Annotated in this window: 46 protein-coding genes, 3 pseudogenes and 1 riboswitch; of the genes and pseudogenes, 3 read left to right on the top strand and 46 right to left on the bottom strand. The window is 39.0% G+C overall.

Translation table 11 applies throughout. The features are described from left to right. The 6 genes and pseudogenes from FLK20_RS19250 to FLK20_RS19275 form a co-directional block, all read right to left on the bottom strand. Positions 1 to 1,633 (bottom strand): annotated as a pseudogene (locus FLK20_RS19250) (DNA-directed RNA polymerase subunit beta); the annotation flags it as partial. A 52-nt stretch (positions 1,634 to 1,685) separates the two neighbouring features. Then, positions 1,686 to 1,804: pseudogene (locus FLK20_RS22020) on the bottom strand (PEP-utilizing enzyme); the annotation flags it as partial. Between the two features lie 593 nt (positions 1,805 to 2,397). After that, a complete protein-coding gene (locus tag FLK20_RS19260) occupies positions 2,398 to 3,327 on the bottom strand; it encodes a macrolide 2'-phosphotransferase (RefSeq protein WP_152658219.1) in 930 nt (309 codons plus the stop codon). Positions 3,328 to 3,455: 128 nt separating this feature from the next. Beyond that, on the bottom strand, positions 3,456 to 4,229 hold the full coding sequence (locus FLK20_RS19265) for an ABC transporter permease (protein ID WP_152658220.1): 774 nt from the start codon (positions 4,227 to 4,229) through the stop codon (positions 3,456 to 3,458). Beyond that, complete coding sequence (locus FLK20_RS19270; RefSeq protein ID WP_152658221.1) at positions 4,222 to 5,166, bottom strand: ATP-binding cassette domain-containing protein; 945 nt, start codon at positions 5,164 to 5,166, stop codon at positions 4,222 to 4,224. The genes FLK20_RS19265 and FLK20_RS19270 overlap by 8 nt, the downstream gene beginning before the upstream one ends. 144 nt (positions 5,167 to 5,310) lie before the next feature. After that, positions 5,311 to 5,922 (bottom strand): TetR/AcrR family transcriptional regulator, encoded by a 612-nt coding sequence (locus tag FLK20_RS19275; protein WP_152658222.1) that lies wholly within the window; start codon positions 5,920 to 5,922, stop codon positions 5,311 to 5,313. 269 nt (positions 5,923 to 6,191) lie between these two features. Here FLK20_RS19275 and FLK20_RS19280 point away from each other — a divergent pair, with 269 nt between their 5' ends. Next, entirely contained in the window at positions 6,192 to 7,655 is a 1,464-nt protein-coding gene (locus FLK20_RS19280) for an MDR family MFS transporter (protein WP_370453220.1), read from the top strand. Between the two features lie 499 nt (positions 7,656 to 8,154). Here the strand turns inward: FLK20_RS19280 and FLK20_RS19285 are convergent, their stop codons facing one another. The 6 genes from FLK20_RS19285 to FLK20_RS19310 all read right to left on the bottom strand — a co-directional run bounded on the left by FLK20_RS19285 (position 8,155) and on the right by FLK20_RS19310 (position 12,339). Beyond that, positions 8,155 to 8,814 (bottom strand): hypothetical protein, encoded by a 660-nt coding sequence (locus FLK20_RS19285; protein ID WP_152658224.1) that lies wholly within the window; start codon positions 8,812 to 8,814, stop codon positions 8,155 to 8,157. Between the two features lie 12 nt (positions 8,815 to 8,826). Continuing rightward, the gene (locus FLK20_RS19290) at positions 8,827 to 9,237 is read right to left on the bottom strand and encodes a permease prefix domain 1-containing protein (RefSeq protein ID WP_152658225.1); all 411 of its coding nucleotides are present in this window, start codon (positions 9,235 to 9,237) and stop codon (positions 8,827 to 8,829) included. After that, positions 9,234 to 9,563: a PadR family transcriptional regulator gene (locus FLK20_RS19295; RefSeq protein WP_152658226.1), complete on the bottom strand. Its 330-nt coding sequence runs from the start codon at positions 9,561 to 9,563 to the stop codon at positions 9,234 to 9,236. Before FLK20_RS19295 ends, FLK20_RS19290 begins: the two co-directional genes overlap by 4 nt. A gap of 676 nt (positions 9,564 to 10,239) precedes the next feature. Next, positions 10,240 to 10,530 carry a CD3324 family protein gene (locus FLK20_RS19300; RefSeq protein ID WP_152658227.1) on the bottom strand — a complete coding sequence of 97 codons (291 nt, stop codon included), beginning with the start codon at positions 10,528 to 10,530 and terminating at the stop codon, positions 10,240 to 10,242. 780 nt (positions 10,531 to 11,310) lie between these two features. After that, positions 11,311 to 11,745 carry a DUF4267 domain-containing protein gene (locus tag FLK20_RS19305; RefSeq protein ID WP_152658228.1) on the bottom strand — a complete coding sequence of 145 codons (435 nt, stop codon included), beginning with the start codon at positions 11,743 to 11,745 and terminating at the stop codon, positions 11,311 to 11,313. Between the two features lie 3 nt (positions 11,746 to 11,748). Then, positions 11,749 to 12,339, bottom strand: a complete 591-nt coding sequence (locus FLK20_RS19310; protein WP_152658229.1) for a TetR/AcrR family transcriptional regulator — start codon at positions 12,337 to 12,339, stop codon at positions 11,749 to 11,751. A gap of 336 nt (positions 12,340 to 12,675) precedes the next feature. Between FLK20_RS19310 and FLK20_RS19315 the strand changes: the two genes are divergently transcribed. After that, complete coding sequence (locus FLK20_RS19315) at positions 12,676 to 14,442, top strand: DUF2207 domain-containing protein (RefSeq protein WP_227995166.1); 1,767 nt, start codon at positions 12,676 to 12,678, stop codon at positions 14,440 to 14,442. A gap of 97 nt (positions 14,443 to 14,539) precedes the next feature. On the opposite strand, the gene FLK20_RS19320 is transcribed toward FLK20_RS19315, so the two are convergent. From FLK20_RS19320 to FLK20_RS19395, 18 genes and pseudogenes are all read right to left on the bottom strand, one after another. Next, a complete protein-coding gene (locus FLK20_RS19320) occupies positions 14,540 to 16,111 on the bottom strand; it encodes an MFS transporter (RefSeq protein ID WP_152658230.1) in 1,572 nt (523 codons plus the stop codon). A 159-nt stretch (positions 16,112 to 16,270) separates the two neighbouring features. Further along, complete coding sequence (locus FLK20_RS19325) at positions 16,271 to 16,864, bottom strand: GNAT family N-acetyltransferase (protein WP_152658231.1); 594 nt, start codon at positions 16,862 to 16,864, stop codon at positions 16,271 to 16,273. A 110-nt stretch (positions 16,865 to 16,974) separates the two neighbouring features. Then, positions 16,975 to 17,535, bottom strand: a complete 561-nt coding sequence (locus FLK20_RS19330; RefSeq protein WP_152658232.1) for a TetR/AcrR family transcriptional regulator — start codon at positions 17,533 to 17,535, stop codon at positions 16,975 to 16,977. Positions 17,536 to 17,668: 133 nt separating this feature from the next. Next, positions 17,669 to 18,538, bottom strand: a pseudogene (locus FLK20_RS19335) (alpha/beta fold hydrolase). Between the two features lie 371 nt (positions 18,539 to 18,909). After that, a complete protein-coding gene (erm, locus tag FLK20_RS19340) occupies positions 18,910 to 19,647 on the bottom strand; it encodes a 23S ribosomal RNA methyltransferase Erm (RefSeq protein ID WP_152658233.1) in 738 nt (245 codons plus the stop codon). A 357-nt stretch (positions 19,648 to 20,004) separates the two neighbouring features. Further along, the gene (locus tag FLK20_RS21745; RefSeq protein WP_194165693.1) at positions 20,005 to 20,145 is read right to left on the bottom strand and encodes a hypothetical protein; all 141 of its coding nucleotides are present in this window, start codon (positions 20,143 to 20,145) and stop codon (positions 20,005 to 20,007) included. A 389-nt stretch (positions 20,146 to 20,534) separates the two neighbouring features. After that, positions 20,535 to 21,233, bottom strand: a complete 699-nt coding sequence (locus tag FLK20_RS19345; RefSeq protein WP_152658234.1) for a DJ-1/PfpI family protein — start codon at positions 21,231 to 21,233, stop codon at positions 20,535 to 20,537. A 183-nt stretch (positions 21,234 to 21,416) separates the two neighbouring features. Next, positions 21,417 to 22,187: an NUDIX domain-containing protein gene (locus FLK20_RS19350; RefSeq protein WP_152658235.1), complete on the bottom strand. Its 771-nt coding sequence runs from the start codon at positions 22,185 to 22,187 to the stop codon at positions 21,417 to 21,419. 108 nt (positions 22,188 to 22,295) lie between these two features. Beyond that, complete coding sequence (locus tag FLK20_RS19355) at positions 22,296 to 22,928, bottom strand: response regulator transcription factor (protein ID WP_152658236.1); 633 nt, start codon at positions 22,926 to 22,928, stop codon at positions 22,296 to 22,298. After that, the gene (locus FLK20_RS19360; protein WP_152658237.1) at positions 22,921 to 23,973 is read right to left on the bottom strand and encodes a sensor histidine kinase; all 1,053 of its coding nucleotides are present in this window, start codon (positions 23,971 to 23,973) and stop codon (positions 22,921 to 22,923) included. Before FLK20_RS19360 ends, FLK20_RS19355 begins: the two co-directional genes overlap by 8 nt. Next, the gene (liaF, locus tag FLK20_RS19365; RefSeq protein ID WP_152658238.1) at positions 23,970 to 24,704 is read right to left on the bottom strand and encodes a cell wall-active antibiotics response protein LiaF; all 735 of its coding nucleotides are present in this window, start codon (positions 24,702 to 24,704) and stop codon (positions 23,970 to 23,972) included. The genes FLK20_RS19360 and liaF overlap by 4 nt, the downstream gene beginning before the upstream one ends. A gap of 103 nt (positions 24,705 to 24,807) precedes the next feature. Then, positions 24,808 to 25,449, bottom strand: a complete 642-nt coding sequence (locus tag FLK20_RS19370) for a PspA/IM30 family protein (protein ID WP_152658239.1) — start codon at positions 25,447 to 25,449, stop codon at positions 24,808 to 24,810. Between the two features lie 21 nt (positions 25,450 to 25,470). Continuing rightward, positions 25,471 to 25,824 (bottom strand): lmo0954 family membrane protein, encoded by a 354-nt coding sequence (locus FLK20_RS19375; protein WP_152658240.1) that lies wholly within the window; start codon positions 25,822 to 25,824, stop codon positions 25,471 to 25,473. A 302-nt stretch (positions 25,825 to 26,126) separates the two neighbouring features. Next, positions 26,127 to 26,570 carry a GNAT family N-acetyltransferase gene (locus FLK20_RS19380; protein ID WP_152658241.1) on the bottom strand — a complete coding sequence of 148 codons (444 nt, stop codon included), beginning with the start codon at positions 26,568 to 26,570 and terminating at the stop codon, positions 26,127 to 26,129. A gap of 81 nt (positions 26,571 to 26,651) precedes the next feature. After that, positions 26,652 to 26,807, bottom strand: coding sequence for a hypothetical protein (locus FLK20_RS21750; protein ID WP_194165694.1), 156 nt, complete (start codon positions 26,805 to 26,807; stop codon positions 26,652 to 26,654). Between the two features lie 129 nt (positions 26,808 to 26,936). Next, positions 26,937 to 28,064 carry a serine hydrolase gene (locus FLK20_RS19385; protein WP_194165695.1) on the bottom strand — a complete coding sequence of 376 codons (1,128 nt, stop codon included), beginning with the start codon at positions 28,062 to 28,064 and terminating at the stop codon, positions 26,937 to 26,939. Positions 28,065 to 28,083: 19 nt separating this feature from the next. Beyond that, positions 28,084 to 28,950, bottom strand: coding sequence for an ABC transporter permease (locus FLK20_RS19390; protein ID WP_194165696.1), 867 nt, complete (start codon positions 28,948 to 28,950; stop codon positions 28,084 to 28,086). Then, the gene (locus tag FLK20_RS19395) at positions 28,943 to 29,875 is read right to left on the bottom strand and encodes an ABC transporter ATP-binding protein (RefSeq protein WP_152658244.1); all 933 of its coding nucleotides are present in this window, start codon (positions 29,873 to 29,875) and stop codon (positions 28,943 to 28,945) included. Before FLK20_RS19395 ends, FLK20_RS19390 begins: the two co-directional genes overlap by 8 nt. 249 nt (positions 29,876 to 30,124) lie before the next feature. On the opposite strand from FLK20_RS19395, the gene FLK20_RS19400 reads away from it, so the two are divergent. Beyond that, positions 30,125 to 30,382 (top strand): hypothetical protein, encoded by a 258-nt coding sequence (locus FLK20_RS19400; protein ID WP_152658245.1) that lies wholly within the window; start codon positions 30,125 to 30,127, stop codon positions 30,380 to 30,382. 125 nt (positions 30,383 to 30,507) lie between these two features. Here the strand turns inward: FLK20_RS19400 and FLK20_RS19405 are convergent, their stop codons facing one another. The 16 genes from FLK20_RS19405 to parE form a co-directional block, all read right to left on the bottom strand. After that, positions 30,508 to 31,014 carry a DUF3189 family protein gene (locus FLK20_RS19405; RefSeq protein WP_152658246.1) on the bottom strand — a complete coding sequence of 169 codons (507 nt, stop codon included), beginning with the start codon at positions 31,012 to 31,014 and terminating at the stop codon, positions 30,508 to 30,510. Positions 31,015 to 31,191: 177 nt separating this feature from the next. After that, positions 31,192 to 31,602 carry a VOC family protein gene (locus FLK20_RS19410; protein WP_152658247.1) on the bottom strand — a complete coding sequence of 137 codons (411 nt, stop codon included), beginning with the start codon at positions 31,600 to 31,602 and terminating at the stop codon, positions 31,192 to 31,194. Between the two features lie 95 nt (positions 31,603 to 31,697). Next, positions 31,698 to 32,861: a CAP domain-containing protein gene (locus FLK20_RS19415; protein ID WP_152658248.1), complete on the bottom strand. Its 1,164-nt coding sequence runs from the start codon at positions 32,859 to 32,861 to the stop codon at positions 31,698 to 31,700. Positions 32,862 to 33,067: 206 nt separating this feature from the next. Further along, positions 33,068 to 34,294 (bottom strand): DUF819 family protein, encoded by a 1,227-nt coding sequence (locus FLK20_RS19420; protein WP_152658249.1) that lies wholly within the window; start codon positions 34,292 to 34,294, stop codon positions 33,068 to 33,070. A gap of 187 nt (positions 34,295 to 34,481) precedes the next feature. Continuing rightward, positions 34,482 to 35,363, bottom strand: a complete 882-nt coding sequence (dapA, locus tag FLK20_RS19425; protein ID WP_152658250.1) for a 4-hydroxy-tetrahydrodipicolinate synthase — start codon at positions 35,361 to 35,363, stop codon at positions 34,482 to 34,484. 239 nt (positions 35,364 to 35,602) lie between these two features. Continuing rightward, a riboswitch (Lysine riboswitch) is annotated at positions 35,603 to 35,783 on the bottom strand. Between the two features lie 168 nt (positions 35,784 to 35,951). After that, positions 35,952 to 36,875 carry a cysteine synthase A gene (gene cysK, locus FLK20_RS19430; protein ID WP_152658251.1) on the bottom strand — a complete coding sequence of 308 codons (924 nt, stop codon included), beginning with the start codon at positions 36,873 to 36,875 and terminating at the stop codon, positions 35,952 to 35,954. Between the two features lie 15 nt (positions 36,876 to 36,890). Continuing rightward, positions 36,891 to 37,304, bottom strand: coding sequence for a PH domain-containing protein (locus FLK20_RS19435; protein WP_152658252.1), 414 nt, complete (start codon positions 37,302 to 37,304; stop codon positions 36,891 to 36,893). 283 nt (positions 37,305 to 37,587) lie between these two features. Continuing rightward, positions 37,588 to 38,484, bottom strand: a complete 897-nt coding sequence (locus FLK20_RS19440; protein ID WP_152658253.1) for a 5'-3' exonuclease — start codon at positions 38,482 to 38,484, stop codon at positions 37,588 to 37,590. After that, on the bottom strand, positions 38,481 to 42,110 hold the full coding sequence (locus FLK20_RS19445) for a dynamin family protein (RefSeq protein WP_227995167.1): 3,630 nt from the start codon (positions 42,108 to 42,110) through the stop codon (positions 38,481 to 38,483). Before FLK20_RS19445 ends, FLK20_RS19440 begins: the two co-directional genes overlap by 4 nt. Before the next feature lie 225 nt (positions 42,111 to 42,335). Beyond that, positions 42,336 to 43,865, bottom strand: coding sequence for an acyl-CoA carboxylase subunit beta (locus FLK20_RS19450; RefSeq protein WP_152658254.1), 1,530 nt, complete (start codon positions 43,863 to 43,865; stop codon positions 42,336 to 42,338). A 166-nt stretch (positions 43,866 to 44,031) separates the two neighbouring features. Beyond that, the gene (locus FLK20_RS19455; protein ID WP_194165697.1) at positions 44,032 to 44,811 is read right to left on the bottom strand and encodes an enoyl-CoA hydratase; all 780 of its coding nucleotides are present in this window, start codon (positions 44,809 to 44,811) and stop codon (positions 44,032 to 44,034) included. A 22-nt stretch (positions 44,812 to 44,833) separates the two neighbouring features. Continuing rightward, complete coding sequence (locus tag FLK20_RS19460; RefSeq protein ID WP_152658256.1) at positions 44,834 to 45,043, bottom strand: acetyl-CoA carboxylase biotin carboxyl carrier protein subunit; 210 nt, start codon at positions 45,041 to 45,043, stop codon at positions 44,834 to 44,836. Further along, positions 45,033 to 46,400 carry an acetyl-CoA carboxylase biotin carboxylase subunit gene (locus FLK20_RS19465; protein ID WP_152658257.1) on the bottom strand — a complete coding sequence of 456 codons (1,368 nt, stop codon included), beginning with the start codon at positions 46,398 to 46,400 and terminating at the stop codon, positions 45,033 to 45,035. The genes FLK20_RS19460 and FLK20_RS19465 overlap by 11 nt, the downstream gene beginning before the upstream one ends. 16 nt (positions 46,401 to 46,416) lie before the next feature. After that, positions 46,417 to 47,559 (bottom strand): acyl-CoA dehydrogenase family protein, encoded by a 1,143-nt coding sequence (locus FLK20_RS19470; RefSeq protein WP_152658258.1) that lies wholly within the window; start codon positions 47,557 to 47,559, stop codon positions 46,417 to 46,419. 301 nt (positions 47,560 to 47,860) lie between these two features. Beyond that, complete coding sequence (gene parC, locus FLK20_RS19475) at positions 47,861 to 50,326, bottom strand: DNA topoisomerase IV subunit A (RefSeq protein ID WP_152658259.1); 2,466 nt, start codon at positions 50,324 to 50,326, stop codon at positions 47,861 to 47,863. 25 nt (positions 50,327 to 50,351) lie between these two features. Continuing rightward, positions 50,352 to 52,307 (bottom strand): DNA topoisomerase IV subunit B, encoded by a 1,956-nt coding sequence (gene parE / locus FLK20_RS19480; protein WP_152658260.1) that lies wholly within the window; start codon positions 52,305 to 52,307, stop codon positions 50,352 to 50,354. Positions 52,308 to 52,832 lie beyond the last annotated feature (525 nt).

The raw sequence follows: 52,832 nt of genomic DNA on the forward strand, positions 1-52,832 counted from the left end.
TATCATCATCTAACAGGGAGTTTGCCTGCGCGACAATATAATTATCCTGTTCATCGGCAGTAAGATAATCAATGCTGCCTGTTACTTTTCCGGTTTCAGGATCAACACGGCGATATGGTGATTCAATAAATCCAAATTCATTCACTCGTGCATAACTGGACAGGGAGTTGATCAAACCGATGTTTGGGCCCTCCGGAGTCTCGATTGGACACATACGGCCATAGTGGGAATAGTGAACGTCACGTACTTCCATTCCCGCACGTTCACGGGTCAAACCGCCAGGCCCTAGTGCAGACAGACGGCGTTTATTTGTCAATTCTGCCAGCGGGTTCGTCTGATCCATAAACGTAGACAGCTGTGAGCTTCCAAAGAACTCCTTGATGGAAGCAACCACAGGACGAATATTGATCAATTGCTGTGGAGTCACGCTGGAAGTGTCCTGGATCGACATTCTTTCACGAACAACACGTTCCATCCGGGATAATCCAATCCGAAATTGATTTTGTAATAATTCACCGACAGAACGGATTCTGCGGTTGCCAAGATGATCGATATCATCCGTATCCCCAACCTGATGCAACAGGTTAAAAAAGTAGCTGATTGCTGATAAAACATCAGCAGGTGCTATATTCTTGATGCTTGTTTCGACATTTCCATTGCCGATAACATGAAGCTCTCTCTCACCGCTTGCATCCGTCGGGTCTGTAATTTTAATAGATTGTAGAGAAATTTTATTATCAAGAACTCCTCCATGAGGTTCAAGCAGCTTTTCGCCAAGTTTTTCTTCTTCTCTCTCTAAATAAGGGATCAATTTATTCAGCAATTTACGTTCAAGCTTATCGCCCTTTTCTGCTAAAACTTCACCAGTGTCAGGATCGGCAATTGTTTCAGCGAGAACCTGGTTGAACAGACGGTTTTTGATGTGCAGCTTTTTATTTATTTTATAGCGGCCGACACGTGCCAGATCATAGCGCTTTGGATCGAAAAAGCGGGATACCAATAAGCTTTTAGCATTTTCAACTGTTGGAGGTTCTCCAGGACGCAGCCGTTCATAGATTTCAAGCAGCGCTTTTTCCGTTGTTTCCGTATTATCTTTTGCAAGCGTGTTCTGAAGGTATTCATTATCACCGATCAAATCGATAATTTCCTGGTCTGTTCCAAAACCAAGTGCACGCAAAAGCACAGTGATTGGAAGCTTGCGGGTCCGGTCAATCCGGACATGAACAACATCTTTTGCATCTGTTTCAAATTCCAGCCATGCACCACGGTTTGGAATGACAGTTGCGGTAACGCCTCTTTTTCCGTTTTTATCCGTTTTTTCATTATAATAAACACTTGGCGAACGGACAAGCTGTGATACAATAACACGCTCTGCCCCATTGATAATAAATGTTCCCGTGTCTGTCATTAATGGGAAGTCACCCATAAATACTTCCTGTTCCTTTACTTCTCCGGTTTCATTATTAATTAAACGAACCTTCACGCGAAGGGGAGCATTGTATGTCACGTCTCTTTCCTTTGCTTCGTCTACAGGATATTTCGGATCACCCAAACTATAATCCACAAACTCAAGTGATAGATTTCCTGTAAAGTCTTCAATTGGAGAGATATCCTGGAACATCTCTCTTAAACCNAATATTTTTTACAGATATCAATACCTTCTCAATGTGGAAATAATATTAAAAACCGAATTCACACGTAATTACTGCTCCATGAGTTATCCGTCTGCCAATCCCGGTAATCCTCCTTTGATGCATACAAACAATGGTGTCCAGCCGGGATCTGTAAAAAAAGTGATTAATATTTATTCACCTCCCATTTATCCATCCAAAACTACACTAACTCATTCACCTGATTATTCGCACTTCTGCAATATCCTTTCCTTTGTTCTAACGTACTAAACCCTCCAAAAAAATTTTAAAAAAAGTGTTGACTAAACAGGATTAGATGTTATATAATTAAAATAGGATAAATATACACAAATACAACTGTTTTAAAGTGTATCTATATAAATCTATCATAGTTTTTCATCATAATCAATGCATTTATACAATCTAATTGTATAAATTTTTTTATTCTGCCCCAGAATTACCAGAGAATTGACGCATCCTTTCTCCAAAAGATCCATTTCATTAATCATATAAAAAACGAACACAACATAAACAGGCAATCTATCCCCGCACTGAATAAAACAGCTATGAATAAACCCAATTAGCAATCGGCAAAGAGGTAAATCAGTTGTTATACGACCTGATTTACCCCATCTCTACAATACCCTACTTCAGGCATGCCGGTATATAGTTCGCCAGACACTTCTATTTTTTTCTTACCCTGCTTCCTGCATTAAAATTATCACTTCACCAAAAATGTCATACAATACGTTGACTTCCAAGATCATTAGCTATCAATACCTACAGACAGAGAAGGTGCACTCAATAATTCTTTTGCCATTTGTTCATGCTCTTCTGTTCCAGATGCAATGGCAAACTCGGCCAGTTCTATCGGGAAATATGCTGCGGCAAGTTCCAGCACATGTTCTTTCATTAATGGCCATGTCTTTCCGCCTGCTTTATGATAATAACCAATAAGAGAATCTAATCCTTTTTCGCCGAAAGCCGTGTAGTAATAAACAAAATCATTTGCCACATCCGCTACTTTTGCTTCCGTCCAGTCAATCACTCCTGTTACCATTGTCTCCTTGTTGACCAGCAAGTGCCCTGGATGTAAGTCACCATGAATCAGGCCTGTTTCATTTGGCCACATTTCTTCATCAGCAATCCATGCTTGCCACCTGTTCCATAATGATTGCTCAACACCAAACATCTCTTTTATACGATGCATCCGTTTATTCATTACATGTTTTAAATCACTTGCTTCCTCTACGGGTAATCCAGACCTTTTTACTCGCTGCTTTGGAAACTGATGCAATTCAGCTAATACTTTTGCAAGAGATTTATGAAATTGTTCAGGAACTTCTTTCTGACTGTCTCCCCATACATAGTTTTGGCTTTCTGCCGTAAATGTCCCTGCAGGCACACCATTAAGAGCTTGGTAAGCAATCAAATCCTTTTCATATATTTCCCAATTGGGTATCTCAAAGGACACAAACTCACGGACTAAAGATAATGCGTTTTGTTCTGTGACAGTTCGCGGAAGAACATCCTCTCTTCTTGGTATTCTTAATATCCAGTTGATACCATCTATATCTTCTGCGAACACAACGTTAAAATCTAATCCATCATCATTAAACTTTAGTGAATCAACATTCACATGAATTCCATAATCTTTTGCTAATTCTGCAATTTCCATTCTTTTTTGCTGCCCCATTTTAAAGCACCTCCGATAAAATATTGTCGCAAGTTGTATCATCAAAGACACCGCACATTTATTTCATTCATATATTCTAAATTTACCGGCTTACCGTGTTTTATTTATATTCGTTCTATTATAAAGTCTCATTCGCTTTTACGACGTTTGAACAGAAGCGTTGCAGTAATCATTGACACAATTAGCAATCCTCCAAACCAGGCAATCATCAACCAATGATTATGACCAATTGGAGTCCCGAGCAAAAGTCCGCGCAATGTCTCAATCAGCGGAGTCATCGGCTGGTTTTCAGCAAATGCATGAAGCCATGAGGGCATCGTCTCGGTTGGTACAAAGGCACTGCTTAAATAAGGTAGGAACAACATTGGAAATGTGATAGCATTTGCTGCCTCCACACTTTTTACCAGTAAACCAAAAACAACAAATACCCAGCTGATTGATAACATAAAAAGCGTTAAAACCCCTGCCGCCCCAAGCCATTCCAGCCATCCTGCGTCTGGTTGAAAACCAATAAGAAAGGCAACAAGGATTGCCACTGTTGTCGCAATCACATTGCGGACGAACCCTCCTATCACATGACCTACCATTAAAGAAGACGGGAGCAGCGGCATCGTCCGGAAGCGCTCAAATAAACCGCTGACCATGTCCTGTGTAACACTAAGCGCGATGATCGAACTGCCAAAACCAACACAGGTAATGATGACACCAGGAACAACGTAATTCACATAGTCCGTTCCTGTCTGAATCGCTCCTCCGAAAACATAGACAAACATAATCATAATGGCTACTGGCAGTCCAATCGCCATCACCAGGGACTCCGCTTCCCGGAAAATATGCTTTAAACTGCGTACAGACATGGTCCATCCATCTAAAATTGCCCAATACCATTTTGTTTCACCCACTGACAACAGCTCCTTTCTTATCATCACTTGTTATTTCCATGAAAACATCGTCCAGTGTCGGCTTACGGAAGATGAAAGATACTGGTTCAATGCCATGTTCATGCAATGCGTTCAACAGCCTGCGCATATTCTCGGGCGTGCCTTCCGTTGTCATGATAACACTCCTTTCATTTACATCCATTTGACCTCCGAAAAGATCCCGGGCTTTTTGACAGGAGGGTAAATCAGCAAATGTGAATTCTATTTTTTCTTCTCCAACCATACGTTTCAGCTCCTCGGCAGTACCCTCTTCGACAATTTTTCCCCCGCTGATAACAGCAATCTTATCTGCAAGCTGGTCAGCTTCTTCCAAATACTGTGTTGTTAAAAAGATGGTTACACCGTTCTCCGCAAGCCTCTGAATCATGCGCCACATATTTTTGCGACTGCGCGGATCTAGTCCAGTTGTCGGTTCATCCAGAAAAATCACTTTCGGATCTGCAATCAGACTGATAGCGATGTCAAGCCTACGGCGCATCCCGCCAGAATAGGATTGCGCCCGTTTTTTAGCTGCATCCTTTAAATCAAATTGTTCCAAAAGTTCTGCCGTGCGCTTTTTTACCGTCTGGCGATCCAGGTGATTTAATCGCCCCATCATCAGCAAATTTTCCTCTCCGGTTAATAATCCGTCTACTGCTGCGTACTGCCCGGTTAAACTGATTAACTTTTTTACAGAAGCGGATTCGCGGCTTGTATCGTATCCGCCAATCGTTGCCACACCGCCATCTGCTTGAATCAATGTTGATAAAATACGTACCATGGTGGTTTTCCCCGCTCCATTTTCTCCAAGCAATGCAAAAATAGAGCCTTTTGGTACCTCAAATTGGATACCGTTCAAAACCGTTTTCTTTCCATAATTCTTTTTAATATTCTTTACCGAAATAACAGATTCAGGCATAAAATTATCTCCTTCCAAATTATAGATTGACTAAATCAGTCAATAAAAGAACAAAAAAATCCATTAATGATTGATTAATTCAGTCAATGTTAAGAATAAAGGTCTTTTGTTGATATGTCAATCCATTTTTTTTCACAAAAATGATTATCGCAATTCTATCATCCGTAAAAGAATACGTACCTTCTTCTCCCTGTTTTCTTTCCAGAATGATGGATCATCTGCCATAATACTGGACAGGACAGTTAAATAAACATCCACCAGATCTTCCGTATCCCCTTGAATAATCTCTCCGGATTTCTGTCCTTCAAGAAATAAAGGGGTTAATGCTTTGATATAAAATCGTCCTGATTTGTCTACGAGTTCATGTATATGATCAGGTAAATCATTGGCCCTATGTAAATGTTGAGCAATTCTAAAAACCATACTGCTTGTCCCTAAATCACTTTCTGTAAATGCAAATTGAGTAAATTCCCTGATTTTTTCCAGAGGTCTTCTCCCACTTTCTTTCAAATCATAAAAAAATTGCTCGACCGTATTTTCATCCATCGCCCATTCCATACTCTCATAAAGTATTTCTTCTTTAGAATCAAAATAATGATAGATCAATCCATGGCTCACTTTTGCTTCTTTTGCAATCATACTTATTTTCGTGAGTTTCACACCATTATCTGCAAACACTTTCAAAGCTGCACGCATCATTTGTTCTTTTCGATCCGCTTTTTTCTGATCTAGTTGCTTCTGGTTTAAAGATGTCATATATATTATTCTCCCTTTTTCTTTGACTGAATTGTTCAGTCTATATAAGCGTAAGGGCTGTACGAAATGGAGTCAAGTCATATGTTGTTTGCTCAATTGAAGCTAGCAGAGAACAAACAAAACGGAAAAATATAGTTTTGTCCAAAAAGCTTGACACATAAGAGTTTTAAATTATGAGATTCATTCAGCCGATCAAATAACTAAAATTAAATAAAAATAGTTGAAACTATACATTGGTGTCGTTATAATAAACATCATAACCGACACCAATGTATAGTTTTTGCCAAATACACGAGAGGAGTAAACACATGCAGGAAATGCAAAGAGAAAAAAAGCAATTTAATGTCATTCCAATCATGACTTCTTTATTAATAGCGGGTTTTATTGGCTTATTTTTTGAAACAGCATTAAATATGGCGTTTAGTGATTTAATGCAGGTATTTGATATAACACCTGCTACTGTACAGTGGTTAACAACTGGTTACTTGTTAACAATTGGCATTTTAGTGCCTGTTTCAGCACTTCTCATGCAATGGTTTCCTACAAGGACACTCTTTATAGCCTCCGTGTTCTTTTCGATTTTAGGTACAGCAAGTGCTGCAATAGCCCCCAGTTTTAATATGTTATTGGTGGCAAGAGTGCTTCAAGCTATCGGCACGGGACTGCTCCTTCCATTAATGTATCATGTTGTTCTGGTAATCATTCCTGCTAAAAAAAGAGGAACAGCTATGGGATTAATAGGTCTGGTGATGATGACATCCCTTGCACTCGGCCCGACGATTTCCGGGTTAGTCATTGAAAAACTAAGTTATCAATGGTTATTTTGGTTAGCTATTCCCTTTTATATGATTGCACTGCTGTGTGGCGTGTTCTACATGCAAAATGTATCCGCCATTAGTAAGCCTAAAATCGATATCTTATCGATTTTATTCTCAACAGCAGGTTTTGGGGGAGTCGTTTATGGCTTTAGCGGCATAGGGAAGGATGAGAACACAGTAATTGTCATTGTAACACTAAGTATAGGGATATTATCTCTACTCCTATTTGCGTTTAGACAATTTTCTATCCCATCTCCTATGGTTAATTTGCGGGCTTTCAAACAACCGATGTTTGCGTTAGGAACGGTGATGGTAGGTATTAATATGATCATTATCCTAACTGCTAATCTCCTGCTCCCTATTTACCTTCAGGATGGTATGGCTTTCACTGCTTTGTTGGCTGGTCTAATTTTACTCCCAGGTGGAATCCTGAACGGAATCATGTCACCGATTAACGGCCGTTTGTTTGATCGATTTGGACCAAAATGGCTCGTGCTGCTTGGATTTATCATCTCTTTGATAGCACTTTGGGCTTTCTCCAAAATACAATCGGGTACATCTGTTGAAATCATTATCGGAGTGTATATGTGTCTGATGGTTGGCACCTCCATGGTTATGATGCCGGCACAAACGAATGGATTAAATCAACTGGAGGCGGAGCTTTATCCGCATGGTTCAGCGATTGTTAATACCATACAGCAAGTATCAGGCGCACTCGGAACTGCTGGTGCTGCAACCATGATGACATTAGGACAGCAAAATTATCTATCAGCGGTTGACAATCCGGCAAAACTTGAAAATATAACAGCCTCACTTACGGCAGGAGTGCAAAATGCTTTTATTTTTGCGATGTTCGCAGCAATTATTGGATTCGTCTTAGCCCTGTTTATAAAACGTGTACAAGTGGAGGAGTAAACACTGGTAAAAAAGAATTTGATTCTTGAGCATACAATAGACGGCTTTTTTCCATTTCCGTATAAAACGGTTTTACTTGGGCTAAAAATTACTTTTCACGAGTAGTTATTTAAAGCTAACAGAGAGAATAAGAAGACTAGCATGAATCACGCTAGTCTTCTGTTTACTTTCAGATAATTTACTATTCACTTAATTTCTTTTTACAGAACTTAGCAAGTACTTCATAACCAATCAAAACAATGCCAAAAGTGAACTCCATGGCAATACTCTTTTACCAGATGCAGCGGTGTCATCTGATGATGTGAAAAATATGGAATCTAGCGTGTTTTGATTATACTTTTTCACATTTACTAAGTCCTCCCTGTAAAAATCAAGGATAAGCTTAATTATTTTCAAAGCTTTTACTTTCACAAAAGAAAACCAAAATAACGAATTCACAGTGCGTTACTATGTACTGTGACGAATCTTTTGGAACATCATCTTAAAGAACATCTATCTTTTATATTTGCTCTGCTCTTTTATTACCACCATTTTTCCTTCTATCAGAACCATAAAAATACATGCTCAACGGCCACCATAAGATAAGAAAAATCGGATACACTTCCCAAATAACACTTGGTGTGGAAACTGCGCTGACAACAATTAAAAAAACAACGGTTAAGAAAGTCCCGGAAATAGATAAGCCAAAATATCTTCTTGAACTTAGAAAGTATAAAAGTATCGGCCACCATAGAATGGCATAAGCAGGATAAATCGCCCATGGATATCCTGGTGAAAGATAAAAATTCAAGACAGAATAATATATGATGGAAGCCAGACTTCCTATAAGTGCGACAGATAGCTTTGCACCTGCTTTACCTAAGAATGTCAGGGTGATCAATAAGATAATAGGATAAATAGCATATAAAACCCACGGATGTCCCGGTGAATTGAAATAATTATTTAACGATAAGAAAAGGATGATTACCAATCCTACAAAAAGAACACCATATTTATACTGCTTTTTACTTAAAAAATAAAGGCTGATCGGCCAAAGAATGAGTATATGGGAAGGATACAAAAACCAAAGGTGTTCAGGACTTGTAAGAAAATTAACTATCATTAAAAATACAATTGTCATGATACTTCCAAGTGTTGCAAAAACAATCTCCTGCTTCATATCAGCACCTCCTTATTTTAATTTTCTCCATCGATAAAACATACTGAGCGGCCACCATAAAACAGCGAAGGTCGGGTAAACAAACCAAATAGTCGAAGGAGAGTAGTACATATTAATAAAAACCATCAAAACAATAATTAAAATACTTCCCCATATGGAAAAATTCAGGTCAATTTTTGCCCGCTCTATTCTTTTTACATCTTTATTTGTGCTAAAAACTCCTAATTCACTTTTTATTTCATCAATATTGCCAAATTCCACGATGGCTTTATTGATAGCATCCTCTTCTTCCTTCCCTTGAACCATCAGGTCGTAAACTTTTTCTTCCAGATTCTGATAAATCTCTTGCTTGATGGTTTCCCTTTCCTCACTCTTTGGAATATCTTCAAATAAATCATCTACATGATTTTTTATCTTATTCAATCTAATCCCTCCATAAACAAATCAATAATTTCTTTTGTTTCTTTCCATTCTCTGGCTGTCTCTTTTAAATATGCCTTTCCTAACATGGTAATTCTGTAATATTTTCGCTTTCCTCCATGAGACACTTTGCCATAATATGATTCAATTAACGCTTTCTTTTCAAGACGCTGGAAAACGGCATATAATGTCGCCTCTTTAATCTGAAAACGATTATCTGTCCGCACGCTGATTTGTTTGGATATTTCATAACCATACTGATCATTTTCATAAATCAGCCGCAGAATAATCGATTCCAGGTGCCCCCGTATAATATCACTTCTAATCATAACGTCCCTTCCTTATTATATAATTCTATCTGATAGAGTAATATTATCATCAATTGCTCTATCTGTCAAAGTAATTATAAATAACATAAATTTATAATTAAAAACAGCTTTTAACACTGTTATATCAAATATTATGATACTAAAATAAGTTATCTGACTTTGAATTTTAATTTAGTATTAGTTAGAAAGAGTAATCATTTGAACAACTACTCTTTCTGTTATAGTAAATTTAAAATCGGAATCGTTTTTTTGGTATTTAATGTGGTTTTATAAACAGGCGAAGATTGATAATTCCATACGAAAGATGCCATAACATAAATAATTCGCATCCTGTTTTAGAACAATAAGATGCGAATGGATTATATTTATTGAAATTGTTGCAAAAGTTATGTGTTTGTTGTCCCACCTTTTTCCACTTCTCAGCTGTCCCTCCGCAGAAAAGACAACCAATAAGCCGCTGTACATATTAACGCCCATACTAAAAAGCGTAAAGAAAGCAATCCATGGCGGAAGCTCGGTCACTTCATAAGCAGGCACCGAAATAACAATTTCTAAATCTAAATGAAAACCTTGATTCATGATTAAAAGAGAGATACTCACACAATTACTAATGAGTACCCCTCTTTCTAATTACTGATATCTCGTCTCAGCTTCCCTCAGAGTTAAACGCGTCTTATCATTGTTTTATTTCACTATTGCTCTCACGCGTTTTATAGACAATTTTACGAATGCTATCCATTGAGAGATTATAAGTTTGTTCCAAATCCTCAAATGACCAGCCTTCTCTATATAATCGGTAGATTTCTTCATTTCTTTTAGCTAAGGCAAGACGTGATCCGTTGGCTTCTCCCCATCCCGCCCGCTGATTGGTTTGCTTTGGAATATAAATAAGCTCTCCTTGAATATATTTTTGGAGCTCCTTCAACAAATGAGGCGGAAGCACCTCTTTTCCATTTTTGTATGACAAGCAAGAACATCCTTTCTATCAAGATGTATGGGTCGATCATGCATTATTTTCTCATTCATCATTAAAACTCCTTTCAGTTGATTTTATTTTTTGTAAACCTTTTCACTTTTTAGTATACATTAAATCAGGAAAGAAAAGGAGACCGCAATCTAAATGCGGCCCCCTATTTTATGATTTCCGGCTATGCGGAAATCACCTCATATTTTGTGATCAATTTCAATCAGCCTCCTTTCCGAAATACTATCGGTCCGACACCTTTATTAACTCATATCTTCCCCTTCCGAACAAGGGGAAGAATGATTATAATTATTTTTTACCATTTTTTAAATCCTGATTTAAGAAAACCTTCTCCCCCACTTGTATGCTTTTTCAAAAATTTCATAATGAAAGAAGCCAAGAATAAAAAAGGTGATTAAATACTGGTCTTCCACATCATTATTAACTATATAAATTGAAGTAAGAAGTCACACTTTTGTTTTGCTCATGAAAATGAGTAAATGATGATTGAAAAAACAGTAACTAGCGAAAGAAAAACACAGAGACTCCTGTGGGAAAGCGCAAAATCGAAAAGGAAGTTCGGTGAAGTTCGCGACGTCCTGTCGCAACACCGAACTGACATACGTCTTGTATGCCTCCTCGAAAAAAAGCGAACTTCTTTTTTTCGAGGAGATGCGCTCGGGGCCCACGGAAAGCGTAGTGTTTTTCTGTAGCGGTAGCTGTTAATATTAATTTCAATTTATATAGTTCCGATAAATAAACTATTTCTATTTGCAAAGTCCTTTAGGATATTCCCTTTGGCATTTCTATCCCTTGCTCTCGCCACAGTAAGAATGTGATGAAAAGCACACCAACCATGGTAATAAAATGTTGCCAGCTATCCTTTAATTCACCGCCATGCTGTGTCAGCACCAAAATCCCATCCATCAAAGGGACAATTGCGGACACAAGTGAAAAAGCGATTAACACTTTTTTTATTCTTATAAAAACAAACACAATTATACTGATTCCAAGTGCTAAATCCCTTACTGCCTTCACCCGGACATATCCACTATCTAACGGATTCAAGATTTCTAATCCAAAGGCTCTTGAGGCAGCAACAGGTTGAATAAAACCATTAATACCTAAGCCAATCAAACCGCCTGCGCATAAAATAATTAGCCAAAAAGATAATGATTTCGGACCCCAGCGTTTTATTTTTTTAGATTGCTCCCGCACTTCTTAAGTCTCCTTTTTTCTTATCATGTCTAAGACAGCATTTACTGCAAGCTCTTCCGCTTGCTCTCTTGTACCATATAATCTGCCAGACATAAATAAGGATGATATTCCGTGTAATGTTCCCCATGCCGCGTAGACATAATGATTCAGCTCTTCATCGTTGCAATGAGGCATGTATGCAGCAAGCACTTTTTTGCTAATCTCCCCTATCTGCATTCCTTCCCGCCAAGTCTCTTCAACTCCAAATGGGACACCGTCCATCCCATACATAATCCGATAATATGCTCCATTTTCCCAGGCAAAAGCGCAATAAGCCTTTCCCAAAGCGATTGCTTGTTTCTCCGGGTCTGAATATTTGCCGACTGCCGTTTCCAACTGGTCGGCTAACAATTTAAAACCATTACGCAGAAGTTCTAGGATAAGATGTTCCTTATTTTCAAATAACTCATAAACTTTTGTCGTACTGTACTCAATTTCACTGGCAATTCTTCTGATGCTCACATTTGCCCATCCGTTAGATTCTGCAATACGTAAAGCGGCTTTCAGAGCTTCTTCTTTCAAACGAACTTGCTCACGTTCAAACCTGGTTACCATCAATCGATTCTCCTTTATTCAAAAATTTATCCATCTATAAATAACACTGTTTTATTTTATAACATAGTTATATTCTATGTTTCTTTTTATATTTTGTAAAGGATAAATGCCAAATACACAGAGTTATTCCATTAGTAAGGAAAGTCTCGTAAGTGGTACCCTATGATAAATATCCCAAAACAATCAAGATTGGTATCATTCCTGCCTGAAGTACTTATCTGCTATACAAAAATGAAAGATAGCTTGCTGATTAGCAGCGCTTTAAAAAGGGTAAATAATATTGAGATACATTTATTAAGGCAGCATTATCATGACGAAAGCGAGTGATGGATACAAATGAATAAGTGGATGAGGATACTTGTTTGCTTAACTATGGCAGTCACAATAAACCTGGGACTTACATTAACGGCATTTGCTGAAAATGAAATGAGTGATCTACATATTAAAGTAGAATTACAGGAAGATGGCTCAGGCATTGTGACAGAGCACCGGCAAATGAATATGGATGAAGGTACAGAACTTTTCATTAATATGGCCAACCTTGATGGATCGGAGCTATTAGATTTTTCAGTCGATGGGTTTACAGAAGATCCTAACTGGGACTCCGATGATTCACGAGAAGAAAAGGCTGGAAAATATGGAACATTATCTACAAGCGATGGTGTTGAATTAGTTTGGGGAATTGGAGAATACGGGGAAAATACGTATACGATAACCTACACATTATCTGATCTTGTTCGTAATTTAGAAGATGGACAAGCAATGCTTTGGAACTTCGACACCTTTTCAGATATTCCTGCTCAACATTTGACGGTTGAAATTTCTGGTTTCGAGCCATTCACACAGGACACAGTAAATTTCTGGGGCTTCGGTTTTGAAGGAGATATGCAGCTTGTCGATGATCGTATTATTTGGGGATCAAATGGGGAAGCTGATGGTGATGTGATTGTTTTGACGCAATTTCCGACTGATTACTTTCAAGCACAACAAACAGTAGATATGACGTTATCCGAGCAACAAGAAGAAGCAATGGATGGATCTACCTATAATACAAGTGACAATACGACCATGGCTTTAATTATCGTTGGTGCAGTTGTCGGTTTTTCTCTATTGATTCTTATCGGAACCTTCCTCATCGTCCGTAAAGCCAATCGAGTGAAAAGAGAAGCTGGCGCAATGAAGCCTCTCCATAAACGGATAGCAGAAAATAAAGGCAGAACTTATGCTGCAGTTCCTTACGCCGGAGAAGACTATGCAGGTTTAAGTGCCCTTTTAACACAGATGAAGCTTGGTTATTTTGAGGATATCTTCCAAGCCTATCTGCTCAAATGGTCAGTTAATGAGAAAATCTCTATTGAAGCTGAAGAAGAAAGCGCGTTTTTCGGAAAAAAATATCGCACGACACTTACCATAAAAGATATTAAAAATGAACTGGATAAACATCCAACAACCTTTGGTGAGCTGACAGATCAAATAGAAGCTGAAGCGTATGAGGAAACGTATGAAACAGGTCTTTGGACGATGCTCTTAGATGCTGCGGACAGGAATGGGGTCGTTACAGATAAAGACATTCAAAAATGGGGTAAAAAGCATGCAGATGAAGTCAGTACTTTTGCCGATTATCTCAAAGACTATTCAGAAGCTTACCTGGAGCAGCAGGGTTTATTTACTTTTGAAGAAATCAAGATATTTGGATTTTTACAATCTATTACGATAGCAAGTAATGAAGGAGAAAAACTGGCGGATCGTTTGATTCAGTTTGATAATTATTTAAGTGAATCAGATATAAATCAATTTTCAAATGCTTCCAAGCCGCTTTCATTAAAAGATATGATGCTATGGAATGTTCTGCTTGGTAAAAGTGAGAAAGTATCTAAAAAATTTGATGGCTTCGTCCCTGATGACATGCATGAAGAGGAATGGATATACCATAACTTCTGGTATGGAACCTACTATACCCGCACAAATTTGTCCACAGGACTAGCCAGCGGCGGCTTTCACTCCAGCACTTCATCTGCTGCTGCGGCAGGCGGCAGCGGTGGCGCTACAGGTGTCGGCGGCGGTGGCGGCGCTGGTGGAGGTGGAGGCGGCGGAGCCCGCTAAGCGAAACTTCTCTGACTCCCGGCTAAAAAACATATTGTATCAAATCAAATTATCATAAGAAAAGCTCAATGACTATTTGAGCTTTTCTTATTTTTATTTATTCCTCACCACTGGGCCGAACATGTCGCAGCATAATAACTGAAAAAATGGCCAGAAGGATAACAAGAACGGCACTGACAGCTGCGATGGTGTTGATCCCATTAGTGAACGCTTCCTGAGCTAAGGTGAGCAGTTTATTTGCCGTGTCTGCAGGTACAGAGTCCGTTACTTCCAAAGCACCTACAAGAGATTCCTCAGTTGCTTCAGCTGCGGAGGAAGAAACATCCGCCGGGAGAGAGCCGCTTACTTGGCGCTGGTATACCGCTGTAGCGATGCTTCCCATAATTGCAATACCCAACGCCGCACCTAATTCAGCGCTTGTTTCAGATATAGCTGATGCGGAACCGGCTTTTTCCGGAGGTGCAGACCCAACAATTAAATCCGTTCCCAACACCGTCAACGGACTTATACCAATAGCAAAAATGACACTGCCCACTATGAGGATCGTCAATCCGGAAGTGGGTTCAACCTGCGTTAGAAAGAGTAAACCCGCACTGGCGATAACTAAACTGATCCCAATGACATAAGCAGGTGAAATCCGACGTGCAATTAACGGTGCTGCAATAGAACCAATAATAACCCCTGCTGCAAAAGGAACCAGCCAAAGCCCGGCAATCAATGGAGATAGTGCTTGCACGAGCTGTAAATATTGAGCAATATATAGATTGAGACCGCTAATTGTTAGTAATCCCAGCAGCAAAATACATAATGCGCCACTGAAAGCAGGAGTGCGGAACAGTCTCATATCTATTAATGGATCATCCATACGATTTTGTCTGTGTACAAACGCCCAGCCAATCAGCAGGCCTGCAGCAATAATCAAAACGAGCGATACTTGAAACCCTTGTTCAGCAATATTCTTAATACCATAAACAATTGCAAGAATGGCTAGAAGAGACATCACAGCACTGATTAAATCTAATTTTTCTGATTTTAAATCTTTATACTCCGGTAACAATACTGGTCCTGTAACAAGCAGCAGCAACATAAAGGGCACACCCAGCAAGAATACAGAACCCCACCAGAACCACTCCAGCATTAAACCGCCAACGATAGGACCGATAACGCTCCCTACTACGAAGCACATCATCCATACACTAATAGCACTGCTGCGCTGCTTTGCATCTTGGAACATGTGTCTGATCAACGATAATGTAGAGGGCATCAATGTCGCCCCGGCAATGCCCAGCAGTGCACGGCTCACAATTAACATTTCAGCGCTGTTCGAGTATGCAACCAGTATAGAAGCTATTCCGAATAAAGTCGCCCCAATCATCAGCAGCTTTCTACGCCCGATACGATCCGCCAGCTTCCCCATGATGACCAGAAATCCAGCAAGTACAAACCCATATATATCCACAATCCACAACATTTGCGTACTGCTGGGAGCTAAATCAGCAGCCAAATGCGGGAGAGCAAGGAACAACACACTAATATCCATGGTCATAATCAACGTAGGAAGCGCCAGCACAGCCAACCCAATCCACTGTTTCATACCAGCTTTAGAAGGTATTTTCACCGATTCTTTCTGCTTCTTCTCGGCTTTCATTTTCTTTTTATTATTATTCACAATCACCCTCCTTAAAATTTATCATGGTCACACACCATATAAACTGAATTTAACTTTTTATCATAAAACTATATTTGTTTTTATAGTTTTATCAAAATTTTTTTATCTCTTTTCAGATCGAAATCATCTATAATAATGGAATATCTGCAATGAAATAATTTATATCTCCAGCTTCATATAAATACGTTCCTTAAACCCTTTAAAAGAAGAAAATCTCTCCTTCTTCCTTTCCATGTCGCTAAATCCCAGTTTGGCATACATATGATAGGCTATTTTATTCGTATCGACCACTTCTAAAATAAAACGGCGATAAGAGGCATGCTGTAAAACATGCTGAAATAAAGCTGTAGAAACTCCTTTTCCCCGAGCTTTTACAGATGTAGCAACACATTCAATATATCCCGTACCATCTTCATACGGAAGTTTCTTATTAAAGTCATTTTTCATGAAGTGATACCCCAGGTTTCCCTTTACAAATCCAAAATGTTTTTTTAACGTATGCCGATCAATGTTAAGCCCTCGTGCTTTATTGTTAGAACAAGCAAGTATCCCTACAATTTCTCCATTTAGCATTGCAAGGTAAAGAACTTTCGGATTTAACATTTTTTGAAAAGCAGCCACTAAATTTTTACGATCTTTGGAGAAAAAGCCTAATTCTTTCTTATAACCATCAACAAATACTTCAGCGGCCTCTCTTCTTACATCGCTATCAAAATCCTTCATTTGCTTTACTTCCATTACAGTTTTTTGCATTTTGGCCCTCTCCTTCTCTTGATATAACTTCAAGTTTATATTTTTCAAAATTAAACTATATTGGTTTTATTAGTTTTCTTAAAAAAAGTGGAAATACGATAAACCTCTTTTTATTCTTCTTTAGAAACCAATCCATATAAAATGATATCTGCAATTTGAGATAAAGCTTCCGGAAGAGAAATATCATTTACGATATAGAAATGCTGATCTTGAGCTGTTTCAACCGCTCCTCTTATCATCTTTACAATTAAGGCTGCATTTTTATTGACAATAATACCTTCACGAATACCTTGCGCAATTAAAGCATCCATTTCATCCCAGTCTTTTGTATAGATTTCATATAATTTTTCCCATTGTTCCGGGTAAGAGCGTTTGATTTGTTCTAACGTTGGCCGATTATAAAGTTCAATATAGGTTGGCAAAGTTATAATGCTCTCTTTAATCTTCTCGATCAATGACATATCATCGTCGTGTAAAATACGCTTATGTTTTTCATCAACTTCAGAAAAAGAGTCTTCGATTAACGCATCTAAAATATCAGCTTTCGATGAAAAATGTTCATACAGTGTACGTTTACTGATCCCCAGCCTGCGTGCAAGATCATCCATTGTGAATTTAATCCCATTTTCCTTTAATTCTGCTGCAAATCCTTGGATTATTCGATATTTCATTGTTAGCACCCCCCTGAAAACTAATTAAACTAATTTAGTTTTATGGTTTTGGTAATTAGTATACATGATATGTGATGTTGTTGCAAGTGGTTCTTCGTTGTAACATTTTTAACTTTTGAATAACATTCGTTACCTATCTATCTGAAAAGCTTGATAGAAATTCTACAAGTCTTTCATTTACACTATCAGACCCACGTCCAAGCCATATTAAGTGCCCCCATGTCTCCAGTAAACATAATTCTGAATCACGAATTTGTTGGTTAGCATAATAAGCATGCTCCAATGGGACGGAACTATCATATTTACTGTGCATAATCAGCGTTGGACAGGAAATAGCTTGCAAGTTTTTAGAGGTAACCTTTTTTGTTTGGGATAAATCTATTAAAAATCCATAACCCGATCGTTGACGTTTGTTCATTCTTTGTATTTCATCTATATCTGTGTCTAATATTTTATCTATGATTTCTTTATACGAAAGATTGCTAAAGGCAGGTACCATCTGCTTAAACATAAATTCCCGAAAAATATTGCTCATGCCTGAAGCCAGTTTCCATGTGATTTTTTCTACAGCAGGACGGAATAAAATCTGTGCTGGCTTATATATTTTATCTTCCGCTGTCAGTCACTCTTTTGTTACAGCACTCTGTAATGTTAATGTTTTGACTCTCTCCGGATAACGAGCTGCAAAATAAAGCCCGCTTGGCCCGCCAGCTGAAATGGCAAGCAGATGTACTTTGTCAATTTTCAAATAATTTAACAGCTTCATATAGTAATCACAGGCTTTGGACAAATTCTCTCCAATTTCTTTTGATGTTTTTCCATACCCTGCCCTTGAAGGAGTAATTATCATAAAGCCATTCTTAATCAGGGAATCATACCCCAAATCCTCATAACAGTTGGAATGTCCACCATGCATTACGAGAATTGGTGCACCTTTTTTCCAAGTGATTGAATATTCGATCGTTTGACCATCTGTGATATATGTACCAATAATTCTATCCATTACCCTCACCACATCCTTTCATTATACTTAAACATACAGATACCCATACTTTTTTCTATACTCACTAATCTGTAATTATTGTATATGGGTTGCGGGACAGTTCATATTTTAATCACATTAATTAAAGTATCCTCTATTTACTGTTAGAGTCTACTTCTCTGATAAATTCTTCCCGTTTATTCGTCCCAGACCGTTTTAAATAATTTGGAGAGGTTACTTCCCGTATAAAAATAAGTGCATCATAATGATCTTTTGGACAAATAACCAATGGGGAAAGACCTGAAAATCCCGATTCCAATAACCACCAACAGAGAAAAAGCATTCAAAAGACTCTCTGCTTCTGAATGCTTTTATCTCTTTATACTTTTTCTTTAATTCCGGAACAATTTATAGCTATAAAACATGGATAGCACCTGCTCTCCGGTTAAATGATCTATATTTTTTACTTGCGCATAGTTCAATGCCTTTTTAAACTGATTTTTTGTAAACAGCTTTTTGTATTCCTTATTTACCAATTTATAAACAAAGGATTGATACAAATCTCTATCCCTAGGATGCATTCCAGATTCTTTTCTTCTAAGCCTGATTAAAACAGAATGAACTTTCGGCTTGGGATGAAAATAATCTCGAGGAATGGATTTTAATACGTTGATATCAACCTCTGGAAATATTAATAACCCGAAAGCCCTGCTATCATCTGTAAGTCGTTTAGCAAACCCTGCTTCAACAATCAGAAAACTATCCATGGCAGCACTTTCGAAAACAACCTTCTTTATTATTTTCGTACTTATATTATAAGGTATGTTTCCATAAATTTTATACGGTTGATTTCCTTTTGGAAACGTATAATTTAATATATCTGATTGAACAACTTTTACGTTTTCATAACTGCTGATAGATCTTTCCGTCATAGATACAAGCTTAGTATCTATTTCAATAGCTGTAAGAAAATGACAAGCCTTTACGAGCTCTCTCGTAAAATGTCCCTTCCCTGAGCCAATCTCAATAACAATGTCGTTTTTACCAATATTCGTTTTAGATAATATTTCATTAATATACTTTTTCGACGTAATAAAATTTTGACTATTTTTTGGATTTACTTTGTTCATTATAACCCTCTATTCCATTGGCTATAACGAACTTCATTTTTCGTTCATTATAACCATTTAGTGTTTTTCCTGGTTTATAATGAACGCTTTAACAACAGCAATGCTGCAAATCCCCATGTCTATCCTCCTTTTTAATTTTTTAGAAGAGACGGTTATCTACTACTGCAATAGATGTGATTCCCATGACAATTACCTCCAAATATAATATGACAGATTGATTATAACAAATGATTGCAGCTGAAAACAGTCTATCTCCGTCATTCGGCTGCCAGCAATATTATCCGCACAGGCAAACCGCCATATTTTCCCCGTTCAATTAGGACTTCTCTGACTTCCCCGTCATGCGAAGAATTTTATCTATTTTACAATCAAGATTCCCAGGCCATGCCTTAGCTCACCAGAACAATTGCTCTCAAGCATATAGTGCGGCGTATTGTTTAAATGCTGAATTTGCTCCTCGGTTGCATCCCTTCCATTATCCTCTACTGAATAACACATTTATTCCCCCTTAAGGGTATACAGAATATTTACCATCTGTTAATTTACCTTTTTTGTTATGCGAGCAGGAGAAATTCCCTCTATCCAGCTCTAACCTTGCTGTATCTAAATAGCTGTTTTTCATTCCAAACGGTTCAATTATTTTCTCATTCATAACCTAATGAAATCGTTTGGCAGTAACATCATCTATCAGCTGCTGAATGATACAGAAGCCTGTATCTGAATAGTAGAATTCACTTTCAGGTTCATACTTTATTTTAATAGGATCACTACAATAAGGCGTTTCCCTTTTAGCCACTATAGCAGGAATTTCTGTTTGCGGATCCACTTCAGAGAAGCTGCCTTCAGGGTCTATCATTCCGGATTGATGACTTAGTATATTTAAACATTTATTTCATCATTTTAAGGATGCTTTTCGAATGCTTGATTACCCCAAGTAATCCAATTCCTTTTTTTGCATCTTTTGTTAATTTCGCTCCTGCTATTTTTTTAATCTTTTCTTCTGCATTCAAATAATTACCAGTATCAAATATCGGCTGCGGATCGTATTCTATTGCGAGTTGAATCGCCTTCGTTTCGTCTTCCCCAACTATTTTATCTGACAAATATAAAGCCATGTCTATACCAGCCGATACACCCGCTGCAGTGATATATTTTTCTTGCTCAACAATTCTCTCTCTGACGGGAATTGCTCCAAAATTACTTAATAGATTTATTGGCTTCCAATGTGAAGTTGCTTTTAATCCAGTTAGTAAACCTGCTGAAGCCAGCAACATAGACCCTGTACATACAGATGTCGTCCAGCGTGTGGTTTTATCAATTTCCTTTATCCAATTCAATACACGAACATTTTTCATTTCTTTCATAAATCCAATTGTTGAGCCAGGTATTACTAAAATATCAGCACTCTTTATTTCATCGATACTATATTTCACATTCATATCTATAAAACCAGAATCAGCTTTTATTTCTCCCTTTTTCTCTGCGACAAAGTATACTTTTGTATCACTCATATTCCTTAAAACCTCATAAGGTCCAACAGCATCAAGCATTGTTACACCCTGATATAAATAAATAATTACTTTCATAATTGCCTCCTTCTTTTTAGATTATTTTATAGTTCAAATTTCTATTTTGAAATGTCATTTCCTTCAATGTTTTGTGTTCCAATATTCAGACAAAAAATATGTGGAAACTAAAAAGGACATATGACTCACACAATAAGCATATATCCTCTTATTTAACTCTTTAGATATAACAAAATAGCAGTTTTAATTGGAAAGTACAAGATTAGAAACAACTATTTTTGACCATGACTCCAACGCGTCAAAATGGTGTTTCAATTCACCTTTAGTCATCCATATGCCAGTGAGCTCATCTTCTTTTGATTGAATATTTTTATGATTTAACTCAATTTCATAAACAACCCCAAGATGATCACTATCAACATCATCATTTGATTTAATTATACCTTTCATTTCCAGCTTTTTAACCATTTCTGCTTTTATTCCTGCTTCTTCCTCCAGTTCACGCCAAAGACCGTTTTCAATAGAACGTTCGATATCTCCGGGTACTGCATCTATTTCCCCGACATGTCCTCCCAGCAGCCCTTTTCTTCCTGCGAGCCTGCTTTCCCCGACACCTGCTCCACGTAAAATAAAGAAATATTCCTCTTCATACCTTACAATAACATATGGTATTGGATGCCTTTGGCTTGGATGATACTCTAGTAAACTGCGTTCTTCTATGCCATAATCTATGAAGGGTAATTTATTTACTTTGCTGAATCCCCATGGAATACTCTCTAAATCAGCTTCTTTAAAATATAATATTTTTTCTGCTGTACTTGGTTTTTGCTTTTGTAAAACTTCTGATTTAATCATATTTAGATATTCCCATCCATCTGATTCAATAGGATACTGCGACCGGTCAGCCAGTATCTCTTCAAGAGTTTTTTCTTTGATAGAGTTTTCATCACATTTTAGAAGTTTAGCTGCCTCCTTCTTTTTAATAGAAGAATGAATCGTTTCTTTATTTGTCATAACATCACCTTTTTCTTACACTATACTTCACTTTCCATCTATACACTGATCTGATGCTTAATTAGAGTCAGATGATATGTATGACTCATCCTCGTTTATATCCCATGATTACTCCACCAGCTTGTTCTGAAAAGCATAAATGACAGCCTGTGTCCTGTCCTGCACTTCTAACTTTCCTAAAATATTACTGACATGAACCTTCACTGTTTTTAATGCAATAAACAATTCATCGGCAATTTCCTGATTTGCTTTCCCTTTCGCCATTAATAACAAAACTTCCGTCTCCCGTTCTGTTAACTGCTCATGCAAAGCAACCTCCTGTTTTGTCCGCATACGGTTCATAATTTTCCCGGTGACTTCCGGCTCCAGAATGGACTGCCCTTCGTAGGTCGCACGAATCGCTTTGGCAATTTCGCCGGCTTTCGATGTTTTCAGCATATAGCTAGTAGCTCCCGCTTCTAAAGCAGGGTAAACCTTCTCATCGTCTAAAAAGCTGGTAACAATAATAATTTTCGCTTCCGGCCACGCTTCAATAATCTTCTTTGTTGCTTCAATGCCATCCATTTCCTTCATCACCAGATCCATTAAAATAATATCCGGGCGCAGCTCTAATGCCAGGTCAATCGCACGGGAACCATCATCCGCCTCTGCAACTACTTCAATATCCGGCTGTGAGGAAAGATATGCGGATACGCCGATTCGTACCATTTCATGATCATCAACAAATAAAACCTTAATCATTGGATGTATCCTCCCTTCTTAAAATAGGTACTTTCACTTCTAAACGTGTTCCTTCATTTGGCAAGCTGATAATTTTCAATGTCCCGCCGACCTCATAAGCACGCTCACGCATATTCTGCATGCCATAGGAGCTTGTTTTCACAGCTTCCGTCTGAAAACCAATTCCGTCATCGACTACACGCATAATTATATTTTCATCCCGTTCCAATAATAAAACGTGCAGATTGTCAGCCTTTGCATGGCGCAACGTATTAGAGATAGATTCCTGAAAGATTCGGAACAGCTGGTCTTCTACACCTTTATCTACTTGAAAATCCTCAATTTTCGCATCGATTTCTATCGGTACTTTTTGTGTTAATTCCTTTAATAGTCCTTCCACACCTTCCTGCAATGATTTACCCTTTAAGTCAACGGGGCGTAAATGTAAAAGCAGCGCACGCATCTCCAATTGCGATTGATGAATCATTTTTTCTACCATATTTAACTGCTTATTTAATGCCGCGTCTTCCGGAGGTCCTGCCTCATTAATCGCCGACATTAACATCGACGCCGCAAAAAGCTGCTGGCTCACAGAATCATGTAGTTCCCGGGCCAGGCGATTTCTTTCCTGCGCAACTACTTCCTGCAAGCTTTGTTCGCGTTCATTCGCTCTCTCCGTTGCAATCTTTTGTGCATGCTCGGTTTGCGCCCGCAGCTTTTCCTGCACCTGGGTCATCCGCTCTGAAATAGATTCCAGCTCTTTCGGGACTTCTTCCGCTTCAGAAGGTCTTTCTCCTTTAATAATTCCGATAAGCATTTTTTCAATCTTTTTTAAATTCTCCTTCCAGTACCAGCCTATAATTGCACCGATAATGGAACCGAATGTTATAATGACGGCCAGTGCAGTTAAAAGAAAGGAAACATCCCCTAATTTTCCTTCCCACAGCGCACTCCATCCAAATGCGATATCGATAGAGAAGGTAATAAAAGTCATAACGATCATGATAATCGCTAATACAAAGCTGCACGCAATCGACAAGAGGACAAAACGAATAATTGAATTCATACGCGTTTCACCTCAATGTCTCCGGAAAATAAAGAAGTAACAATCTTTACTCTTTGATGCGCTGTACTATAGTCTTTTGTTTCATAATGAAGGGATTTGTTCATCAGCCGATTGTGATTCTCTCCCAAAATAGATGCTCTGCCAAACATGGAGCTATGATGAATACTGACCTCTACTTCATAAGGTACATAAATCTCAATATTACCGATCAGATGCCGGATAGAAATGACTGCTGTATCATATGGCAGTACGGTATTGCTTAAATCAATAACACGGTCGCCATAAATGCCGTGCATATTGACGTCCTTCCATTGATAAGCCGTTTCTTCTGTCCGCGCATCATCAAACATGCGCTCATCAAATAAATTATCTATTTTGATAAGCGGATCTTCACTATGCAAGCCCGATTTATTTGGGAGTTCCGGCTTTTCTTTACTCGGGTTTTTCGTTGATTTACTATAATTTAAAATTAAAATGACAATAATCACGACAATTAAAAATCGTACTGCCAGCAAATTAAACATGGAAAGAAGGAAGGATATTGCAGCAATAGCAAATACAATCTTCCAGCCCAATGCATTCAGTCTTTTCCAGCTGAAGTAAACAAAGAAACCGGAAATAAAGGCTGATATCAGTGATCCGCCATGAAAAAAGGCGATTTCAACCACAAGAAGCACTGCAACAGTAATCCATATCCAATTTAAGTTTTTAGTACTGAGCTGTTTAAACATCCTTCCACTCTCCTTTCATTTATGTCTTATGTAAAATATACAGGCGAGGACACCCTGCGCCTGTATAAGTATACCATGATTTTTCATTTTCTATCTAGAGATTCTAATTTGCTTCTTTCCCTTTTTCATCTAATTGCTTTTCGATTGCAGCAATTTTACTGTCAAATGTACTTTGATAGTAAGAGCTGTTTACTCTGTACTCCAGGTTTTCAATATACTGCTCCATCTCTTCAAACTTGGAGAAAGGCTTTTCCGGCGATTCATCCACCACACGGTTAATTTGGTGATTTGCTTTGGCAATATTTTCACGCCCCATTAATTCCATCCGGCGCAAGTGCATATCCTTCAGGCGATGCTTCATTTCTTCGCATTTCTGCTCCAGATTTTCAAGCTGGCTAATCGCTTCTTCTCTGGATGCTTTCATGCGATTGGCACGATTTTGATACTCTTCATGCTCTTTTAAAGCAAATGCATGCATTTCCTCTTCCTGCGCACGCTCTGCGATTTTCGCTTGTTTCAGGCGTTTATCTGCCAGGTCTTGTGCTTTCATATACTCCCGCGTAAATTCTTCCTTTAATTTATACTGACGGTCAATCAGCTTTCTCACTTTTTCCTTTTCCTGTTCACTTTGGCGTAAATAATGATTTAATGCTGCAATCGGGTTTTTTTGTTCTTTTTTATCCATCATCGTGTGTAAATCTGCTGAAATCGAATCCTTTATTCGAGTGAAAATATTTGTTGTCATAACTAATCTCTCCTTTAAATTTTATTTGTTTAACTCTGCCCACTGTTTTTCAAAGTTCGTAAAGGGATCATCATCGTCCCTTATTTCATGAACAACTGAGCTTTCCGATGTGTTCCAGTTTTTATAGATTAGGTAAAGCGCATATGCTGCTGCAACACCTAAAACGGCATAGATGTTAGAGAATGAAATGCTCAATACAATTAAACCGACAATCACCCATCCTATTTTTGCAGCGGTTGAATCTGTACTGATAAATTTTTTAAAGCATATATAGAGTAACCATACACTTAAAGCCAACAATACCATCGGACCAAGGTTTGCCAGCAGTATCAGCAATGCCGCAAGTCCTCCGATAAATAACATGAATTTTTTCATTCCGTTTTCCTCCTTTCGTTATTGTATCTTTATCTTACCGGGTATCTCGTTTTCTCGTAATGAGCCTGAGAAATATCTTTGTCTAAGCCTTAGGGTCTATGTAGATCTATACCTCTGCAGTAGTGCTTTTACAGTCCATCAAGAAGCAGCTACTAAAACAAAAATGGAAGGCTGCCTCCATCTTGAGATAGTCTTCCATGTCTATTCTGTATAGTTCTTTTTAAATGTAAGCTGCTTCCATTTTTTATTGCTTAATTCATAAAATCTTGACTAGTAAGTTTACATAATAATATTATGGTTATCTAAAGACGTTTCTCCATAATAATTTCTCCTTCTGGATCAAGCTCCTCAGTCCGGATAAAACCATGCTTTTTATATAACCGTTCTGCTTGACTGTTTCCCGGGACAAAGCTTAAACGTATAATTTGAACATCATAATGTTCTTTTATGTATTTTTCAATCAATGGAATAAACTGATTTGCATAGCCTTGTCCCTGGAAATGACGATCAATCATAAACCGATCAAACCAGATGCTTCTTTTTTTATCAAAATAAAATCCAACCATGGCATAGCCAACTGGCTGCTGGTTGTCATACAATCCCAGAGATGTTGTCAGGCGCTCAATAAAACTCTCTGCCAAGCAAAAAGAAACACTTTCCATAAAGTCTTTTTGATTTTCAGCTACTTCTAATGCAGCAATTTCCCTCCAATTTTCCTTGTTCACTTCTTCTATATAAATAGACACTGATTTTCACCGCTTTCTCTTAAATTATTCTTTTTATATTATAGGATCAATGTGTTTTTTAAAGATAATTAAATTAGAAACCTACAAATAAGGTTGAATGCTTTTCTCCCAGCCAATGATAGAAAAGATAAGCATTATTCGTAAAAACAGCCCGACACGTAAAATTTTCAGGATAGAGAACCAAGCAGTTAGTATTTTCAAAGAGGTTTTGTCTTCCTTATTTTTATCATCTTCCATTATCTTTCCCCTTATCAATGAATCACCTCTGCACTTTTCTGATAAAACGTCTACATACCCATTTACAAATCAAAGCTCCCCCTTGATACGATGCAAATCGCAACACTAGGAAGGAGCATATAATTATAGTTATTCAGCTAACATTTCTCTAACTTCCTCACGAAATACTTCCTCATTTACTAATTTATCCCTCAAAGCCTGCATCTGCATGGCTGCAACCTCCAACTCTGAAAGATTAAGATCATTCGTAAACAAAATCATCTCAAAACGATTTCCATTCTCATCCTCTGCATATACAGCCTGATTTAAAACAAAAGCAGTGCTTCCGCCTTTTTGCCCTGCACGTACAATCGATTCATCTTCAAGCTCTACGCTGAAAATAGCATCCAACTCCTGATAAAATGCTTCTGAATAACGTTCTTTTTTATTCAGTATACGCATTATTTTATGATAATCTTCAGCAGCAGCGTGCGTCAGCCGGTCTGACCAGACCTTTTGAATCGACATATCAAGCAAGGCAGTGGCTGCTTCTTTTTCTGCTTCACTTAAGGCTTCTGTCTGCCATTCCTCAAAAAGATCGACAGCTATTTGCCGGTAAGCATCATCATCCAAATCCCGTAACGCATCCTCTAATTCATCGGCTTCTATATCCTTATCTTCCATCACTTTTTGAGGAATAACAATGCTTGCTGTTAACGGATAAACCGGCTCATGATTGTTCAAATCCAGTTCTTCTATCCGATTATTTATTTCTTCCAAGCCCAGTCTTTCTATTAAATAATCCGTATTTGCATTGGAACTGAATTGCATCATACCTTGTGCAATTTGTTCCAGAGAGACCTGCTCCCCGTCTTTCAATGTACTCTTCCAGGCTTCATGTGCTCCACCATCTGTATTCGGAAAATAATACTTATCCACTTCCTCCATAGCTACCATTTCAGAGGGGTCGATGTCCCCTTCTTCCGCTTGACCGGCGAATTCAATTGCAATAATTATTTTAACAACACTGGCAAGCGGCATCGTTAAATCGGTATTGATTTCTGCTATTGGCTCGTCATTCCAGGTGGCTAAAAAAGCAACCCGGTCTGAGTCCCGGTTTTCTTTTATAAATTCCATGAAAAGCCCCGTTGCCGGATCCAGATTTTCTTTATTTTCTTCTACTGCTGCCTCTTCCTGCTCTTCCTCATGCTCATCGGAACAAGCTCCCAACAGGAGAAGAAAACAGACGAGCAAAAAGGCACAATACGATTTCTTCACAATACCCTGCCCTTTCAGGTTAATTTCCAGCAACATCTCTTTTTTTAAAGGTCAGCCATCCTACTGCCATAAATACAACGTAATAAACGATAAGAACAGCAATAGAAAAGCCAAAGGACGTTCCTTCAATTAAAGGAGACCCTTCAAAAATACTTTGCAGATCAAGATGTGCGGTTAACAGATATTTTCCTACTTCATATTGGCTTACCAGCATTGTAATAACTGGTGCAGCAAGGAACACCACAATACTCGCAGCAATTGCCATAGCACTTCCTTTGAATAAAATTGCAATCATAAAGGATAACGTTGCTAATAGAATTAATGGGACCAGGTAAAAGAGGATGTCTTTACCGATAGAGGCAAGGATAGAAACTTCTGTATAACCTGATCCCATATTATCAACAATGGTTGGGTTCCACGTATCGACGCCGAAAAAGATAAGTCCAATAATCATGGATAGAATAATAGTATAAAGAATCAGCACCGCTGCAAAAAGGAAAACTGCAATATATTTGGATGTCAACACAGTTCCTCTTCCTGCCGGGCGAATCAGCAATAATTTAATCGTCCCCCACTTATATTCGTTTGAAATAATTTTAGCTGCCACAACAATAATCAAAATAGTAATAAAACTGATATTGGAGATATTATCTGATAGAAAAGCCCACATATCATAAGTGGGAATCTCCAATCCCAACGATTGATAAGCTTGTGCGAGTTCCCCTTGGAAGACCTCATCAAAGAGCATATTTTGATTAGCTACAAAGTTTGTAATCATCGCCCCGCCAATAAGGAGAATCGCCAGGATAATATACATTGCCCAAGTAGATTTATAATGATGCAGTTTGATAAATTCGTTTTTGATAAGCTGGCTTAGATTACTCAATGACATTCTCTCCAATCAAATCGAAAAATTTGTCTTCTAATGTGCCTTTGGCAGCCTGGACCTCATAGACATTGATATTATGGTTTAATAATTCTTTGAGAATTACTGGTATTTGTTCACGCTTAACAGCAATTTTTAAGGTTGTTTCGTCAGCTATTTCTACAAATAAAGAACCATCCACACTATCTAAACGTTCTTTTGCAGCTTGCGCATTGCTTACAGAGATAAGATACTCTGAAATATCGCTGTCCTCAAGCTTCCTGTTCTTTTCTACGTCCTCTACGGCAATTAAAGCCCCATTTTTAATAACTCCGATGCGATCACACATTAATTCAATCTCAGATAATAAGTGACTGGAAACAATCACACTGACCTTTTCCTGCTCTGCCAATGCGCGGATATATTGACGAATCTCCTTCATTCCGGATGGGTCCAGTCCATTCGTAGGTTCATCTAAAATAAGAATCGACGGTTTATGTAACAGAGCCTGTGCAATCCCCAGCCGCTGCCGCATTCCGAGAGAATATCCGCCGGCTCGATCATTGATTACTTTTTCCAACCCAACTAATCGGACCACTTCATCTATCCGGTCTTTTGATGTGCCTGGAACCATCCGGGCAAAGTGTTCTAAATTTTTTCTTCCCGTTAAAAAAGGGTACATTTCCGGATTCTCAACAATCGCCCCGACCTCTCTGATGGCTTCACTATAATCTGTTTGAATGCTTTTGCCGACAATGCGGATATCCCCTTCTGTAATTTTCATCAAACCGACCATCATCCGGATTGTTGTCGTTTTACCAGCACCATTTGGTCCGACAAAACCAAATACTTCCCCCTGCTTTATTTGAAAGCTGACATCTTTAATGATTTCTTTATTCCTGATGCGTTTGCTGACATTTTTTAATTCCATTGCAATCTCAGTCATTATAGTCCTCCTCAACCAGGTTTTTACTTCTTTAAATAGTTATACGAAACATGAGCCTAAAGGTTTCAAACTCATCTAGATTATTTAGATATTCCCCCAATAATGAACTTACAGGGAAAAACAAATAATTGTACATAGTAAATATATGTACAAGCAGTCTTTCAAAAATGTGTTTCCTACTATTAAGTTTGTCTATTCTCTTTTTTTATACTTGCGTATATTGATTGAGAAAGGAGGGAAAAGCTATGTGTGTCTTTCATTCAGATAGAAAAAAGCACGAAGATCACTGTCGCTGTGAATGCCACCGACGTAGAGAACACCACCATCACTGTGATTTTTGTGATTGTCATCGACACAGGGAGCACGACCATCACAAAAGATGTCATCACAAAAGACATCACCACGAATGTCACCGGGAAAAACATCATCATTGTGAGGAACGACGGAGACATTCCGATCGATGTAAAAAGAAATTCTGTCACTGCTGTAACAGATTTTATTAATTAAGAAAGCAGCTATATAACACTACCCCAGCTATTCGATTCAGACTCTGACTAGCTGGGGCAGATTTTTTTCCGCTAATCATGTAAAAAGCATACATACAATTCTACTTCTAAAAAAGAAAAACAATACTACTTGAACTTTGTATTTTCCAATACAATAACCCGTGAGGACATAGCATGACCCGCTTTTTTTGTGCTTTCGACCAGCCGGATGATTTTTTCACAGCATTGTTTTGCACCCATAATCAGTAGAGGCTCGCCCAAAGCATTGATATTCAGCCCTCTTGATAAAAAGCCTCCTATAGACATTACAAAAGGAACAGTAGGAGAAGTGTTGGAAATAATAATCTTCTCATCTGTCTGACCCCTGTCCTGTAATATAGCTGCCAACTCCTGCATAGCGGGTACAACATATTTATTATTTCTGCGTCCTATAGTATAAACAGCGTGACCATCCTCATCAACTCCATGAAAAATCAGCTTACCGAGGTCATGCTTAGTCAATTTATTAAAATATCTGACATGCATTATTTCTTCCTTTGTCAGCATTCGATTCACAGGTAACTTCTTTAAATGATACGCTGCTGCAAGTGAAGTCGTGTGTGTGCCGCCATAATCGTTATAAATAAAAATCAATGTCCTTATCTCCTTTCCGAAAAGCACTGTTTCTGGAATCTGCTCATCAAGCATCTATTTCGTAATAACTTTATTATTATCCAAAATGAAAAAGCAATACATTTTAAGGGCGCACGAAAAAGAGGGTGAATCCCATGCAGATACATCGGTTCACCCTCAAAAACGGTATTCAATTGCTCAGGACTTTGTATAATTCAAATCCCAAATAACGCCAAACTTATCCTTTACTTTCGCATATTTGGCTCCCCAAAAGGTATCCTGAAGTTTCATTAAGATATCACTTTCCTGCTCTAAGGCATGATATATCTTCTGAATACTTTCTTCACTTTCCAATTCAAGCACCAATGAAATATGATTCCCTGCTTCAACAGGCTGACTTGGAAAAGTGTCTGAAACCATAAAGAATAATGCATCTTTTTTAAATTGCGCATGGATAATTCTGTTTTCTGCTGCAGGAGGAGTCGGATAATCTGCTTCCCCAAAGGTTTGCATGGATACAATTTCTCCATCAAAAACCTGCTTATAATAATTTAATGCTTCTTGTGCATTCCCGTTAAATGTAAGATAGGGTGTTGCTTGATTTTTCATACAAAACACTCCTCTAATTCGACAGATTTTTGAATACATACCAGTATTCAAATTTGTTCGAGCAACTTCTTTCATTGCATCATTCGATGCTGCATTTAATACAATCGATTACTGAAAAAATTCTCTGTATAAAACGGCTGGTCACTTTCATTGAAATCAACCCCTACCCCCAGATGGGTAAAGTCTTCATGCAGGATGTTCTCCCGGTGCCCGAGCGAATTCAATAAACCCTGATGCGCAAAAATACTGCTGAACTGCCCATATGCGAGATTCTCTCCTGCACTGGTAAAAGCAATATCATCTGCTTCCATTCGTTCAAAAGGAGACTGATTTTGCAGATTCGTATGACTGAAGAACTGATTAACGGCCATATCCGTACTATGCTTTCTCGCTGTTTCCCTTACCGCTTCATCCCATTCTAAAATAGATAGCTCCTGCTTGACACGGGTCGCATTGGTTAGGTCAAATAACTGATATTCCAAACCTTCCTTCAATGCCTCGCTGCCGGGAGTATAAAGCGTACTTTTTGCCGATTCCAGGTCTTCATCTATTAACTGAACAGCCGTTACTTCATCTGCTTCATGCAGATCATAAAACATCGTTACATAAGTGCCGTCCATATGATAAACATCATATTCTCCTTCACTTTCAATTTTATAATTAAACCAGCCGTTACGAATCATTTCTTCCGGCTCCCCTAATGTCTCATTTACAAACGTTTTGGGATCACCCAGAGCAATATCATGCTGAGAGGATAGTAAATCCTGATTAGTAAAGAGTCCGCGGACCATCTCCTGTTCATCATAGGCAACCATCATAAAGTTTTGATAATTTTCATGATAGGTGAACCATTCAACCCCATACTCATTTTCACTTTGCCGTTCAGCTTCCCCATACACCTCTTCAACCTGATTTCTTGTGTCTCCAATTTCTACATTGCCGATGGAAAAAGATTGCTCCTCGGGAGTGGTGAGTTCAGGTGTTTCCACTTGTTCATATTCTCTTTCTGTTTCTGAACCTGTCATAGAATTAAAAAAAGAAGTTGTCTGGTCTGATACTTGCCGGAAGTAAAAATCATTATCTATCACATCATTAATAAAATCGCCTGCTGAGGAAAATGTATCACTTACAGCATCAGGAATTATATCACGGACTGGCTCTTCCCATAATGGTTTTGTCCAAATGGCTAACAGTATAATTAACAGCAAAAATAATAATCGCTTGAAAATAGCTATCCCAACCTTTTTAAGCTCTGTCATGCGGCATCAGAATTACAGATGATATTCTATTATTTACGAAAACCACTCTTGTTAATCCTTTTTAAATGCTAAAAATCCGCTATTTATATAAATTATACTATCTCCAAATTGGTTTCAACAAATCTAAGCATTTTTTCTTCAGGTCTGACAGTTAAAACAAAAAAATCTGCTTCTCTCATAAATGCAGAAGCAGATTTTTACTATGCTTACATCATCGATCCAAACCAGACAGCAAGAAAGGTTCCAATATAGTTTCCAATAATATAGCCCAGCGTCCCGACGATTAGTATTGGACCAACCAATTGTCTCCATCCTTTTGCAATTGCAAATGCCGCAGCTGTCGTCGGCCCGCCGATATTCGCATTACTTGCCAGGAGAATTTCTTCTAAGCTCATCCGGAACAGCTTTCCAAATAAAAGCGATAGAATTAAATTAATTGCAACAATAATAAATGCAAAAACAAGCAATAATGGTGCAGTATGAATGATTAGTGGAATGGAAGCAGGTATCCCGATAACGACAAAAAATATGTGAATCAGATAAGTACCTATCTCCTGACTGCCGTTTAATTCAGAAAAGTAATTTGGAAAAATACTCAAAACAGCAAAAGTAAGCGTTGTTAATACAAGATAATGATCACCAATTATTCCGCTTAATAAGTTATTAAAAAAGGACGCATTCTCTCCGCTTGGAATAATCTCTGCAAAAAACTGCGCAATTTTCAGGGAAACAATAACTAAAAGAAAGGCTGTCCCAATAGAAAGTGCCATATCCCTTAAGGAAACTTCTTTTCGCTTCCAAAAGCTTTCCGCCAATGTTTTGTCATCATCAGCTGCCTGATTTTGTTCTACACCCTCTATATGCGGCGTCGGATAGCGTTTACGGATAAAATTAACGGCAGGTATCATCATCAAAATAATAAACAATAGTGCCATCATTAAATTATCGGCTACAACTGCTGCAGAAACAATCTCTCCAGGTGTTTCGAATTTAGCTGCCATCGCCGCAAAATTCACGCCTCCCCCAATATATGTAGCACTGAAAATACCGCTCAATTGATCTAATAGAGGTATGTGATTCCGTAACGTAAAGAATGCGACAATTGTTCCGGCAACTGTACCAACGGAGCTCAGCAGGAAAATAAGTAATAATCTGCTGCTCTCCTTCCAGATTTTTTTAATATTAACATGAAATAGCAGAAGCGGTATTGCCAGTGGAACAATAATAGACCAGACAGCATCATATACCGGCGATTCCAGTGGAATAACTCCTGTATTGGATAAAATCATCGCACCGACTAATGCGATAATTGCTCCAGTAACCTTGGAAGCCCAGCTATAGCGTTGTTCTAAAAAAATACTGACAGACGCCCAAATGATAATAATCCCCCACAGTGTAATCGTATCATCTGCTTGAATTAGTGTTTCTTTCATCAGCACCCATTCCTTTCTCTTTTTTTAGTATGGCGTATGGCAAGTTTTCTAATATCCTATTTTATCATTTAATTTTGATAAATTGATAGGTATTGTGATGTGTTTTTGAGATACAGTAGTACGGCATCCGAAAAATCCTCATCAAAAAAACCTCCCTAAATACTTTTAGAGAGGTTTTCAGCCTAAATTATTTTACTTGTTCTAATACATTTAATTTCTGGTTTAGAGATTGCAATTGCTCATCATTTAATGGAAGTAACGGCAAGCGGACACCGCCGACATTTACGCCATTTCGGTTTAAAGCCGCTTTTACAGGAGCGGGACTCGGTGCTGCGAACATTTCCTGCATAACCGGTAAAATACGCTGATGGATAGCAGCCGCTTTTTTCACAGCTCCCTGTTCAAATGCAGCAATCATCTCCTGCATCTCATTGCCAATAACATGAGCAGAAACAGATACGATGCCCGCTGCTCCAACAGCAAGAGATGGCAGGGTCAAGGCATCTTCCCCGCTGTATACAGAGAAGCTGTCATCTGTTTGTGCAACCATCTCTGTTACCTTGTCCATATCTCCACTTGCATCTTTAATTGCGACAATATTATCAACAGCTGACAAGCGGATCACTGTTTCAGCCGCTAAATCAACGGAAGTTCTGCCAGGTACGTTATAGAGCATCACCGGCAGCTGAACTGCGTTTGCGATTGTTTTAAAATGCTCATACAAACCGTCCTGAGAAGGTTTATTATAATAAGGTGTTACAAGCATCACAGCATCAACACCTGTTTTTTCAGCAGCTTGCGACAGCTCAACCGATCCTTTCGTCTGATTAGAGCCTGTGCCCGCTATAACAGAAGCTCTTCCATTGACTTTCTGTACTGTATGAGAAAATAGTGCCAGCTTTTCTTCATTGGATATAGTTGGTGATTCTCCTGTTGTTCCTGCTACCACCAGTCCATCTGAACCATTTTCAATTAAGTGTTCAATCAAATGATCTAATGCCTCATAATCAATTTCCTGCTGCTCGTTAAATGGCGTTACCATCGCCGTAACCACTTTTCCAAAATTCATAACAACACACCCTTTGTATAATATCAACATTCCTTGATGAAGAATAGACGATAGCACCTAAAGTAAAGTTCCTCAAACCATAGAGGGTGGAAAATAATAAAGATAAGCAGAAACAGTATTTTTTATCCCTGCTGTTTCCGGGTTCATTTTCTCTTATCATTATTCATTCCTTCCATGATTTCCACATAATAAAAAGCACCAACGGAGACCGCTGCTGCATAAACATACTTAATGTCCTCTCAGCTGATAGCCCTCCACATAGTTCCCTATATGACAGCACTGAATTTATTTAATCCCAGTACCAGTATAATAAGAATGAGGCTTATTATACTTCGGCAAATTCCCCTTTCTATATGCTTCATCGTCAGCCTGTTCTGTCTCTGCATATTTACTGATGGTCTTTGCACCTCTATCGTTCACCTATGAATAATGAATTTGTCTGTATTATAGCAGGAATAATAGAGAAAAACAAATGAAAAATAGAGATTTTTAATAATGGCGAAAGAAAGCCCATGCCAAAGCCATCATACATTTCTTTATTGCTAAACTATGCAAAATAACAAAATAGGTGATTCCCCTGCTCCTGTATTAATCCTCTTGCAGAAATTCCATCGATAAATATCTTTCTCCTGTGTCAGGGGCAATGCAAACAACTTTCTGCACTGGTTCCAATCGTTTGGCAACTTCTCTTGCTGCGTAGATAGCTGCGGCTCCAGATGGTCCGATAAATAAGCCTTCTTTTTGGGCAAGCTCTTTTAATAGTCCCAATGCCTGCTCATCATTAATTTGAATAATTTCATCATAAATAGATGTATTTAAAATGTCAGGTACAAAGCCCGGGCTTGTTCCGACTAATTTATGCGGACCTGGTTCTCCACCTGACAATACTGGAGAGCCTTCAGGTTCAACGACGGCAATATGTAAATCTGGAATAAATTCTCTTAAAGCTTCTCCTGTTCCTGTCACAGTCCCACCTGTACCTGCCGTACAAATAAAAGCATCTAAATGATCGTTCATATCCGCTAAAATTTCCAGCGCTGTCGTTTTACGGTGCGCATCCGGATTCGATATATTTTTGAACTGCTGAGGGATAAAACTGTTTGGTATTTCCGCTTGTAACTCCAGTGCTTTTTTAATCGCACCCGGCATTTTTTCACTGCTGGGAGTTAGAACTACTTTGGCACCATATGCTTTCAAAAGGTTTCTTCTCTCTTCGGTACTGTTATCCGGCATGACCAGAATAGCCTGATAGCCTTTTGCAGAAGCTGCCATCGCAAGCCCTATTCCTGTATTTCCACTTGTCGGCTCAATAATCGTATCTCCAGGCTTTATCTGTCCTTCTTGCTCAGCAATATGAACCATATGCGTTGCAGCACGGTCCTTCACACTTCCGCTCGGGTTAAACATTTCCAGCTTCACAAAAATTTTTGCTGCATTTTCAGGCTGCAGCTCGTTTAATGCCACCATAGGGGTGTCCCCTACTAATTCAGTAATATTATCTACTATCCTCATATTTTGCTCTCCTTTCTATTTCTTCAATAAACGTTTATCTACCGAAATACCTGGATTGATTTTCATCAATTCTTCTACCAAGGTAAACTTATCCTTGGGTGAAATAGCAATTAAGTCATATTTACCGCTTCGAATCTGTATCCGGTCTAAGGATAATGCCGGTGCAATAATCGGCATCTTGGCAAGGAGAATTAATTCCATATTTTTTATATAAATGGTTTGACGGATTGGTCCGTAATAAACAATGAAACGATCTTTATCAATCTTGTATCCGGTACGGAACCAAAACCATAGCAGCACACCACATAATAGCCCCATAATGAATAAATTAATAATCTGTCCCCGGATTAACGGGATAAGTATACCACTAAGCACAATAGTCCAGAGAATAATTGCCATCCATCTGTCCTTTTTGGATTCAAAATACATTCTATCCCCCCATTCATGCAAATAATATCTCTTCTTCCATTATAACGGTTGCATGTCTTCATACCAAATTTCAACATGGCTGCTGCTTTGAATTTCAAACAATAAGAAAAACTTATACCACTTCGCCAAATCGTTCTTTATAAAGAATTTTTTGTTTTCGAGTTCTCATTACCCCCCTGGAGCTTGTGTGCTGTATTCTTATTTCAAACCACAAAACAAAGGGGTATCCCCCATACCCCTAACAGGTATAAGAGATACCCCCTTGCATTATTCTGAAAATCAATTAAAATGACATCGATGGCTTATCTTTTAATGGCGCCAATAAACGATCCAGATGCTTCCATTCTAATTTATCTAATTCTGTTACCACTTTGTCCTCCTGAAAATCCCATTTAGAACCTTCTAAATCACAGCTGATTGGAACATCACATTTGATCTCTGCCAGCTTCCTGGATAAATAAAGCATTTCCATATCTGCCTGCAGTTTATTCTGCACGCCTTTTGGAAGCTTTTCGATATTCTCTACTAAATCATCAATGGTTCCAAATTCCTGTAATAATTTCAGGGCTGTTTTTTCGCCAATCCCTTTTACACCAGGATAATTATCCGAAGAATCGCCCATCAATCCTTTTAAATCTATGATTTGTGCCGGGGAAAGAGCTTTTTTCTCGAAAAAGTTATCCTTATCAAAAACCTCGTAATTCCCTTGCCCCTTCCGCATAATAATAACGCGGATATTTTCTTTTACTAATTGCAATAAGTCCTGATCACCGGAAAGAATATACACTTCATTTTCCGGATTATATATATTCGCAAGTGTTCCCATGCAATCATCCGCTTCAAAATTTTCTAGTCCTATGTTAGGAATATCAAATGACTGTACAATCTCTTTTACCAGATCAAACTGCGGAATCAGCTCCACTGGTGGTTCATCACGATTTGCTTTATAGCCGTCATACATCTCTGTCCGGAAGGTTTTGCTTCCCATATCCCAGCAGCAAACAACATGGGATGGTCCAAAAGTATGAATAGCATCTGTTAAATAACGTAAAAATTGATACACACCGTTCGTTGGAACTCCTTTAGAATTATACATAAAATTCCCCCGGAAGGATGTAGCAAAGAACCCCCGAAACAGAAGTGCCATACCATCTACCAATAAAACTTTATTTACTGTCATATTCCATCTCCGCCCTCTCTGTATCCATCCAGAATAGCATTCATTTTTTCTTTTCGCTCCATAAGATCATCTGTATCTACCTCAACAAATAAACGGTCAATAAATTGCTGATAAAGTACATCCGCTTCATGTACAAGTGTTGTTTTTTCCTGTGCTATTCCCTTATCCCACTGAACTTGATAAGACGACTGGATTAATCTCCCGCCTTGTTCTATAAAAGCTTGAATGTCTGATTCAATGATAGCATACAGCTGCTCTTTGATTTCTTCTTTTTGATTTTGTACGAAGAATGTTTTCGTATCTTTAAATTTACTAAATAATTTTTGCAGCTCTTGACGCTTATTTATCGATAGTTTCATAGAGATGTCCGGAGTAGAAAAGCCAATAATATCCCACTCAGATATCGAAAACACAGGGTCTTGCTTTTTTGCTCTTTCAATCATTTCCTGCTGATTGGCTAGTAACAAGCTCTTTAACAGCTGTTCAATCCGTAAAGAAATAGCTAATAATTCCTGGCGCAATTCCGTCTCCATATAGAGCACAAGCTGTTCAAATTGTTTTGAAAGCAGCTCTCTTCCCGCTTTACCTGATTCGGTAATCGTTGTCGGATTATAAATTTCTTTAAACAGGTCATGGAAACGGATGGCAAAACGTCCGTTTAGAAAATAAGTTTGTTTTTCTAATTTCTGATGCCAGCGATTTTCTGTCGAAGCAGCATCCATATTTTCTATATTTTGAATGATTTGCTGATAAGCATGCTGCAATGCTTCTTTCCGTTTTTCTTTTGCAGATTGATCCAGTTTTAATGATTGAATAAATTGTTCCAGCGCTTCTCCTGACCGCTCTATGTCGCTGATTGCTGCCCGTTTCGCAAGCGCTGTTAAGTCATGGTGAATAAAATCATAGAAACGTGTTTCAAAAGCCTGCATCTGTCCATTCATTGGCTTCTGCTCTATTTTTTCTGTCAAAGAAAGCTTACTCGAAACAGGATAAAGACGCGGAAAACGAATACCCAATTGCGTTAATTGGTCTTTGACGTACGTAGTCACCAGATCCAATTCTTCCCGATCGCTGGCAAGGTCTGCTGCATTAACAATGAAAAACATTTTATCTAATTCAAATACATCCTTGACACGTCCCAGCTGCATCAGGAAATCCTTATCTGCACGAGATAGAGCATGGTTATAGTAGGTAACGTATAAAATGGCATCAGCATGCTTGATATATTCAAAAGATACATTCGTATGTCTCGCATTGATCGAATCAGCACCCGGGGTATCAACCAGTGTAATTCCCTGCCTTGTTACTTCACAATCATAAAAAAGATCCATCGATGCAATATAACATGCTTTTTCTTCATCGGTCACATACGATTCAAAGTCATCAAAGGTTATTTTTTTATTCGAACCAATGACCGGTTCAACTGCTTCATAGCCTGTAAGCATGGCACTTAAATAAGCCTGATACATTTTCGGCAAACGTATATCTGTCAAAACCTGTTCTGTTTCCAGCCATGTAATTAATTCACTCAGGGTGCCGTTTGGCGGTTCACATTCTTTTGCCAGTGTTTGTATATCATCAATCAGCATTTCTTCGGATTTAAAAGTGACAATAACATCCCTGTGCCTGTTTTCGGTTGTAACGGGACGAATCCGATTGACTGCTGCTGTCGTCGGATTAGGAGATACCGGTAATACACGCTCACCAAGAATGGCGTTGGCAAAGGATGACTTTCCGGCACTGAATGCACCAAATAAAGCGATCGTATAAGAACGTTCTGTTAAAGATATCCTTCGTTTCTTTAAATCCTGCTGATAGCTCTCAAACCCCGGTAATTGAATCGCTTGTAACGCCTGATCAATATCGCGGACGATATACTGCTCTGTATTATCATGTATTGTCTTCTCTGCTTCTTCTGGAGTTTCTTCAGCTATTTCCTTCTGCTCTTTTCCAGCCATTTCTAAAACCTCTGTTCCTTGTTTCGGAATGACTTTACGGGCCTTCAGCTTCAGCTTCATCTCCGCTATCACTTCCGGGGATACTTCCGGATTTGTCTGCTGCTCATCCAAATAGTTAAAATAAGCAGCTTCTTCCCGATCCAGAGCGGCATTTGCCTGCTGCTCCACCTCTTTCCCCTGCAGGTTCTCCAATTGCTGTTTTAATTCTTCCAACGACTTCCTCTGTTTATTTTCAAGTTCTTTTTTCACTTCATTTGCCAGCTGCCTCATCTTTTTCTTGAAATGTGTTTTTAAACTGGCCGCAATTTCATTTGTATAATTTAAAACATAATCCCCGTTAACCATTGCACCTTTACGTAAATTGCTTTCCAGAAGCTCTTCACTTAAAGACCATTCCAGGAAAGAGACTCCCTTTTCCTGGTAAGAGGAATCCAATTGGTTTATTTCAATTTGCTCATACCACTTATCCCGAAGCTTCCATTTTAATGTCGTCTCAACACTCTTTTCTAAAGCATTCATAAATGCCTGTTTCCGTTCTGTTTTAGCTTCCTTTGTTTTCTTAGCACTTGTAAATAAACCGCCGACTTTAAATTCCGGCTGTACAGATTCCAAATAAGCCCTTGCCAGCTCTCTTAAATCAGCCGGCATGAGGTAAGCATTCTTTGCAGTCTGATCTACCTCTGTTAAAAAACCAGCTGTCATATTCTCAGGCTGTTGCTTAAGATGGTCAATTTCTTTTGTTAATGCTTCTATTTCGCCAGTAAGCGATGCTTCATCAACTTCTTCTATGGATGCTTTTTGATTCGACATTTCCCGGTGAACTTTTTCTTTATGATCACGCACAATTTGTCGAATGCTCGCATCCATCGTTGTGTACTGATCCTTCGACCTAAGCATATGAAATACCGTATCTCTCAGCTCTGCCCACGCATTATGCGGTGCGTCGGGATTTTTGAGGGATGTGTAGAAAATAGAAGAAGGGTGTAAATTCCATTGATCAAACGTTTGTTTAATTTTTTTATCAAATTCGACAAACGGCAGCTCTGCTTCATTATGCTTATCTATTTGATTGATGACAATCATAAATGGCAGCGCTTTTTCCTGCATTGCCTGTAAAAATAATAAATTTACCTCCGATTGCACATGATTATAATCTGTCACATAAATAAGATAATCCGATAAGTGAAGCGATGCTTCCGTCAGCATTCTGTCCACATCATCTGCAGCATCAATTCCCGGTGTATCCAAAATAGCAGTATGTGGTGGTAAAATCGCCTCAGCCGTGCTGATATGCATTTTTTGGATGTCATTTTTATTTTTGGAAAACTGCTTAATTTGCTCCAGATTATATGGTTCCTGGTATTCCACCACATTTCCATTATGAAAAAACACGTTGACAGTACCTTCTCCAGATGAGATTTTAACAATATTCGCACTGGTAGGAATTGGACTGTTGGCTAACATCTCCGTCCCTAATAACTGATTAATTAATGAAGACTTGCCGGCAGAAAAATGACCTGTTAACGTGATGATAAATTCTTGATTATCATATTTTTCTAAGATATCAAGCATCTTATCAGCATTCACCTGATCCCCTTTGTTTTTCATTTCTTGATAGAGAGCAGCAATTTGTTGTTCTGTTACCCCTTTTTCCATATACGTGATCACAAGCCTTTACCCCTTTTTCAACTTATTCATATCTGTACATAGCTTTTACTGTTTTTCCTGACATTGCATAACATCTTTATTATACGGAATAATTGCATTGATTTCTAGGAATTATTATTATAGTTTACATAATATATTTATGGTAAATAAAATTATTATACTGAAATAGAAAACAATCTTAAAACGCTTAGGCTGATGAATGCCTAAACGTTTTAATCATAACAATTATACAGGATACACCCCGTGCTTTCTCTCTGTAAATTGTTTTCTCTTATTCTGATACATAGAAAAACGGCTTGCCAGTACGTCCCTTAGCTGATCCGGCTGAATGATATCATCAATAATCATTTCTGAAGCGAGACGGTAAATATCAATGTTCTCTTTATAGACCGCCTGCTTTTCCTGAATATACGCTGCTCTCTCCTCTTCTGGGAGTTTAGCAATTTTATTCGCCTCCACTGCATTAACCGCCGCTTCCGGCCCCATGACAGCAATCTGTGCGTTTGGAAAGGCCAGGCAGCAATCCGGCTCGAAAGCAGGACCTGACATCGCATAAAGACCGGCTCCATAGGCTTTTCTTACAATAACGGAAATTTTAGGAACCGTCACTTCACTCATTGCAAACAGCATTTTCGCTCCATGGCGAATAATCCCTTGCTTCTCCACTCTTGTTCCGATCATAAATCCTGGTACATCTGTTAAAAACAGTAACGGTATTTCAAACGCATCGCATAATTGGATAAACTTTGCTGCTTTATCTGCTGAATCTGTAAAAAGGACGCCTCCTTTGACACGGGGCTGATTGGCGATAATCCCTACACTCCGTCCTTCAATACGAGCCAGCCCTGTGATTAATTCCGGAGCAAATCGTTTTTTTATCTCACAAAAACTGCCTTCATCAATAGTACGATCAATCAGTTCATACATATCAAAAGCAGCATTTTGATTTTCCGGAATAATTTCACTGATTGACTTATCAAATACTTTTGGTGCTACAGCTTCCACTTTTTTTGGCTTTTCTCGAAAATTAGCAGGAAAATACGTTAAATAATTTTGTGTAAATTGAATAGCTTCCTCTTCAGTATCTACTAACACATCGCCTACCCCTGAAGTTGTGCAATGCATCTTTGCTCCGCCCATCTCTTCTAAGGAAACCTTCTCACCAATGACCTTCTCAGCCATTCGCGGGGAGCCCAAATACATGGATGCATTTCCATCTACCATGATAACAATATCGCAAAACGCAGGAATATATGCCCCGCCTGCTGCCGATGGACCAAATAATAAGCAGACTTGCGGAACTCTTCCGGACAGCTTAATTTGATTGTAAAAAATACGCCCCGCACCTCTTCTTCCCGGAAACATATCTATTTGATCGGTAATTCGTGCACCTGCTGAATCTACGAGATAAATCATCGGCACTTCCAGTCGTTCTGCTGTCTCCTGAATACGTAAAATTTTCTCCACGGTCCGCTGCCCCCAGCTGCCTGCTTTGACGGTAGAATCATTGGCCATCGCACAGACTGTCTGGCCATTTATTTTTCCTGTCACCGTAACAACACCATCTGCCGGCAAATCTTCATTCATCGCATTCGCAAATAGGCCATCCTCAATTATCTCATGCGAATCAAACAGGAGATTGATTCTTTCTCTTGCAAACAGCTTCCCTTTTTCCGCGTTGCTATCGTGATATTTTTGCTTTCCTCCTTCTTTTATTTTTTCCATGCGCTGTTTTAGTTCTTCTTCTATCCGCATATCAGCATGCTCCTTTCTTGGCAGTAAGAAAGCATAAACTTTCTTACTGCCTAAGTGTAACGATCTTGATGGGACGGGTAATCGCAAAAGCTTTTCGGTGGGGCGGCCCCAGTCCCCAACCAGGGTTGTTACCTAACAGTTTGGTGACAACCAGGTTTTCTAACCTTCAGTTTCCTTGATAATCAGGCTTTCTTTTCTCTTGAAATGCAAGTAAACCTTCTTTTCTATCTTTTGTCGGTATAAGTTTTACGTAAGATGCATGCTCCAGTTGAAGAGCTTTATCGATGGGAAGGTCTATGCCCTGATTGATCGCTTTTTTAGCCTGCTTCATTGCAATTGGTCCATTTTTTGTTATTTTTCGGGCAATACTAATTGCCTCATCCTGTAAAAAAGAGGCGGCGACTGATCGCTCAATCAGTCCAATAGCCAAAGCATCCTCTGCTGAAACTGTTTTAGCTGTATAAATAAGCAGTTTTGCCTGCCCAACCCCGATTAACCTTGGCAATCTCTGCGTACCTCCGGCTCCCGGTATAATCGCCAGGGATGTCTCTGTTAATCCCAGCTTGACATGATTGGCAGCAACGCGCAGATCACATGCCAGGGCTATTTCCAGCCCGCCTCCAAAGGCGACGCCATTGATAGCAGCAATAACAGGGACATCTATTTTTTCTATGGAATCGCAGACCCTGCTAATTCGCTGAACTGCCGCGACGACATCTTCATCATTCATCGTCCTTCTTTCTTTTAAATCAGCCCCGGCACAGAAAGCCTTCTCGCCACTGGCAGTGATAACCACACAGCGAATTTCTTCATCATCCCTGATTTTTTGAATGCAATTCTCTAAATCTGTTAACATAGCTGAAGATAAAGCGTTTGCAGCTCCCGGCCGATTTAATGTGATAACAGCTATATATTGATCAACTGTTTCATAGTTTACAAGTTGCATAAGCATTCACTCCAAACTAGATTTATTCAACAATAGCTATCGTGTCTCCTTCATTGACAAAATCTCCTTCCTGCACCTTCCATTCCTTTAACATTCCTTTTTCTTCAGAAGCAATCGGGATTTCCATTTTCATCGACTCTAAAATAACAACATCCTGACCCGCTTCTACAGATTCTCCTTGCTGTACTGTAATTTTCCACACATTCCCTGCCATTGATGCTTTAATTTCCATTCTCATTACCTCCTGTGTTCGGTTGATAGTATTTGCTTAAAAAGGATGTTTGTGTATCTCCTTTTTGAAATGCCTCATACGTTATAATTTCCTGAAGCATCGGTATATTGGTTTTAATGCCTTCTATTTTCAAACGACGCAACGCTTTTTCCAGCTTATTGATTGCTTCCGGCCTATTTTTACCATAAACAATCAGTTTCGCAATCATCGGATCGTAAAATGGTGTAACCGTATCTCCGGAAGTAACGGCACATTCATTACGGATACCTTCCCCTTCAGGCAGCTCCAATGCTGTAATTTTACCCGGTGATGGAAAAAAACGAATCGGATCTTCCGCATAAACCCGTACCTCAATCGCATGCCCATTTCGTGTTATCTCTTCTTGTGTCAAAGAGAGAGCTTGATGATTAGCGATGTTAATTTGTTCTTTTACGATATCTATCCCCGTTATTTCCTCCGTAACTGGATGCTCTACCTGAATACGTGTATTCATTTCCAGAAAATAAAATTGCTCAGACTCATCAACCAGAAATTCAATGGTTCCGGCATTGGTATAATCAATCGATTGTGCGGCAATAACAGCTGTTTCTCCTAATTTTCTGCGAAGCTGTTCAGAAATAGATGGTGAAGGTGCTTCCTCCAATACCTTTTGGTTCCGGCGCTGAATCGAGCATTCCCGCTCAAATAAATGAACAGTGTGCTGATGATGATCTGCTAACACCTGCACTTCAATATGCCTGCTGTTTGTGATGTGCTTTTCTAAAAACATTGCCCCATCCCCAAAGAAAGAAGCAGCCCGCTTAGAATTATTTTCGAAGGCTTTTTGCAGCTCCTCCGAAGAGTGTACGACCTCCATTCCGATTCCTCCACCGCCTGCAGATGCTTTTAACATGACGGGATAACCGATCTGTTCCGCAAAACGGATAGCATCATCCATCGATTCCAGAGCATGATCTGTACCGGGAATAACTGGCACACCAGCTGCTATCATCGCTTTTCGAGCTTCAATTTTACTCCCCATCAGTCTTAAAATATCTGCTTCAGGACCAATAAAAATAATCTGTTCTTCCCTGCACCGTTCAGCAAATGCCGGACTTTCACTCAGGAAACCATAGCCTGGATGAATCGCATCAGCATTGGTCTTTTTAGCCACCTCCATGATTTTATCTAATTGCAGATAGCTTTGCTGTACTTGTGAAGGACCGATATGGTATGCTTCGTCTGCTTCCTGTTTAAATAAAGCATTTTCGTCCGCATCAGAATAAACAGCTACGGTCTTAATACCTGATTGTTTGCAGCTGCGGATTATTCTTCGCGCTATCTCGCCGCGATTAGCAATTAATATTTTTTGTATCATAGGCTCCTCTCCTTCTCTAGCATCCCAGCTGTCTGGCAATTACCAGGCGTTGAATTTCAGATGTCCCTTCTCCAATTTCTAATAATTTCGCATCCCTGAGCAGCCTTTCTACCTCATATTCGCGCATATAGCCATAGCCGCCATGAATTTGAATGGCCTGATTTGCGGCGCGGAAGGCTGTTTCCGAGGCATATAATTTAGCGTAGGCAGCTTCCTTGGAAAAATTCCTGTCTTGATCCTTTAACCAGGCTGCTTTATAAACCATATTTCGTGCCAGTTCTATTTCCATTGCCATATCTGCTAATTTAAATTGAATCGCCTGAAAGCTGGAGATCGATCGGCCAAACTGTTTACGGTCTTTCGCATATTGCAAGGAACGGTCTAAAGCCGCCTGGGCAATCCCGACAGCCAATGCTGCGATAGAAATTCTGCCGCCATCTAATGTTTTTAAAAATTGCCGATGCCCTTGATGCGCTGTACCAAGCAAATTTTCTTTAGGGACACGAACATGATCTAAAATGACTTCAGCGGTGTCTGATCCACGCACACCCATTTTGTCATAATCACTCCGGACAGTCAGTCCTTCAGCATCAGTCGGCACAATAATAGCAGAAATTTTATTCTTATTGTCCGCATCTTTTTTAGTGACTGCTGTAACAATTATAAAATCTGCAAAGCTGGCATTAGTGATAAAACATTTTTCTCCTTGAATAATATATTCATCTCCGTCCAGTCTTGCAGTTGTTTTCGTACCGCCGGAATCCGACCCTGCATTTGGTTCTGTCAAGCCGAAAGCCCCCAGCGATTTTCCTTCTGCAACCGGCTTTAAAAATGTTTGTTTTTGCTCTTCAGTTCCAAAATAATAAATGGGACTGGCTCCTAAGGAAACTGCTGCCGCATAGCTTAATCCAGTGCTTCCGCAGCGGCGTCCAATCTCCTCAACAGCGATTGCATACGAAATCGTATCACCGGCAGAGCCACCGTAGCTTTCAGGAAATGGAATCCCCAATAAACCAAGCTTCCCCATATCTTGAAAGATATCCTCTGGAAAAGCTGCATGAACATCGATATCGATTGCCCTTGGCCGGATTGTTTTTTCTGCAAAATCAGAAACCATCCGCTGAATCATCTGCTGTTCTTTTGTTAAATCAAAATCCATTCTCGTACCCCCTTTTGACAATTTGAACACGCTTACATTTTCATTTTATCAAAAGCCGGGAGTTAGGTAAAGAAAACTTGGCAAGCCAAGCCTGAAAGGCGCAGGATTGCCAAGTTTTCATCGACTAAGTACGTCACGTCGTGTGACCAATGATACTAGGACAGCGTGTCCATCGTACTTTTTTCCTTAAAATCTTTATGATTTCTTAAAGTGCAAAGAAAAACATCTACATCTTTTTTGAAAACATTTCTTAAATGTAAAAATCTCCCCAGCAATGCTTTCACATGCTAAGGAGATAAAATTATTTTGGCGATTCCTCATCGCCATTTCCAAATGGTTTTTCATAGGTTGTTTCTTGATAAACCTCAATGACTTCGCCAGCCTGATCAGTATCGACCATAAATGAACCGTTGCTATAGCGGTCAGCTGCAGACAGCTCTAACGGATATACTTTATGCGTCTCTCCATTTTCTGTTTTATAGCAGATAATTTCCTGATTATCTACCATAAAGAAGCCCTTAATTCGATGAGCTTTGTTCTTTAGTTCTTTTAACATAATTAATCCACGTTTTGCACGGCTCGCTTTTTCAAAGACTTTTAACTTCATACGTTTACATGCACCGCGCTGAGTCATGACAAACAAGTCTTTGGATGCTTCCTGATCAAATACTTGTCCATTCACAACGAAGTCATCCTCTTTTAAAGCAATAGATTTCACCCCGGCCGCTCTTTGCCCTACAATAGATACCTCTGCTTCATCATACCATAAGCCATAGCCTTTATTTGTGGTAATAAATATATCCTTCTTGCCATCTGTACGACTTACATGGACAAGCTCATCGTCATTTTTCAGGTTTAAAGCAATTAACGCCTTGCCACGACGCTGCGCTTCATAAAGCTTGAACTCGCTTCGTTTGACCATACCGTTTCGGGTAAAGAACATTAAGAAGCCATCCTCTGCCTTAAAATCACGGACAGGAATAACTTTAATCAGGTGTTCATCCTTTTCCAGCGGAACGATATGCGATACATGCTGCCCCATATCCTTCCAGCGAATATCAGGAAGCTCATGAACAGCACACAGGATATACCTTCCTTTGTTCGTAAACAGCATGATGTTATCCGTCGTATTGACTTCCAGCAGACTGATTGGATGATCATCGTCTTTAAGCGGTAAATCACCGGTATTGGAAGCTGCATACGAACGGAGGCTGGTCCGTTTTACATAGCCATCTCTGGTAACAGAAACTAAGACATCCTCGCTGGCCACGGTTACCTCTATATTAATTTTTAATTCCTCTACTTTTTCTTCAATATGTGTGCGGCGGGCGTCAGCAAATTTTTTCTTAAGCTGTCTCAAATCGCTTTTAATCGTTTGCAGTAATTTCTTTTCACTTTCTAAAATGGCTGCAAGCTGCTCCATCTGCTTTCTTAATTCACTTGCTTCTTCTTCTAATTGAACAATATCTGTATTGGTTAATCGATAAAGCTGCAAGGTAACAATCGCTTCAGCCTGTGGCTCTGTAAAACCATATTTATCCATGATCTGCTTTTTGGCATCCGCCTTATCCTTTGATGCACGGATCGTTGCAATCAATTCATCTAAAATGGAAATAGCTTTAATTAAGCCTTCCACAATATGGGCTCTCTTTTTTGCTTTGTTTAAATCAAACCGCGTCTGATTTGTCACAACCTCACGCTGATGACTGATATATGCATCAAGAAGCTGCGGCAACGATAGAAGCGTCGGTGTTTTATCTTTAATCGCAACCATGTTGAAGTGATACGTAACCTGTAAGTCTGTATTTTTATATAAGAAATTTAAGATACCTTCACTATTTGCATCCTTCTTTAATTCAATAACAATACGGAGTCCAGTCCGGTCCGTCTCATCGCGTACTTCCGCAATCCCCTCAACCTTCCTGTCAATGCGGAGCTCGTCCATTTTCTTAACCATTGTTGCTTTATTTACTTCATAGGGAACTTCGGTAACAACAATTTGTTCACGGTTTCCTTTTAATGTTTCAATAGCTGCTTTCCCGCGAACAATAACCTTTCCTTTGCCGGTTTCGTATGCTTTTTTTATTCCTTCAACCCCTTGAATGATACCGCCAGTCGGGAAATCAGGGCCTTTCAGCACATGCATTAAATCGTCTACACGGCATTCTGGTTTATCAATCCGCATAATCACCGCGTCAATCACTTCTCCTAAATTATGAGGAGGAATATCTGTGGCATACCCTGCGGAGATCCCGGTTGAACCATTTACTAAGAGATTCGGAAATTTCGCCGGTAAAACAACAGGCTCATCTGTTGTTTCATCGAAGTTAGGAATGTATTCAACTGTCTCTTTATCAATATCCCGAAGAAGCTCGGAAGCAATTGGAGATAATCTTGCCTCTGTATAACGCATCGCTGCAGGAGGGTCCCCGTCGATACTGCCATTGTTCCCGTGCATTTCAATCAGCCCATTACGCACTTTCCAATCCTGACTTAAGCGGACCATTGCCTCGTACACGGACGAATCTCCATGAGGATGATAATTACCTATTACGGTTCCAACTGTTTTTGCAGCTTTTCTGAAATTCTTTTCATGTGTATTTCTCTCTACATGCATAGCATAAAGAATCCGCCGTTGTACAGGCTTCAAACCATCTCTTGCATCCGGAAGCGCACGATCTTGAATAATATATTTACTATATCTTCCAAAACGGTCTCCTATTACTTCTTCTAAAGGAAGATCTAAAAATTTCTCTGTTTGATCCAAATGGAATCACTCCTTACAATCCGAACTAATCTTCTTTATGAATATTTTCATTTTCTAAAATGGTTCCGTCTTCTTCCAAGCCAAATTTCACGTGACCTTCAATCCATTTTCGGCGGGGCTCTACTTTATCCCCCATTAACGTTGTTACTCTTCGTTCTGCACGGGCAATATCATCAATGGATACGCGAATCAGGGTACGGGATTCCGGATTCATGGTTGTTTCCCATAATTGATCCGCATTCATCTCGCCAAGACCTTTATAACGCTGAATAATATATCCATTCTTTAATTCTTTAATTGCTTTTTGCAGTTCATTTTCGTCCCATGCATAGCGTGTTTTCTCCTGTTTTCCCTTCCCCTTGGAAATTTTAAACAGCGGCGGAAGTGCAATAAATACTTTCCCAGCCTCTACTAAAGGCCGCATATATCGATAGAAAAAGGTTAACAGCAGTACCTGGATATGCGCCCCGTCTGTATCTGCATCTGTCATAATAATAATTTTGTCGTACTGGACATCCTCCATGTTAAAACCTCCGCCGACACCCGCACCGATCGTGTGAATGATCGTTGAGATTTCTTCATTTTTAAAGACATCCTCAAGCTTTGCTTTTTCCGTATTAATAACCTTTCCTCTAAGTGGCAGCACAGCCTGAAATTTACGGTCACGACCTTGCTTTGCGGAGCCGCCTGCTGAGTCCCCCTCTACAAGATATAGTTCATTCTTTTTCGGGTTCTTTGATTGTGCCGGAGTTAATTTGCCGCTCAGCAAGGTATCTTTTCTTTTACGTTTTTTTCCGCTGCGGGCTTCTTCTCTGGCTTTTCTCGCTGCTTCCCGTGCTTCTTTTGCACGAATCGATTTTTTAATCAGCAATGTAGAAGTCTCTGCATTCTCTTCTAAAAAGTAGGTCAGATTTTCAGATACAACCGCATCTACTGCCGAACGGGCTTCTGTCGTCCCCAATTTGCCTTTTGTCTGTCCTTCAAATTGCAGCTTGCTCTCTGGTACACGAACAGACACAATAGCAGTCAGGCCTTCGCGAATATCTGTACCTTCTAAATTCTTCTCTTTTTCTTTTAAAAGTCCTGCTCTTCTTGCATAATCATTTATTGTCCTGGTGATTGCTGTTCTCGCTCCGAATTCATGGGTACCGCCATCTCTGGTCCGGACATGGTTGACAAAGGAGAGCATATTTTCAGCAAATCCGTCATTAAATTGAAAAGCAAATTCCACTTCAATTTCCGATTGTTCGCCTTCAAATGAAACAACTGGATGAAGCACGTCCTTTTCTTCATTCAGCCACGCTACAAAGGACTCCAGGCCTTCAGGATATTCATAAACCTGCTGTTCACCATTATGTTCATCCTTCAATTCAATTTTTAACCCTTTCAATAAAAAGGCAGATTCTCTTAAACGCTCGGAGATGGTTTCAAAATTAAATACTGTTGTCGAGAAGATAGCCGGGTCCGGCTTAAAGTGAATACAGGAACCTTTCTTTCTGGAAGGCCCTTTATTCTCTAAGGTCGTTACCGGATGCCCGCCATTTTCAAAGCGCTGTTCATACTTATGCCCATCACGATAGGTAGTTACGGTCAGCCATTCGGATAAAGCATTCACGACCGAAGCTCCGACGCCGTGTAATCCTCCACTTGTTTTATAGCTTCCTTGACCGAATTTTCCTCCTGCATGCAGCACCGTAAATATAACCTCAGTCGTAGGCTTTCCTGTCGCATGCATCCCGATCGGCATACCGCGGCCGCTATCCTCTACTGAAATACTGTCATCTTTATGTATGGTTACCTTGATTTGATTGCCGTGACCGGCCAGAGCTTCATCAACAGCATTATCAACAATTTCATAAACAAGATGATGTAACCCGCGAATGTCTGTACTTCCAATATACATTCCTGGCCGTTTTCGTACGGCATCCAGTCCTTCCAGCACCTGAATGGAGCTGTCAGAGTATTGATATTCATTCTCCACGAATCATCTTCTCCTTTCAAAAATTCCTCATATACACATCACAGAACATTCGTTCCTATTTGTAAAAGAAAAAAAGCACAAAGCAATAATTCAGTGACAAACAAACCGGATTACAAATCCTTTAATAAAAATTTGCAAGTAACTGAATGCTGAGAGCTTAAGATCGCTACACTATAAGGTGCTTTCTTCTTTCTGCCACTTATAAATATTTAAAGCTTGTTTGTACAACTATAGAGCATAATCTATTTTTCCGTCTAGTCTAAACATGCTCATTTTCTATTTATCGACAATCTTTTTCACTTGCAGATGGATTACAATCAGCATTTTATACCATACAATTCCTTTTATGGAATACACTGAAATGCATTGCATCAATGTTTATACCATTTAATATCTTATTTGAAAAAGCTGAGAAAAGCAAGGTAATGAATTCATTTGAAGCTAATTTATGGTTGAAATTAAAAATCTTCCTATTATTTCAAAATAAAGTAATCTATAATCAAAACCACCAGTGTGAACTGGTGG

The organism is Oceanobacillus sp. CFH 90083, assembly GCF_009389585.1.
Taxonomy (GTDB): domain Bacteria; phylum Bacillota; class Bacilli; order Bacillales; family Amphibacillaceae; genus Oceanobacillus.

Coding starts and splice junctions, on each gene's coding strand:
- FLK20_RS19270 (WP_152658221.1), bottom strand. CDS start 5,166: ATGCCTGAATCTGTTATTTCGGTAAAGAATATTAAAAAGAATTATGGA.
- FLK20_RS19275 (WP_152658222.1), bottom strand. CDS start 5,922: ATGACATCTTTAAACCAGAAGCAACTAGATCAGAAAAAAGCGGATCGA.
- FLK20_RS19330 (WP_152658232.1), bottom strand. CDS start 17,535: ATGAAATATCGAATAATCCAAGGATTTGCAGCAGAATTAAAGGAAAAT.
- dapA (WP_152658250.1), bottom strand. CDS start 35,363: ATGAATTTTGGAAAAGTGGTTACGGCGATGGTAACGCCATTTAACGAG.
- liaF (WP_152658238.1), bottom strand. CDS start 24,704: ATGTTTAAACAGCTCAGTACTAAAAACTTAAATTGGATATGGATTACT.
- FLK20_RS19435 (WP_152658252.1), bottom strand. CDS start 37,304: ATGTATTTTGAATCCAAAAAGGACAGATGGATGGCAATTATTCTCTGG.
- FLK20_RS19310 (WP_152658229.1), bottom strand. CDS start 12,339: ATGGTAACCAGGTTTGAACGTGAGCAAGTTCGTTTGAAAGAAGAAGCT.
- FLK20_RS19410 (WP_152658247.1), bottom strand. CDS start 31,602: ATGAAAAATCAAGCAACACCCTATCTTACATTTAACGGGAATGCACAA.
- FLK20_RS19285 (WP_152658224.1), bottom strand. CDS start 8,814: ATGAAGCAGGAGATTGTTTTTGCAACACTTGGAAGTATCATGACAATT.
- FLK20_RS19350 (WP_152658235.1), bottom strand. CDS start 22,187: ATGACAAATAAAGAAACGATTCATTCTTCTATTAAAAAGAAGGAGGCA.
- FLK20_RS19470 (WP_152658258.1), bottom strand. CDS start 47,559: ATGGATTTTGATTTAACAAAAGAACAGCAGATGATTCAGCGGATGGTT.
- FLK20_RS21745 (WP_194165693.1), bottom strand. CDS start 20,145: ATGTGTTATTCAGTAGAGGATAATGGAAGGGATGCAACCGAGGAGCAA.
- FLK20_RS19260 (WP_152658219.1), bottom strand. CDS start 3,327: ATGGGGCAGCAAAAAAGAATGGAAATTGCAGAATTAGCAAAAGATTAT.
- FLK20_RS19455 (WP_194165697.1), bottom strand. CDS start 44,811: ATGCAACTTGTAAACTATGAAACAGTTGATCAATATATAGCTGTTATC.
- FLK20_RS19375 (WP_152658240.1), bottom strand. CDS start 25,824: ATGAAAAAATTCATGTTATTTATCGGAGGACTTGCGGCATTGCTGATA.
- FLK20_RS19295 (WP_152658226.1), bottom strand. CDS start 9,563: ATGATTAGAAGTGATATTATACGGGGGCACCTGGAATCGATTATTCTG.
- FLK20_RS19280 (WP_370453220.1), top strand. CDS start 6,192: ATGTATAGTTTTTGCCAAATACACGAGAGGAGTAAACACATGCAGGAA.
- FLK20_RS19420 (WP_152658249.1), bottom strand. CDS start 34,294: ATGAAAGAAACACTAATTCAAGCAGATGATACGATTACACTGTGGGGG.
- FLK20_RS19345 (WP_152658234.1), bottom strand. CDS start 21,233: ATGAAAGTAATTATTTATTTATATCAGGGTGTAACAATGCTTGATGCT.
- FLK20_RS19460 (WP_152658256.1), bottom strand. CDS start 45,043: ATGGAAATTAAAGCATCAATGGCAGGGAATGTGTGGAAAATTACAGTA.
- FLK20_RS19395 (WP_152658244.1), bottom strand. CDS start 29,875: ATGACTGAGATTGCAATGGAATTAAAAAATGTCAGCAAACGCATCAGG.
- FLK20_RS19360 (WP_152658237.1), bottom strand. CDS start 23,973: ATGAATTCAATTATTCGTTTTGTCCTCTTGTCGATTGCGTGCAGCTTT.
- erm (WP_152658233.1), bottom strand. CDS start 19,647: ATGAACAAAGTAAATCCAAAAAATAGTCAAAATTTTATTACGTCGAAA.
- cysK (WP_152658251.1), bottom strand. CDS start 36,875: ATGAGGATAGTAGATAATATTACTGAATTAGTAGGGGACACCCCTATG.
- FLK20_RS19450 (WP_152658254.1), bottom strand. CDS start 43,865: ATGCGGATAGAAGAAGAACTAAAACAGCGCATGGAAAAAATAAAAGAA.
- FLK20_RS19415 (WP_152658248.1), bottom strand. CDS start 32,861: ATGACAGAGCTTAAAAAGGTTGGGATAGCTATTTTCAAGCGATTATTA.
- FLK20_RS19370 (WP_152658239.1), bottom strand. CDS start 25,449: ATGACAACAAATATTTTCACTCGAATAAAGGATTCGATTTCAGCAGAT.
- FLK20_RS19440 (WP_152658253.1), bottom strand. CDS start 38,484: ATGACAGTAAATAAAGTTTTATTGGTAGATGGTATGGCACTTCTGTTT.
- FLK20_RS19465 (WP_152658257.1), bottom strand. CDS start 46,400: ATGATACAAAAAATATTAATTGCTAATCGCGGCGAGATAGCGCGAAGA.
- FLK20_RS19315 (WP_227995166.1), top strand. CDS start 12,676: ATGAATAAGTGGATGAGGATACTTGTTTGCTTAACTATGGCAGTCACA.
- FLK20_RS21750 (WP_194165694.1), bottom strand. CDS start 26,807: ATGGAAGATGATAAAAATAAGGAAGACAAAACCTCTTTGAAAATACTA.
- FLK20_RS19325 (WP_152658231.1), bottom strand. CDS start 16,864: ATGCAAAAAACTGTAATGGAAGTAAAGCAAATGAAGGATTTTGATAGC.
- FLK20_RS19355 (WP_152658236.1), bottom strand. CDS start 22,928: ATGATTAAGGTTTTATTTGTTGATGATCATGAAATGGTACGAATCGGC.